Source organism: Streptomyces sporangiiformans (assembly GCF_005768555.2).
Classification (GTDB): Bacteria; Actinomycetota; Actinomycetes; order Streptomycetales; family Streptomycetaceae; genus Streptomyces; species Streptomyces sporangiiformans.
This window is the reverse complement of record NZ_VCHX02000158.1, coordinates 1-56,681: the sequence shown is the minus strand read 5'-3', so window position 1 is coordinate 56,681 and position 56,681 is coordinate 1. Positions and strand designations below refer to the sequence as shown.

Here is a 56,681-nt window from a genome sequence, read left to right as displayed (position 1 = left end):
GCCCGACCTCCATCAACCCTCCCGTTAACGCCGCCATGAGCGGGACAAGCCCGGCCATCACGCAGTGGCCGGCGAGTTGTTGCCCGGCTCGGTCCTTGCCGTCCGCCATCACACCGATGGTCACGGAGCCGATGGCTGCCGGGCTCCAGAACTATCAAGGGATATTGATGGAGAATCTCAGAGAAGAAAAACGGGCGCCCAAGCGCAAGGTGCTCGACCTGACTCTTGTGCAGGTAGTAGCGAGCGCACTCGCGACTGTGGTGGGCGCGGTGCTGGCGTCCCTGCTGGGGGTAACCGGGACGATCATCGGCGCCGCCGTGATCAGTACCAGCGCCACGACAGGCGCAGCCGTCTTCTCGCATGCTTTCCGACGGACGGGCGAGGGGATCCGCGGCCGAGTGCCGGCCGTAGGAGTGCCGAGGACGCCGGGCCAGGAGCGGGCGGAGCACCGCGCTGACGCCCGGGCGGCATTCGGTTTACCGGCGGACGCTACGGCTGTTGACGCGATGCCGCCCTTCGGTCCCGGTGGCCCGGATGATGAGCACCGCGGGACAACGGCGGCCTCCGCGGCCTCCGAAGCTGAGTCGGTCACCACCTATCGGGGTGGCTCCCTCCGGAGGTCCATCGGCTGGAAGAAGTACGCCCTGGCCACGGGCCTGGTGTTCGCCCTGGCGATGGTCACGGTGACCGCGGTGGAGCTGATCATGGGCAAGCCGGTAGCGGCCGTGGTCAAGAACGAGCCGGGCAGGGGAACCTCGGTGGGCGGTGGCACGGCCGGTACCCCCGGCCCCGCGGACCGCCGCACACCCACCCCAGGTGCGTCCAGTGGCGCGGCGTCGCAGACAGGCGGCTCTGCCTCGCCGGACGCGAGCGCGGCGCCGGATACCAGTTCTCGTCCCAGCTCCAGTTCCAGTTCCAACGCTTCGGTGTCGTCCGCGCCGTCCAGCGGCGGCGCCGTGCGCAGTTCCAACGCCACCGCTGATTGAACAGTGACAAGCCGGTCCGGGCCTCGGTGGGCGACCTCGTCGGCGAGCAGAGCGAACCGACTCGCTCCGACGATGCCTGCTTACGACACCCCTGTGCCTGCGCCGCCCGCGACGCGGTGCCGTCCTTGGGGAGAATCTGAGGAGTATGGAGCGTGCTGGGGAGCGCGCGGGGAGAATCGACTGCGCAACGCGACACGACCTTGAAAGACGCTGAAAGACTCATCCGCGCAGGTCAGAGACGACCTTGAGTTGGGCTGGAGCTTCGGATGCCCCTTCGCGATCGGCTTGATGGGGGTGGTTTGCGTCAGTTTGCACGATGCGGCTGATCTCCTCGCCCTGCCTCCGACGCACCCCTGAACAGGTCTTTTGGGTGTCGGCGAACGCTGGGGAGAATCCGGGGGAAACGAATGACAGCCACACCTTGCGCCTCCCGCGACGAGGCCGCCCGGCTTCCTGTTCGGCGCTTCCCGTTGCGACATCACCGACCCCGCAACACATCACAGACAGTCGACGAGCCAGATTCGGGCCAACGACAAGCAGGTTGGGCCAGACCGATCGGGTCCCACCTCGGTACCGCCCGGTGGTGAGCTGACCCAGCACGCGCACTTCGATTTCCCCGCCCCCGAGCACTGCCCCCAGCAGATTGGGGAGCTTGAAGAGGGTCAATCCCCTCGCAGCGCGGAGACGATCTACGCGGCCAGTCCCTCGGCGAGGGCGGCTCGGTAGTCACGTGACTGGACGGTGCCGAGCTTTCGGAAGGCCCGCCTGAACCGCCGCGAGCAGTACTCGCTTCCCCTGTCCGTGTGCATGACGGGCGGCCATCGCTTGGCCGGGCAGGCGGTGGGAGAACAGGTCGATGACCGTCGCCACATACAGCCTGCCCTCGCCGGTTTCGATCTCGGTGAGATCGCCCGCCCGGACGGGATCGGGCTGCTCGGCGGTGAAGTCCCGGCGCACGAAGTCCGTGGCAGCCGACCGCTCGCCCTGCCTCGTCAGCGACCGGCGGCGACGCATCTTCCGTCCGGCCAGACCGAGTTCGGCCAGGACCTTCGCGACCGTGTTCACCGACACTCGCCAGCCTCTGCGTACCAGCTCGATGAACACCTTCGGCGAGCCGTAGGCGCCACCCGAGCCGTGGAAGATACTCCTCGATCTCATCGGCATAGAAAATCCGGCCAGTTGCCGCTCGATCCACGCGACGGTCTCCGGCAGGGTCTCGGCGTACCGTGTCAACTCCTCTTACCTCAGCCAGCGATTCGTGGCCTTGTGGGTGAAGTAGGTGAGGCGGACCCGGCCGTCGCGGTCGGGGTGATCAGCAGCTGCGAGGCCGACGAGACGCCACGCCCGCCGAAGCGCTGGTCGAGGTGGCCGACACCGGCCCGGGCATCCCAGCCGGCCGGCCGCCGTACGCCTTCGACCGTCTCTGGCGAGGGCCCCGCGCCCGCGCCAGAAGCGGCATCGGCATCGGCCTCGCCGTCGTCAAAGAGCTGATCACCGCCCACGGCGGAACGGTCTCCGCCGACTCCGGACCGGGCGGCGGGACTCGGATGAACCCCCGGCTGCCCAGGGCCGAGTCACAGGGATCACGGCTCATTCCCGCCCCTGGCACGGAGCCGCGTGTTGCCTGACGGGCAAATACCCCCCGGGGTATTTGACGACCCGCTCTCAGCCGCCGTACTCTCGGCGAGCAGAAACCCCCCGGGGTATTTGAGGAGGCAATCAAGTGGCTCGTGAAACAACGCAGCAGGCGTTCGCCGCGGCCTGGGCCGAAGGCGGGCTCGTGATCGACGTACGGGAGGCGGACGAGCAGACGGCCGGGCACGTACCGGGCGCACGGCTGATGCCACTGCGTTCCGTGCCGGCCCGGTGCGACGAACGGCCCGCCGACCGGCCGGTGTTCGTGATCTGCGCCAGCGGCAACCGCAGCAGGACCGCCGCCTACTGGATGACCTCCCGCGGCATCGATGCCTACTCCGTGACTGGCGGCACCAGGGCATGGGCCCACGCCGGACACCCGATCGCAGCCGGACACCACGAGCACGCAGCCTGAACGACTCCGCCTTCGGTCTTCGCTGCGGCCACCGACCACCCGCCGCCACCCACTGAAGACCACCCACAATCCGCACATCGGCCAGTTGGGAAGGAGTACCGCCTTGGCCACCACCCCCTCACCCTCCGACGCACCGATCGTCGGCCGACACCGCGTCGCCGTCGTCGGCGGCGGCAGCGCCGGCATCAGCGTCGCCGCCCGTCTGCGCCGCGCCGGCGTCACCGACATCACCCTGATCGAACCGTCCGACACCCACTGGTACCAGCCGCTGTGGACCCTCGTCGGAGGCGGCCAGGCCCCCCTGCGCACGACCCGCCGCCCCGAGGGGTCCGTAATACCCGACGGGGTACGGTGGATCCGCCGCCGCGCCCTGGCCGTCGACCCCGAGGCCCGCACGGTGACCCTGTCCGGCGGCGACGAACTCACCTACGAGTACCTGGTCATGGCGCCCGGTCTCCAACTCGACTGGGACGGCGTGCCCGGCCTCGCCGAGACCGTCGGCCACGACCGAGTGAGCAGCAACTACGCACCCGAGTACGCCCCGCGCACCTGGGAGCTGATCAAGGGGATGCGCTCCGGCACGGCCGTCTTCACCCACCCGGCCACCCCGCTGAAATGCGGCGGCGCCCCGCAGAAGATCGCCTACCTGGCCGCCGACCACTGGCGCAAGCAGAAGGTCCTGGACGACATCCGCATCATCCTGGTGATGCCCGACCCGGCGATGTTCAAGGTGCCCGCCTGGTCACAAGTCCTGGAGAAGGTGGCCGCCCGCTACGGCATCGAGGTGCGGCTTCGCTCGGAGATGACCGCCGTCGACGGCGACGGCCGCACAGTGACTGTCACCGACCGCGCGAACGGCACCAAGGAGACCATCGGCTACGACCTCCTGCACGCCGTGCCGCCGCAGAGCGCGCCCGACTGGGTCAAAGCGAGCCCGCTCGCCGACCCCGCGAATCCCCAGGGATTCATCGCCGCGGACAAGCACACGCTCCAACACCCGCACTACGACAACGTCTTCGCGCTCGGCGACGTCGCGAACCTGCCCACCTCGAAGACCGGCGCGGCCGTACGCAAGCAGGCACCGGTCGTCGTCGGCAACCTGCTCGACGTCATGAACAGCCGCTCTCCGTCGCACCGGTACGACGGCTACACCTCCTGCCCGCTGGTGACCGCCCGCGACCGGATGCTGCTTGCCGAGTTCGACTACGACCTGCACCCCACACCCACGTTCCCGCTGCTCGGCCCCTTCAAGGAGCGGCGCACGATGTGGCTGTTCAAGCGGTACGGGCTGCCGCCGGTGTACTGGCACGGCATGCTCACCGGCCGCCTCTGACCGGTCGGCCCGGGCATCCCCCGCCCCCCGAGCCGACCAACCCGCCCCACCCCACGCCTCGAACCGGGCGGACCAGACGCCCCTATATACCCCCATGGGTATTAACAGAATCCACTCTTCCGACCTGGAGGACACCCAACCATGTTCTTCGCCCAGTACTACCTCGACTGCCTCTCCCAGGCGTCCTACATGATCGCCGACGAGACTACCGGCAGGGCCGTCGTCGTCGATCCGCGCCGCGACGTCTCCGAGTACCTCACCGACGCCGCCACCCACGGTTTCACCATCGAGGCCGTCCTCAACACCCACTTCCACGCCGACTTCCTCGCCGGCCACCTGGAGCTGGCCGACCGCACCGGCGCCTGGATCGGCTACGGGCAGCGCGCCGAGACCGAGTACCCCATCCGCAAACTGTCCGACGGAGAGCGGATCAGCCTCGGCGACGTCCAGCTGCAGATCCTCGAAACCCCCGGCCACACCCCGGAGTCGATCAGCATCCTGGTCCACGAGCACGCAGACGACACGCTCCCCTACGGCGTCCTCACCGGCGACGCCCTGTTCATCGGCGACGTCGGCCGCCCCGATCTGCTCGCCTCGCTCGGCGCGACCGCCGACGAACTCGGCCGCATGCTCTACGACACCATCCAGAACAAGCTGATGGCCCTGCCCGACGCCGTCCGCGTCTTCCCCGCCCACGGCGCAGGATCCGCCTGCGGCAAGAACCTCTCCACCCGCCGCCAGTCCACCATCGGCGAACAGCGCGCCACCAACTACGCCTGCCGCCCCATGAGCGAGGAGAACTTCGTCGAGCTGGTCACCGCCGGGCAGCCCTCCGCGCCCGCCTACTTCGTCTACGACGCCATCCTCAACCGCAAGGAACACAGCCTGTTCGACACGGCCAACCCACCCCGGCCGCTGTCCACCGAGGAATTCCTGGAGCACGGCGCGGCCGGTGCGGTCGTCGTCGACGCGCGCTCCCCACAGGACTTCGCCACCGGGCACCTGAACGGCTCGGTCAACGTGCCCGCCGACGGCCGCTTCGCCGAGCAGGCCGGCATGGTCGTCGCCCCCGAGCAGGAGGTCGTCGTGGTCGCGCCCCAGGACCGCGAGGAGGAGATCGTCACCCGGCTGGCGCGTATCGGCTTCGACAAGGTCGGCGGGTACCTGCGGGAACCCGAGGGCGCCTTCCCCACCCTGGCCGACGAGCTACGCCAGGCCGGCCGCCTGACCGCCGACGAGCTGCGCCGGGCGCTCGACGGCGACGAACCCCCGCTCGTCCTCGACGTGCGCGACACCGCCGAACGCGAAGAAGGGTTCATCGAAGGCTCGCTGCACATCCCACTGCCCGAACTCGCCCGCCGTGTGGACGAGATCCCGGCCGACCGGCCCCTCGTCGTCCACTGCGCGGGCGGCCACCGCTCCTCCATCGCCGCCAGCCTGCTGCGACACAAGGGCCGCACCGACGTCTCCGACCTGCTCGGCGGCTACGGCGCCTGGCTCGCCCAGCCCGCACCGGCCGACGCCTGATCCACCCCACCCCCGGGCGGGCGGCCCCGAGTCATCGGCCGCCGCCCGCCCCCGTCAAGACAACGCTTCAAAGGCGACAAGGAGCCCCGATGACCACCCACGCCGACGCACCACGACTCGATCCCGCCGCTCTGCGCAACCTGACCCGGGACGGGGAGGGCCCGCGCCTGCTGGACGTGCGCACGCCCGGCGAGTTCCGCACCGCCCACATCCCCGGCTCCTACAACGTGCCCCTCGATACCCTCCGCGAGCACCGGGCGGAGCTGCTCCACCACCTCGACGAGGACGTCATACTCATCTGCCGCTCCGGTGCCCGCGCCGCCCAGGCCGAACAGGCCCTGGCTGAAGCCGGACTGCCCAATCTGCGCGTCCTCGACGGCGGCGTCATGGCGTGGGAGACCGCTGGAGGCCCGCTCACCCGCGGCCCGGAACGCTGGGACCTGGAGCGCCAAGTGCGCCTGGTCGCCGGCACCCTCGTCCTGGTGAGCGGCATCACGGACCTGTTCCTGCCCGGACTGCACCTGATCGGTACAGCCGTCGGGGCCGGCCTGGCCGTCGCCGCGCTCACCAACACCTGCGCCATGGGCATGCTGCTGTCGAAGCTGCCCTACAACCGCGGCCCGCGCACCGACGTCGACACCGTCGTCGCCGCCCTGCGGGATTCGTCGTGATCGCCGTCATCATCGCCGCGTCACTGCTCATCGGGGCCGGCCTCGGCGTCCTGGGCGGCGGCGGGTCCATCCTGACCGTGCCCATCCTGATCTACCTGGGCGGAATGGAGACCAAGGAGGCCATTGCCACCTCGCTGTTCGTCGTCGGCGTCACCAGTGCCGCCGGGGTCGTCTCGCACGCCCGTGCCGGACGCGTCCGCTGGCGTACGGGTCTGTTGTTCGGTCTGGCCGGCATGACCGGCGCCTACGCGGGCGGTCGGCTGGCCGAGTTCGTCCCCGGCAGCGTCCTGCTGCTCGCGTTCGCCCTCATGATGATCGCCACCGCCGTCGCCATGATCCGGGGACGCAAGCAGCAGCCGAAGAAGGTCCACCACGAACTGCCCGTGTTCCACGTACTGTTGGAAGGCATCGTCGTGGGCCTGATCACCGGACTGGTCGGCGCGGGCGGAGGCTTCCTGGTCGTACCCGCGCTGGCCCTGCTGGGCGGACTGCCGATGACCGTGGCCGTCGGCACCTCGCTGCTGGTCATCTCCATGAAGTCCTTCGCGGGCCTGGCCGGTTACCTGGCCAGCGTGCACATCGACTGGGGGTTCGCGGCCCTCGTCACGGCAACCGCCGTCGTCGGCAGCCTGATCGGCGGCCGCCTCGCCGGACGCATCCCGCAGGACGCCCTGCGCAAGTCCTTCGGCTGGTTCGTCGCCGTCATGGGCGTGTCAGTCCTCGGCCGGCAGATCAGCTCCGACCTGCGTCACACCCTGCTGACGAGCCCCTGGACGTGGGCCTCCGTGGCCGCGGCGGCGGGGGTCGTGTTCAGCTGCTACATGTTGTGTGGCTCCGACGGACGAACGCCGGAACGGGCAGGCAACGCCTCGGCGCCGTCGGACGACGCAAGCGGGCGGACTGTCTCGCACCCCATCCCTGCTGAGACCGTGCGGAGCAATGGCACCACCGCGTCACTGCGCGACACGTAGCGACGTAATCACGGAAGAGCTCCCACTTCTTCTGAACTTCGACACCGGTCCGGGTCAAGCCAGGACAACGGGACGCCGACGAGAGCACCGTCCGGCAGGCCAGGTACGGTGCCGGTCATCTCAGGTGTAGACGATCTGGCCGCCGGCCGCGTGCTCGTAGAACTCGCCAACCGTGATGATGCCCTGGACCTGGTCGACGAGGTCGTCCTTGTCCAGCTCGAACGGGTCGACCGAGGCCTTGCAGGCGTAGATTCCGGCGCCGGTGTCGGAGATCATCTCGATGAACTCGGGGATCGGCGGGATGTCGAGCTTCTCCATTTTGCGTTTCATGTACCGGGTGACCAGGTCCGGAACGCCGGGCATGCCGCCCAGCAGAGTCGGCAGGTGCAGACCGGGGTTGCCGACCGTGGCCAGCTTGATGACCATGCCCGGCGGCTGTCCATCATCTCTTTCCGCATCCGTCACGGCGATCACTCCTACCTGCACCACAACTATGTCGTCGCCCTGCTCAACGACCCGTTCGGCGTCCAGGCCCGTGGCGGCTGCTCGTGCGCCGGACCGTACGGCCATCGCCTGCTTGCCATCGACGCGGCCACCTCACACGCCCTGACCCGCACACCGGGCAGTGGCACCACCACGCCGGTGTCTCCGATCCGCCGCTGCGGCTGACCGGCGTGTGCTTCGCCGTCGACGGGACGTGTCACCTCTACGGCCGTCCGCCACTGCCGGCCGACTTCGAGCGGATGCGCTGGTTCCCGCTGCCACCCGTCTGCCTGGAACAAAACCGGAACGGCACCGGTTGAGCAAATATACCCCACTGGGTATGAGAGGGGAGGCCGTGCACTGGCAACCGGGCTCGCTGCCGCCGCAGGCCCTGGAGCAGCTCATCGGCGGGGGGATGTTCAAAGCGCCGGGCAGGTGACTGGAGGCGTACTCGGCGGGCGTGCGACCCCGGATGACGTGAGCTCATGCAACCGGTGCAGGCCCGGCCGGCGCCAAGGGTGACGGAAGTCGGGTGTTGGTCATGACAGATGTGATCCTTAATGGTCGACGCCGCCCCGAACAGGGACGCATAGTACCCCTAGGGGTATTTTTCGAGGAGTGATCGTGGAACTGGAACTTGAGGGCGCAGACCTGAAGGCCGTGCTGAACCGGCTACGCCGCGCGCAGGGTCAGATCTCCGGCGTGATCCGGATGATCGAAGAGGGACGGGACTGCGAGGACGTCGTCACGCAGCTCGCCGCGGCCTCCCGCGCGCTCGACCGGGCCGGTTTCGCGATCATCGCGACCGGCTTGCAGCAGTGCCTGGCGGACATGGACTCTGGGCGGAAGAACGGTGAGGACACGGACGCGATGCGCGCCCGGCTGGAGAAACTGTTCCTGTCGCTGGCGTGAGAGCCTGCCGCGGCGGCTGTCACAGCACGGCGTCGATCAGCATGAAGGCCGCCACCGCCGGCAGCACCAGAGCGAAGATCCGTTACTCTCGCACCTCCTGAAAATGGAGCCGCAACAGCCTCTGGGAGCCCCTGGGGAGAAATGATGCGGCTGTCACAGACTCCGCTGGACGGTCGCCGCACTGCCGGTCTCACGCGTGACGAGGATGCCGTCGGCGTCGCTGTAGAGGTGGCAGCCGGGCGTGAAGGTCACCTCGCCGAACGAGACTTCCACATCCTTCTCCCCGGCACCGTCCTTGCGGCTCTTGCGGGGGTTCGAGCTGAGGGCCTTGATGCCAATGTTGATCTTGGACAGCGCCTCGACGTCACGGACAGCGCCGTGGATGATGACGCCCTCCCAGCCGTTGGACGCGGCCATGCCCGCAATGAGATCGCCCATCAGGGCGGTGGTCGGCGAGCCACCACCGTCGACGACGAGGACCCGCCCTGCCCCAGGATCGCCGAGGGTGGCCTTGAGGATCACGTTGTCGTCGTGGCATCGCACGGTCGTGACGGCACCCTCGAACGACGTCCGGGCGCCGAAGAGGCGGAATTGGGTGGTGCACGACTGGAGATCGTCTCCGTGCTCATCGTACAGGTCGGCTCCACTCCTGGCGGACCCGACCCCGACACCATCGGCGTCTTCACCATCGAGCGTCACGGCGGCCTCAAGCCCGTCGGCTGGGTTTCCACCCAGGGCATCCGACCGCGCTTCTTCGGGCTGGAGCCGTCAGGACCGCGGCTGTTCGCCGCCAACGAGGTCACCGACACCATCGACGGCTACGACATCGAGGCCGACGGCCGTCAGCTACGCCCCCTCGGCATCCTCGCCGAGCCCGGTTCCCCCACCTCCATCGTCTGGCGCGCCGCCCATTGCCCCACAGCGGGAGCCAGGCGCACCAACAGCCAGTTGGTGGACGACAACCCCGCCATCCGCCGGCAGTACCGGGTGTGGTGCCAGACCGGCTACCGCAGCCCGAGCAATGCGGGCACCGGGCAGCCCGTCGACCAACTGGTCGACCCGGCCACCGACTTCGTGACCCCGAAGGGCTTCCTGTACAGGGACTACGTCCGGCCCATGCCGGAGGGGGAGCGCAGTTCCCCGACCGGGCCGCTGCCGCGGGCCTCGATCGCCGCGTTCTTCGTCGGCGGCACGGCCGGCTCCCGGCTCGATTCCGTCGTCGTCCACCACGCCGGAGGCCTGAACTGCCTCACCGTCCTCGGCGCCGCCCTCCCCCTGACCGCTCTCGTCTACTGAACCTTCGAACGTCGACAGCCGGGACACGTAAGATAATGGTGATAGTTGTGAAGTTCTGAGGGAGACGAAGTGCCGCTGGAGCCGTTGACGTTCGCGGTCCTCGGGCCGATCCGGGCACAGCGGGCAGGGGCGGATCTGGCTCTCGGGAGCCCACAGGAACGGGCCCTGCTGGCACTGCTGTTGGTGCGGGCGGGGCAGCCGGTCTCCGTGAGCGAGATCGTCAACGTGCTCTGGGGACCGCGCCCTCCCCACAGCGCCGTCAACGTCATTCGCCGTCATGTCGGGTCACTGCGCCGCCTTGTCGAGCCCGGGCTGCCCGCCCGGGCCGCCGGCCGCTGGTTGATCCGGGATGCGGGCGGTTACCGATGGGCGGCCGACAGCGATTCCCTGGACCTCCTTCGTTTCCGCCGGCTCCGTCACGAGGCCAGGCGGGCCGCGGACGAGTCACCTGCGCGGGCTGTGGAACTCCTCACCCAGGCGCTGTCCTTGTGGAAGGGAACGGTTGCCTCCGGGCTTCCCCCGGAGATTCGCGAGCGCGCGGGCTTCGCCTCGGTCGACCGCGAACATCTCGCGGCCGTGCAGGAGGCCGCCGACGCAGCGCTCCGCGCCGGCGTCCCGGGCGCCGTACTGCCCGAACTCAGGGAAGCCACCGCCCGCAACCCGCTGGACGAACCGCTGCTGGCCAGGCTGATCCGCGTCCTGGCGGCCACCGGGCGCCGGCCCGAGGCCCTGAGCACGTATCAAGCGGCGTGCTCCCGGCTCGCCGAGGAGCTGGGCATGGACCCGGGCGCGGAACTGCGCGAAGCGCATGATGCGGTGCTGGAGGATGCGCCCGCGACCGGGGCAGGCTCTGCCGGAACCGCCTCCGACACCCCCACCCCGCCGACAGCGTCCGCAACGCCGCCGCCTGCCCAACTGCCGCACGACCTACCGACGTTCACCGGTCGCCGGACCGAGCTGGACGCTGCACTGGCGTTGCTCACGGGCCATGACGGGCGGCCCGCCGAGACGGTGGTCATCAGCGCCATCGCCGGCATGGCGGGCATCGGCAAAACCACTCTCGCCGTGCACTGGGCCCATCGGGTCGCCGAACGCTTCCCCGACGGACAGCTCTACGTCAATCTCCGGGGCTACGACCCGTCCGGAGCGGTCATGAGCGCGGGCGAAGCCGTGCGCCTGTTCCTGGACGCCCTGGGAGTGCCGCCCGAACGCGTCCCGCACGGCGTGGACGCCCAAGCGGCGCTCTACCGCAGCCTGTTGGCCCGCAGACGATTCCTGGTCCTGCTGGACAACGCGCGCGACACCGATCAGGTACGACCGCTGCTGCCCGGCACGCCCGGCTGCCTGACCATCGTCACCAGCCGCAATCAGCTGTCGGGGCTGGTGTGCGCGCATGGAGCGCATGCGCTGACCCTGCGCCCGCTCGACGCCGAGCAGGCCCGGGTGTTCCTCGCCCGCCGGCTGGGCGCCCAGCGGCTGGAGGGCGAGTCCGGGGCGGTGGCCGAGATCACCGCCCTGTGCGCCGGGCTGCCACTCGCCCTGGCCTGTGTCGCGGCCCGTGCCGCCGCCCATCCCCACTTCCCGCTGTCCGCCATCGCGGCCGAACTGCGAGCGACGCACGGAAGCCTCGACGCCTTCAGCCGGACCGACGCGTCCGCGAACGTCAGCGCGGTCTTCTCCTGGTCCTCCGGCGCCCTCTCGACCGGGGTGGCCCGCCTCTTCCGGCTGCTCGCCCTGCACCCGGGCCCGGACTTCTCCGTACCGGCTGCGGCCGCGCTCGCGGGGCTCCCGGTGCGGGAGGCCCGGCAGCTCCTGAGCGAACTCGCCGAGGTCCACCTGATCGGCGAGCACTCCCCCGGTCGGTACGCCTTCCACGACCTGTTGCGCGCTCACGCCGCCGAACTCGTACACGCCCAGCACCCCGAGGCCGAGCGCGAGGCGGCAACGGACCGGCTGTACGCGTACTACCTGCACACCGCCCACGCCGCCGACCTGCTCCTCACGCCGCACGCGGATTCCCTGCCACCGGAGCAGCTCCCGGCGGGAGTAGCCGCCGAACCGCTCGCCGACGACCAGCAGGCGCTGACCTGGCTGACCGCCGAGTACCCGGCGCTGCTCACCCTGATCGACGCGGCCGCACACTCCGGTCGCGACCGGCTCGCGTGCCTGCTCACCTGGTCCCTTGAGCCGTTCTTCGACCGGCGGGGCCACTGGCACGACTATGCGGCCGCCCACCGCACCGCGCTCGAGTCGGCACTGCGGCTGGCCGATCCCGCCTGGGAGGCCCGCGGCCTGCGCGGGCTGGGCCGCGCAGAGGGCCGGCTGGGCCTGTACGACCAGTCCCGCCCCCGCCTGGGCCGTGCCCTGGAACTCTTCACCGAGTTGGGCGACGACATCGGACGGGCCAACACCCACCGCAGCCTCGGTTGGGAATGCGACCAACAAGGCGACCTCCCCGGCGCCCTCCGGCACAACCAACAGGCCCTGGAGCTGTTCCGGGACGGCGATCACCGGGCCGCGCAGGCCAGTGTCCTCAACGCCGTCGGCTGGTACCACGCACTGCTCGGGCAGTACCGGCAGTCCCTGAGCCACTGCTCCGAGGCCCTGGCCATGCTGCGGGATCTGGGCGACCGCTACGGCCAGGCGGCCACCTGGCACAGCATCGCCTACGCCCAGCAGCACCTGGGCCGCCACCCGCAAGCCCTGCTCGGCTACCGCAACGGGCTCGCTCTCTGCCAGGAGTTGGGCGTGCCGTACATGGAAGCGTCCACCCTCGTCGATCTGGGGGACACCCATCTCACCTTGGGCGACCACGACAACGCGCACGCTGCCTGGCGGCAGGCGCTCACTCTCCTCACCTCGCTCGGCCACCCGGACGTGGACCGGGTCCGAGCCCGGCTGCGGGGGCGGAGCAACGGGCGCGGTCTCGCATGAGGATGCGGTTCGAGGTACTGGGCACGCTTCGGGTGTGCCGGGGGGACAGCGAGCTCGATCTCGGGTTCCCCCAGCAGCGTGCCCTGCTGGGACTGCTCCTGGTGCGGGCCGGCCGGCCCGTGCCGATGAGCGAGATCGTCGACGTGCTGTGGTCCGAACGACCGCCGGCCAGCGCGCTGAACGTGGTGCGCCGTTACGCCGGTTCACTGCGTCGGCTGCTCGAGCCCAGCCTGCCGCCTCGGGCGCCCGGACGCCGGCTGCTGCGCCGTGCCGGTGGTTATCTGCTGGAGGCGGGCGAGGACGAGCTCGACCTGCTGAGGTTCCGGGATCTCACCAAGCGCGGCAAGCGGGCAGCCGCCACCGGAAGACCCGAGGTGGCGCTGCGGCACTTCGTCGAGGCACTGAGCGGGTGGCGGGGTCCGGTGGCGATGGGAATCCCGGTATCCGTGCGAGAACACGCCGCGTTCGCCGCCGTGGAACGCGAGCTCGTGCACACGACCGTGATGGCGGCCGACGCGGCGCTGTTGTGCGGCAGAACGGAGCAGGTCCTGCCACGGCTGCGCCGCGCCGTCGAACTCGACCCCCTGAACGAGCCGCTGCACTCCAGGCTCGTCATGTCGCTCGCCGCCGCCGGGCTGCAGGCCGACGCACTGGCGGCGTACAAGGCCGTACGACGGCTGCTCGCCGAGGAGTTAGGCGTCTCGCCCGGCGTCGAACTGTCCGAGGCACACATGCGGGTGCTCCGTCAGGAGCTCCGGCCGACCGGCTCCGCCACCGCCCATGAACAGCGGACGGCACGGGCTGAAGCACCGGAGCCCGTGGTCCGCCCTGCCCAATTGCCGCCCGACGGGGCGGACTTCAGCGGCAGGCGGGCCGAGCTCGGCAGGCTGCTGGAGATCATCGAGGCGGCGTCGGACTACGCCGGGGCGCCCGCCGGCGTTCTCATCAGCGGTATGGCGGGCATCGGAAAGAGCACGCTCGCCATCCATGGCGCCCATGCGGTCGCCGATCGGTTTCCGGATGGTCAACTCCACGTCGAGCTACGGGGCTTCGACCCTTCCAGGGCGCCCCTGGAACCCGCGGAGGCACTGCGCGGGATGCTCACCGGGCTGGGCGTGTCCCGTCATCTGCCGAACGGTCTGGACGCCCTCGCCGGTCTGTACCGCAGTGTGCTGTCGGGCCGACGGGTTCTCATCCTGCTGGACGACGCCTCCGGAACCGAGCAGGTGCGGCCGTTGCTGCCCGCCTCGCCCGGCTGCCTGACGCTGGTCACCAGTCGCAACGGCCTGCCCAGCCTGATCGCCTCGGGTGCCCACCCGCTGCGCCTTGGCCTGCCGTCCGCCGCGGACGCCCGGGCCGTGCTCGCCGTGCGCATCGGCCACGAGCGTGTGACCGCCGAGCCCGCGGCGGCCGATGAGATCGTCGAGCGCTGCGGTCGGCTGCCGTTGGCTCTGGCCATCGTGGCCGCCCGGGCCATCAGCCGCCCCGAGGTCCCCCTCGCGGCCATCGCGGCTGAACTGCGCCTCTCCGAGGGGAGCCTCGACGCCTTCGCCGGCACAGACAGAACAGACGGCACAGACGGCACAGACAGCACAGCAGACGCCCGCACCGCCTTCGCATGCTCGTACCGGAGTCTGCCGCCCGACAGCGCCCGGCTGTTCCGCCTGCTGTCAGTGCACCCCGGCCCGGACATCGCGACGGACGCCGCCGCAGCCCTGGCCGACCACCCTGCCCGCAGAGTGCGTCTGATCCTCGATGAACTCGCCGACGCCCATCTCCTCACCGAACACACCCCGGGGCGCTACACCCAGCACGACCTGCTGCGTGTGTTCGCCGCCGAACTCAGCGCAGAGCACGACTCGCTGACGGAACGCCAGGCCGCGCGGCAGCGCCTGTCGGCTCACATCCCGCACACCGGCCGCGTATAGGCGGCGGATCGCCGCCCTCACTTCTCTGTCACTCTTTTTGCACATCATCATTCCTAGGCTCCGTGGGCAGTGAATGACTTGATTCGGCCCGCACGGAGGCGAAGACATATGACGTCTGGCATGAGCACCATCCAGGCCGAGGGCGGCGAAACGGTGTTCCCGATGTCCATGGGCCTCGCCATCGTCGTCACGGACGGGACGCCCACGCAGCTGCCCGGAGAGCCGTGGCCCCGACCAGGGGCCCACAAACTGATCGCCCGAAGCAACGGCGAGTACCTCCTGGTCGGCATACGAGGCTGCGGCCCGGCCGGGGATCGCGCACAGGACGTCGGCCTCGGTCCCGGAGACATCTGCTTCTACGACGCGGACCGTCCTCCGCTGCTGGACTTTCCCGGGCACGCCCGTCTGAAGGTCTTCCTCCTGGCGCGCGAGACGCTGGGGCTGGACGAGCACGACGTACGGCACGTGATGGCGGCTCCGGTCAGCCGGTCCTCCCGACTGGGAGCCCTGCTGTCGCCGTTCCTGTCCGAACTCGCGGACACGGTCCCCTCGTCACAGCCCCCGGTCGGGGAGATGCTCGCCTGGAACGCCGTCAACCTCCTGGCCACCCTGGCCACGGAACAGCTGGGCAGGGACGCGACGGGCACGCCCGACGCCAAGTCGCCGATGCTGTCGCGGATCCTGCGGTTCATCGATCTGCATCTGGCCGACGCGGACCTGTCGCCGGAAGTGATCGCCGGGGCCCATCACATCTCGGTGCGCTACCTGCACAAGCTGTTCCAGGACGAGGGCACGACCGTCGGCCGGTGGATCCAGCGCCGTCGCCTGGAGGAGTGCCGTCGCGACCTGATGCACCGGGTCCGTGGGCGGCAGACCATCGCCGCGGTCGCGGGTCGCTGGGGCTTCCTGAGCGCCACGCACTTCAGCCGGGTGTTCCGGGCCGCGTACGGCATGTCGCCCAGCGAGTGGCGGGACACGGCAGGCCCGGGTGCCCGCTCCCGCCGGCGGTAGAACACGTCAGGGTTGCGGCTTGATCCATGCGGCGTCGGAGGCCGAGAGCAGATGGGCCGCCGTGGATGTCACCGCGAGCAGCAGCAGCGCCAGGCCCAGGGTGAGGGTGAGGGCGAGTTCGGTGTGCAGCAGGAGCGCGGCGCCGACGAGAGCTCCGAGGAACATGGCCAGGACGGACAGGACGCGCCGGCCGGGCCGGGGCGCCGCCCCGCCCGCCGGGGTGGAGTCCGCGGCCAGTCCCGTCAAGGTGAGGGTCAGTACGGTCGTGGTCAGGTCCGGGACGCCCAGGCGCCGGACGACCGCGTTCTGCAGCCCCATCGCGAGACCGAGGAGCACGATGAGGGTGTACTGCACCGTGGTCGTCATCTCGCCGTGCGTCGCCACGGCCGTGATCACGGTCGTGGCGACGAGCAGGGACTGCAGCGCCGTCGCCATGGTCAGCAGCCGCCCGCGGTGGGCCGCGAACCGGGTGCCGAACCGGCCTCCCGCCAGCGCGCCGAGAAGGAACGCCGCCATCGACACGACGGACGCGGAGGCGGACAGTCCCTCCGCGCCCGCCAGGGCGAACCCCAGGAACACCACGTTGCCGGTCATGTTGGCGACGAAGACGTGCCCGAGCGCCAGATAGCTCACGGCGTCGACCAGACCGGTCACCACGGTCAGAGCCAGCATCAGCGGCGGCAGCGGGCCGTGCCGGTCGTCCCTGGGCGGAGCCAGCGTACGAGCCGCGTCAATCAGCAGCTTGCGCATACCGGGCTGTTCCTTCCGAAACGGCGGGACGGTGCAGAAACAGACGGGTGAGCAGCCCGCTGACCGGGCCGGACACGATGACCGCGACGGAGATCCACCACGGCCAGGGTGCCAGCCCGAGGGCATGGTCGGCCGACCACCGGCCGGGACCGGTGAGTGCCAGCGCCGCGGAGACGACGACCAGGACCACCGGGTACTCGTACCCGTCGTTCTGTACCCAGAGCCCGTTGTGCCACTTGACGGTGCTCGCGACCGTCATCACCCCCATGGCGGCCATCGCCGCCGCGGGAGTGAGTAATCCGGCCGCCAGGAACAGGCCGGCGCCGACCTGGGTGCCGCCCGCGGCGAGCGCGGTGAGCCTGCCGCCGCGGAAGCCGTCGTGCCGGAACTCCTCGGTTCCGCCCGCGAGGCCGTTGCCGCCGAGACGGAAGCTGACCTTCTGCACTCCATGTCCGGCGACGAGGAGACCCACCACCAGCCGGAGAACCAACAGTCCGGTGTCCATCGCGTTCCTGCCTGTTCCTGTCTGTGCCTACGTGTTCCTGTCCGGCCCTGCGTCAGCCGGCCGCGTGGGCGCCGATGACCGCCTGCGCGTACACGACCCCGAGGCCGTAGGCACCGGCGTGCTCCTTGACCAGCTCCGTGACGGGCACGTACGTCTCCGCGCGCGCCCAGTCACGCTGGAGCTCGAGAAGTACCTGCACCCAGGTGACCGGTACCGCGCCGCCCTGGACCATGCGCTCGACGGCGTGCTCGTGTCCCTGCGGGCTGACGCCGCCGGACGCGTCCGTGACGACGTAGACCTCATAGCCCTGGGCGAGGGCGGACATCGTGGGCAGAACGACGCACACCTCGGTCCACAGCCCGGCGATGACGAGCTTCTTGCGGCCGGTCGCCTTGACGGCCTCGACGAAGGCGACGTCCTCCCAGGCGTTCATCGTGGTGCGGTCGATGATCTTCTGGTCGGGGAAGACGTCGGCCAGCTGGGGCATGAGCGGTCCCGAGAAGGACTCAGCGGCCACCGTGCTCAGGACCACCGGAACGTCGAACACCTTGGCCGCCTTCGCCAGGCCCACGGTGGAGTTGATGATCGCTGTGCGGTCGCCGCTGCCGGTACCGAAGAACATCTGCGGCTGGTGGTCCACGAACAGCACCGCGCAGTTGTCGGGGGTGAGCAGGTCGGGGCTGGGGACCGCGGTGACCTCATCGATGGTGACCATGTACGTGCCTTTCTGTGGGTGAGGGGTGGATCTCTCAGAGAGAGAAACAGGGGTCGAAGACCGGTCTCCCGGTCTCCGGGGCGAGCCCTCGACGGACACGCCACTGACGGTGCTGCTCGGACTCGGCGACGGCCTGGCCGAGCAACTCGGCCTGGCGGCTGCCCGACAGGCCGGAGAACGGTGTGGCCTGATAGCCACCGAAGCGCGCCACCGGGCTCCAGGCCGGGCTGACGGGCGGCAGTTCCTCGTCGAGGCCCTCGTACTCGGCGGTGGCGTAGACGATTCGGCCGCCGACGACCGTCAGCAGGGACTCGATGTGGGCGATGTCCGGCTCGGGCACGGCGAAGTAGTCTTCGGACAGGAGGGCGAGATCTCCGAGGTATCCCGGCCGCAGGACACCCTTGACGCCCTCCTCACCGGTCAGCGTGGCTCCCGCCTCGGTGAACATCGCCAGCGCGGTCCGCCGATCGACGCGGTTGTGCGGAGGGCGGACGACCAGGTCGCCGACGGTGCGGCCGGTGACCAGCCAGTGCAGGGCGATCCACGGGTTGTACGTGGAGACACGGGTGGCGTCGGTGCCCGCGCCGACGGTCAGGCCGCGGTCCAGCATGGCGCGGATCGGAGGGGCGTCCGCTGCGGCGCCGGGGCCGTAGCGGCGTACGAAGGCCTCGCCCTGGAAGGACAGCCGGTTCTGCACGGAGATGGCTCCGCCGAGGGCGGCGATGCGGTCGAGGCTGTCGGCGGACACGGTCTCGGCGTGGTCGAAAAGCCACCGGTTTCCAGCCGGGAAAAGTCCTTCCGCGCCGAGCTTCTCGAATACCGCGAGGTCGCGGCGGATGGTCTCGTCATAGGTGGCGTGCAGCCGGAATCCCCAGCCGTTTTCCATGAGGAGGCGTACGGCCTTCTCGAATGCCGCCTCGTAGTCCGGAGTGAGTTCCGGGCGCGGCTGGGCGAAGTTCTCGAAATCCGCTGCCGCCCAGGTGAGATTCTCTCCCGCGCCGTTGAGTCGCAGCCATGCGTCCCCGTCCTCGGGGCGGGCCATTTCGATCCAGCGCGCCAGGTCGTCGTTTTCCTGGCCGGGGGTCTGTGGGAAGAGGTGATAGGCGATGCGCAGGGAAAGCTGTCCGGCCTTGGCCAGTTCGGCGACCGTGTCGTAGTTGTCGGGGAAGTTCTGGAATCCGCCGGCCGCGTCGATCGCCGACGTGAGTCCGAACCTGTTGAGTTCCCGCAGGAAGTGACGGGTGGAGGTCTTCTTGTCCTCGCCCTCCAGGACCGGGGCCTTGGCCAGGGTCGAGTAGAGGATCAGGGCGCTCGGAGCGGCCAGCAGCATGCCCGTGGGCTCGCCGTCCCGGCCCCGTACGATCTGCCCGCCCTTGGGGTCGGGGGTGTCCCTGGTGTATCCGGCGGCCTTGAGCGCCGCGCGGTTGAGTACCGCCGACTGGTACAGGTGCAGGACGAACACCGGGGTGTCCGGCGCGGCGGCGTTCAGCTCGGCGACGGTCGGCAGCCGCCGTTCGGTGAACTGCTCGGCCGACCAGCCCCCCACCACCCGTACCCACTGGCCCTTGGGCGTACGGGCCGCCTGCTCGCGCAGCATCGCCAGGCCCTGGCGGAGGGTGGGAACGCCGTCCCAGCGCAGCTCCAGTACGTAGTTCAGCCCGCCGCGGATGACGTGCAGGTGGGAGTCGTTGAGGCCGGGGATCATCCGTCGGCCGAGTGCGTCGACCACCTTTGTGCCCGGGCCGATCTGTAGCGCGATGTCCTTGTCGTCGCCGACGGCGGTGATGACACCGTCGCGGATGGCGACCGCCCCGGCCTGCGGGCGGACCGGGTCTCCCGTGTGGATCTTCGCGTTGCGGACGACCAGGTCCGCGGCGTCGTCTGTGGCGCGGGGAACCAGCCCACCGACCGGCATCGTGGACAACGTGGCCAACCTCCTGAAGTCGAACGGCTTTTGATTCGAGCCGTCACGCTATTGCTGACGGACAGGCCCATGTGTCCCGGCAGCGCACTGAATTCGTACCGACAGCGCACTGCCTCTTTCCGCGACCCTTTCGTGCGCTGCTCCGTGCGCTGCTCCGTGCGCTGTGAGGTCAGCTCCGGTGCACTCGTGGGCAATTCCCGGCCGCTTTCCGGTTTTAGCGTGCTGACCGACGCACCTACAGATCAGATCAGGCGTGCGAAACCTCAGGAGAATTACATGTCCGACACCGTCGAGCCGGTTCAGCCGGTCCTGGAGCCGGCGGCAGCCACCTTCGCGGAAGCCACCGCCAACCCGCCCTACCTCTTCGACCTGCCGCCCGCCGAGGGCCGGAAGGCGGTCGACGAAGTGCAGTCCGGCGAGATCGAGAAGCCGGCCATCGACGAGGAGTGGATCACCGTCCCGGGGGGCCCGACGGGCAGTGTCCGGGCCCGCATCGTCAAGCCCGCCGGTGCCGAGGGGACGCTGCCGGTGATCCTCTACATCCACGGCGCGGGCTGGGTGTTCGGCAACGCCCACACCCACGACCGCCTGGTGCGCGAACTCGCCGTCGGCGCGAACGCCGCCGTGGTCTTCCCCGAGTACGACCTCTCCCCCGAGGCCCGCTACCCGGTCGCCATCGAGCAGAACTTCGTGGTCGCCCGGTGGGTCGTCGAGGAGGGCGCGTCCAAGGACCTGGACGGCTCCCGGCTCGCGGTGGCCGGGGACTCCGTCGGCGGCAACATGACCGCCGCGCTGACGCTCATGGCCAAGGAGCGCGGCGGCGTCCCCCTCGTCCAGCAGGTGCTGTTCTACCCGGTCACCGACGCGAACTTCGACACCGGTTCCTACCACCAGTTCGCCACCGGCTACTTCCTGCGCCGCGACGGCATGCGGTGGTTCTGGGACCAGTACACGACCGACGAGGCGGAGCGCGCCCAGATCACCGCGTCCCCGCTGCGCGCCACCACCGAGCAGCTCGCCGGGCTGCCGCCCGCCCTGGTCATCACCGGCGAGGCGGACGTGCTGCGCGACGAGGGCGAGGCGTACGCCAACAAGCTGCGCGAAGCCGGCGTCCCGGTGACCGCCGTGCGCTTCCAGGGCATCATCCACGACTTCGTGATGCTCAACGCCCTGCGCGAGACGCACGCCGCCGAGGCCGCGATCACGATGGCCGTCGGCACCCTGCGCACCGCGCTCCACGATCACTGAAATCCGACAAGGAGAACCCGCCATGTCCACCACCCCCACCGCCCTTCTCGTGCACGGTGCCTTCGCGGACGCATCCAGCTGGTCCGGCGTCATCGCGGAGCTGCAGCAGCACGGCATCCCCGTGGTGGCGGCGCCGAACCCACTGCGCGGCCTGGCGTCCGACGCCGCGTACATCGCCTCCCTGGCTTCGCAGATCGACGGCCCGGTCGTCCTGGTCGGCCACTCCTACGGGGGTGCGATCATCACCGTGGCCGGCACCACGGAGAACGTCGTCGGGCTGGTCTACGTCGCGGCCTACGTCCCCGAACAGGGCGAGAACCTGGGCGAGTTGCAGGGCCGCTTCCCGCTCGCGCCGCTGGTCAGCAACCTGAAGGAGTGGACGTACCCCGTCGAGGGAGCGGAGGAGCCCGCGGTCGAGGTCACCATCAAGCCCGAGGCGTTCCCGGCCATCTTCGCCGCCGACGTCCCGGCCGCCGCCACCGAGGTCCTCGCGGTCGCGCAACGTCCGCTGGCCGCCTCGGTGTTCACGGAGCCGGCCTCGGCCGCCGCGTGGCGGACCAAGCCGTCCTGGGCGCTCGTGGCCGGCGCGGACGAGGCGATCAACCCCGAGGTCCAGCGCTTCGGCGCCAAGCGGGCCGGGGCGACGGTCGTCGAACTCGAGGGCGCCTCGCACGCCGTCGCCGTGTCCCAGCCCAAGGAGGTCGCCGACCTGATCCGCGAAGCGGTGGGTGCGACCAGCTGACGGGGCACCGCACAACAGCCGCGCGGAGGGCCCCGTACGGGGTCGTCCGCGCGGCTCGTCCGTCTCGGAGGGTGGTTGCACCCGTGCGATTGGCCCGGGTCACGGGCCGCCATGGTGCGCCACCGCCGTGGGCCGTGGCATCACCGTCGGGCCCGCGTCCGTGAACGGAGTGCGGCTCAGCTGAGGGCTCCCAGAGCCGCCTCGATCGTCCGGTGGAAGGTCGGGTAGGTGTAGATCATGTGCCGCAGCCGGTCGACGGGGACCTCGGCGTGCACGGCCACGTTCAGCCCGTAGAGCACCTCGCCGCCCGCCGGCCCCGCCGATGTCGCGCCGATCAGTACACCCCGGTCGGCGTCCTCGACGAGCTTGATGAACCCCTCGTTGCCCGCCCCGTGGACCCAGCCGCGCGTGGAGGAGGTGACGGACAGCACGCTGGTGCGCACCCGCAGTCCCTGCTCCATCGCCTGACGCTCCGTCAACCCGACGGCCCCGATCTCCGGATCGGTGAAGGTGACGCGAGGCAGCGCCCGGTAGTCGGCGTCGGGACCGGGCTGCCCGAGGATGTCCCGGACGGCGATCTGCGCCTGGTACATCGAGACATGGGTGAAGGCGCCCCGGCCGGTGATGTCACCGACCGCCCACAGCCCGTCCCCGGCGCGCATCTGCCCGTCCGTGGGCACGCCTCCCGCCGACGGATCGAGCCCCACCGTGCCGACCCCCAGCGCGGCCAGGTCGGCATGGCGCCCGGTGGCGACGAGAAGCCGCTCTGCCCGCAGCAACTCCCCGGCTCCCTCCAGCCGCACGGTGAAGGCGGCATCGTCGTGGCCGACCTGCCGCGCCCGAGTACTCGTGAGAACGGTGACCCCGTCCGCGCGCAGCGCCTCGGCGGCCAGCTCCCCCGCCTCGGGCTCCTCCTGTGCCAGCAGCCGGTCCTGTCCCTCGATGACCGTCACCGCGCACTTGAAGCGTGCGAAGACCTGGGCGAGTTCGACGCCGATGGCGCCCCCGCCGAGCACGATCAACGACGCCGGCAGTTCCTTGGCCGCCATGGCGTCCCGGTTGGTCCAGTACGGCGTTTCGTCCAGACCGGGCACCGGGGGAATCCGGGGCCGGGTGCCGGTGGCCAGCACGACACCGCGCCGGGCATCGAACGTCCGCTCCCCGACGGTGACTTGGCGCGGCCCGGAAAGACGTCCCCTCCCCCGGACGAGCCGGCCGCCCTTGGCCGTGAACCGGTCGGCGGCCACCTGGTCGTTCCAGTCGTCGGTCGCCTCGTCACGGATACGGCCGGCGACCTTCTCCCAGTCCGGGGTCACGACCGCCTCACCGGCGAGAGCGGGGATCCGGCCCGCCTCGGCGAGCAGGTTCCCGGCCCGGATCATCATCTTGCTGGGCACACACCCCCAGTACGGACACTCACCGCCCACGAGTTCCGCCTCGACGCCCACCACGTCCAGTCCGGCGCCGGCCAGCGTGCCCGCGACATACTCACCGCCCGGCCCCATCCCGACGACCACCACATCCGCCTGCTCGCTCGTACTCATGGCTCTCCTCGTTCCTCCGGCCGTCGGCCTCCGGGCGCGGTCTTTCGCGCCGAGGCTAGGCCGGGTGGAACGACGAACCGTGCCCGTCGGCGCACGGATGCTTGTCCCAGAGCGAACGCCGGGCAGGAGGCCACTCCTGCCGGCGCCGCTGCCTGCCCACGATCACTCTGCGTTCATGCGTCCCGCGGTCGGCTCGCCAGCAGTGGTTCTTGACGGACTCCGACGGCATTCAGGTCCCACGCCTCGACAGTGAAGCCGCTGCCTCCGATGCCCGTGGTGTGGGCCTGCAGCCGCCATGGTCCGTCGCCGACGGGATAGAACCTGACGGTGAGGACTTGACCGGTGGACAGATAGATCTCGGCGATCGAGCGGTCCACGACGACGCGCAGTTCGACAGGAGTGCGGGGACCCCGCGCGGCCGGGCAAGGGACGGTGTATATGCCCTCTCGTGCTCGTGCGTCCAGTGATGCGTGGCTGCGGTCGACGGTGAGATGGCAGGCGATGGGGTCGAGACCGATGTCCAGGTACTCGGTGCCGTCCGCGGAGGTGATCAGACGCAGGCCGCTCGTGCCGGCGGGGTCGAGGGTCAGGACCGCGGTGAGGTCGAAGGTGTGGCTGACCTCCCCCAGTTCAACCGGCCCGGATCGGGTGACGTGTTCACTGCGGTGCAGGACGCGTTCCCCGCGCAGGGCGAGCAGTTCGCGGGCCGGGCGCTGGGCGACCGTGCCGTCGTAAGCCAGGGTCAGTTCGCGCGGGAGAGTGAGGACGCCTGCCCAACCGGCTTCGTGCGCCCAGTCGTTGTCGCGGGCCTCCCACGACCAGCCCCACAGCAGCCACCTGTCTTCCTCGGGGGCCTTGAGCAGAGCGGGGGCGTAGAAGTCCGGGCCGTGGTCCAGTCGTACGGGGGGTGCGGTCGCCGTGAAACGACCGTGTTCCTCATGTCCGGTGTGGACCGTCACATGGCTTGGGCCGTCCTGCGGGTCCCAGTCGCTGACGATCAGAACGCCGCGGTCGCCAAAGGTCGCGTACTGGGGGCATTCCCAGCCGACCGGGTTGGCCGTGTCGGCGGGGCTGCTGGTGTGGAACGGGCCGAGGTAAGTCCAGTGCTCCAGGTCGTCGGACTCGTACAGCAGTGCCGCACCGCGGCCGTCGGCGAGTGCCGAGCCGACCAGCATCCGCCACCGGCCGTCCTGCTGCCAGACGTAGGGGTCCCGGTACATGGTGGTGTCGGTGGGCGGCTGTGGGATGAGCAACTCCGGCCGCTTGGCCCAGGTGTGTCCGCCGTCGTAGGACTCGGCGGTGGTGACCGGCTGCCACCAGCGGTCGGTGCGGTGGGCGGAGTAGAAGGCCATCAGCCGGCCGTCGACGGAGATCGCGTTGCCGGAGTAGCAGCCGTCGGCGTCGTCGCCGCCGGGGGTGGGGGCGAGGGCGACCGGGAGCTGTTCCCAGGTGATCAGGTCTCTGCTGCGGGCGTGGCCCCAGTGCACGTTCGCATGCTGCGGCGCGTACGGGTTGTACTGGAAGAACACGTGGTAGTGGCCGTCGTGGAAGACCATCCCGTTGGGGTCGTTGATCCAGTTGCGCGGCGGGCGCAGGTGCGCGGCGGGCAGGTGGGGGTCGGCGGGCGGCGTGGACACACGGGGCCTTTCAAAGGGTGCGCGAGGCACAGGGGGGTGGCAGACGAAGTGGGGCGGGCGCCATCGGCCCGGCGGAGGTCAGCCCTTGACGCCGCTGGAGGCGATGCTGCTGACGAAGGCCCGCTGGAAGGCCACGAACAGCGCGAGCACCGGCACGGTGATCATCGACGAGTAGGCCATGATCTCGCCCCAGGAGGGGTTGAGCTGGAAGAAGTACTGGATGCCGACCATGACCGGGCGCAGGTCCTCGCTCTGGACGACCATCAGCGGCCACAGATAGGAGTTCCAGGCGGGCAGGAAGGTCAGGATGGCGACCGTGGCGATCGCTGGGCCGGACAGCGGCATGACGATGCGCCGGTAGATACCGAACCAGTTCGCCCCGTCGATGACGGCGGCTTCGTCGAGTTCCTTGGGGATGCTCTGGAAGTACTGGTGGAACAGGAAGATGGAGAAGGCGTTGGCGACGAAGGGCAGGACCTGTACCTGGTAGGTGTCCAGCCAGCCTTCGGTCAGGGTGAGGTGAAAGCCGTTGACCTCGAGCCAGGGCAGTTGGTTGACCCACCAGACCAGCGGCAGGGCGAAGGTCTCGAACGGCACGATCAGCGTGGCGATCACGGCGCTGAGCACGATCTTCTTGCCGCGCCAGCGCATCCGGGACAGGGCGAACGCCGCGAGGCTGTTGACGAAGATGCCCAGAACCACGGTGACGGCGGAGATCCCGATGGAGTTGAACAGGAACCGGGCGGCGGGCACCCGGTCGAAGACTCCGGTGTAGTTGTCCAAGGACACATGGCCGACCGGCAGGAACGCCTTGATGCTGTCCAGATCGCCGAAGATCTGCTGGTCGGGCTTCAGCGATGACACCAGCATGAACACGATGGGGAAGGCGAAGAACAGCGCGAGCGCGATGCGTGCCGCCTGCAGGGCAAGCATGCGCAGCAGCGGCGTCCGGGGGCCCGGGCGTGCGGGGGCGGGGGATGCGGAGGTCATGTCAGTCCTTCTCCCGGGTGAGGAAGCGTTGTACGAGGGAGACCGCCAGCACCAGTACGAAGAAGACGAGGGAGATCGCGGACGCGTATCCGGTCTGCTGCTGCGCGTATCCGGTCTGCACGGCCTGGTAGACGACCGTGGTGGTCGAGTCCAGCGGCCCGCCTTGCGTCATCACGCTGACCTGTGCGAACAGGCTGAACGCGGCGATCGTGATGGTGATGAGCACGAAGGTTCGGGTCGTGCGCAGGCCTGGCCAGGTCACGTATCGGAAGCGCACCCAGCGCGTGGCCCCGTCGATGTCGGCAGCCTCGTACAAATCCTGCGGGATGGTCTGGAGGCCGGCCAGCCAGATGACCATGTGGAAGCCGACGCCCTGCCAGACGGACATGAAGATGATGGCGGGCATGGCCGTGGACGGGTTGTTCAGCCAGTCCGGTCCGTGCACGACGCCGAAGGTGAGCTGTGAGATGAGCTCGTTGACCAGCCCGGTCTTCTGGTACATGAGCGTCCACAGGATGGACACCACCACCATCGAGGTGACGACCGGGATGAAGTAGACGGTGCGGAAGAAGTTGACGCCCTTGACCTTGGCGTTGACGAGCAGCGCGAGCACCAGAGCCAGGCCGCCCTGGAGCGGGACGACGACGGCGGCGAAGTAGAAGGTGTTGCGCAGCGACTTGTAGAACAGCGGGTCGTCCAGCAGGGTGCGGAAGTTCTGCAGGCCCGTGAACTCGGCCGGGGTCGGCGACACCAGGCGGGCGTTGGTGAACGCCAGCGCGAAGGCCAGCACCACAGGGATGACGAAGAACAGCAGCAGGAGGAAAACGGCGGGGCTCACCATGCCGAGGGCGGTGAGGCTTTCCCTGCGCCGTGATCGCCTACGCGTCGGCCGTCGGGCCTGTGGGGCACCGGCGGCGGTGCCGGGCCGGGAGGGCAGTGAGGTCATTGTTGTACTCATGGGACATCCAGGCAGGTACGTGTCCCGGCGGAGGTGGAGGCGGAGAGGAGGAACCGCATCCGTCATCCGCCGGGACGGGCGGACGCGGTCAGCTGCCGGTGGAGTAGTTGTTGGTCGACAGGTTGTTGTCGATCTGGCTGACGGCCTGGTCGAGGGCGCTGCTGACATTGGCGCCGGCCAGGATGTCCCGAGCCGTCTTGGAGAACACCGTGGAGATGTAGGGGTAGGCCGGGGTGACGGGCCGGACCACCGCGAACTCCTGCGCCGCCTTCAGGAAGATGTTGAACTGCCCGCCCGTTTCGTAGCCCTTCACCTGCTGCGCTGCCGCGTCGGTGGCGGCGATGGTGCCGGTGGCCTTGGCGAAGTCCACGAAGTACTTCGTCTGCCGGGAGAAGTTCAGGTACGCCTGGGCGCCTTCCTTGTTGGAGCAGGTCGAGCTCATGCCCCACTGCCAGGACGCTCCGCCGATCTTCGGTCCGTCGCCGAAGTCGACTGGCGGGAGGATCGCCAGGTCGCTGCCGAACTTGTCCGTGTTCGCCTGGGCGGACCAGCTGCCGTCCCACTGAATGGCGGTCTTGCCGTTGCGGAAGTCGTCGGCGGGGCTCTTGCTGGACTTCTGCGGCGCGTAACCCTTCGTGACCAGCGAGCGGAACCACTTGCCCCACTCGACGGCCTTCTCACCGTTCAGCGCGCCCTTGGCGGTCTTGTAGGCCGAGCGGTCGATCAGGTCGCCGCCGAAGCTCTGCAGCATCGGCGAGTAGGCGTACGGCCACCACTCACCGGGGTCGCCCGTGCCGAGGTCCAGCGTGTTCTTGAACTTGCCGCTCGCCTTGATCTTGGCGAGCGCGTCCATGAACTCGCCCTTGGTCCAGGGCTGGTCGAGGGTGGGGACGCGGATGTCGTACTTCTTCAGCACCGACTTGCGGGAGTACATGGTCAGCGCGACGTCGTAGAAGCCGAACGCGTACGTCTTGTCCTGGTACGTGGCGACCGTACTGGTCAGCTGGTCCTTCACGGCGACCTTGCCCTTGGACAGGTCCAGCGGCGCGAGATACCCACCCCAGGCCCAGTTGGGGACGTTGGGCCCGTCGACGTCGAGGATGCACGGCAGCTTCTTGGCGGAGGCCGCGGCCACCACCGAGTCGTTGTAGGAACCCTGCGGGAACGCCTGGATCTTGACCTTGTACTTGCTCTGGCCGGCGTTGAAGTCCTTGACGATCTGCTTCACGACGCCGTACTCGGCTGCGTTGCCGGCGTTGTGCGTCCACAGGGTCAGCGTGTCGCCGTCGGCGCCCGACGAGCCGGTGCTCCCACTGCCGCCGCAGCCGGCCACGAGCGCCGCCGCGGCAAGGGCGGCTATGCTCGACACCGTGAGGCGCCTGGTTCTCGATTCCACCTGGGTTCCTCCAATTTCACTGGGCACGGTCCTGGCAGACCGCGCCGGCGGCCGGTGTTGACGGCCGCCTGTATCGGTGGTGCTTCGCCGTTCCGGGGTCAGAGTCGGGGCGGCGAAGCGACCGATGCCCGTACCACCAGCGGGCAGGGCAGCATTTCCTGAGCCTGAGCACCCGGACCAGACTCCTGATCCGGGGTGCCCGTGAGCGCGAGCAGCTGCACGACCGCCCGCGCCCCCATCTCGTAGTGCGGCAGGGCGACGGTGGTCAGCCCGGGGAACAAGCCATCAGAGATCAGTTCCTGGTCGTCGAACCCGATCACCGACAGGTCGGCGGGGATCGACAGCCCCAGTTCGGCGGCGGCGCGGTAGACGCCCATCGCCATCCGGTCGTTGAAGCAGAACAGCGCGGTGGGCCGTTCCTCCGCCTGGAGCAGTCGGAGCGCCGCCCGGTACCCGCCGACGGCTTCGCTGACATCTGCCACCACCAGCCGGGGGTCCTCGGCAACGCCCGCCTCGGCGAGAGCACGCCGGTAGCCCTCAAGGCGTCCGTGGGTGGCCGGGATGTCGTCGACGTTGGTGATGAAGCCGATCCGGCGGTGGCCGTGGCGGACCAGCTCGCGCACCGCCGTCTCCCCACCCAGGACCTCGTCCGGTACGACCGAGGGCACGCCGGGGTCGTCCGAGCGCGCGTCCAGCAGCACGGTGGGGACCGACCGCAGCCGCTCCGGCACCTCCACGACCCGGTGGTACATGGACGCGTACAGCACGCCGTCGACCTGGCGCTGCAGCAGCAGATCGATCTCCTTGCGCTCCAGCTCCGGGTCGCCGCCGGTGTTCAGCATGAGCAGCAGCAGGCCGTGCTTGGCCGCCTCCTCCTGCGCTCCCAGGATGATCCGGCCGGCGTGCGGAGTGGTGGCGATCTGGTCGCTGACGAAGCCGATCGTGTTCGACCGCCGCAGCCGCAGCCCACGCGCCAATCCGTTGGGGGCGTACCCGAGTTGCCGGGCCGTTTCGAGAACGCGCTGCCGGGTCTCGGGGTTGACGCGCTTGCCCTCGACCTCGTTGAGGATGTGGGAGACGGTCGTGGCCGAGACGCCGGCGGCTGCCGCCACGTCTTTGATCCCGATCCGCCTGCCCATGTCGTGCCCAATCGTTTTGGCAAGTGAGTGCGGGATGAGAGTGCGCCCCACGAGGCGCCCCTGTCAACGGCTCGTTACGAACTCGTGGCCAAGCGATGCCGGCGCGAGGCGGTGGCAAGGAACGGGAACGCCCCGCACCCAGCGGGCAGCCCTCAGGGCGGCGATGGGTTCGTCCATGACGACGACACGGCGAGGACACTGCGAGCTCTTGGCGGGGGAACGGGCGACCGCGACCCGCAGGGCTGCCGCGGCGCCTCGGAGTCCGCGGACTCCTCGCGCCAGGGCTGTTGACGCATCGGCGGGATTGCCCCCATCATCGGGGCCACTCGATGTCATCGATGACACAAGTCAACGATGACACTCCTGGCCGACGCCATGGACGACCTCGCCGGCCAGACATCACTTTTCGGTCGGTCCGCGCCGAGCAGCAGGCTCCGCTGCGCGGACCGCCGCGGCACAGGAGACGCCATGAGCTCTGGACGTGTACCCCGGCATGCCCGCACACGGATGATCGCGGCGGTGGCGACCGTCTGCGCCCTGTCCGCAGCCCCGCTGGCCCCCCAGGCCGTCGCTGCCGACACCTCGCCGTACTCCGAGACCTACAGACCCCAGTTCCACTTCACCCCGGAGAAGAACTGGATGAACGACCCCAACGGCCTCGTGTACTACAAGGGCGAGTACCACCTCTTCTACCAGTACAACCCGAACGGCAACTCCTGGGGCGACATGTCCTGGGGCCACGCGGTGAGCAAGGACCTCGTGCACTGGAAGGAACTGCCGCTCGCCCTGTCGTACGACGACAAGGAGATGGTGTTCTCCGGCAGCGCGGTCGTCGACTGGAACAACACCACCGGGTTCGGCACGAAGGAGAACCCGCCCATGGTGGCGATCTACACCAGCCTCGCCAAGGACACGGGCAGACAGGCACAGTCGCTCGCCTACAGCACCGACCGGGGCCGCACCTGGACCAAGTACCAAGGCAATCCCGTCATCGACATCGGCTCCAGAGAGTTCCGTGACCCCAAGGTCCAGTGGCACGAGCCGACCAAGAGCTGGCTGATGACGGTGTCGCTGTCCACCGAGCACAAGGTGCAGTTCTACTCGTCGAAGAACCTCAAGGACTGGGACCTGCTCAGCGAGTTCGGGCCGGCCGGCGCGACGGGCGGCGTGTGGGAGTGCCCCGACCTGTTCCCCCTCGCGGTCGACGGGGACGAGAACAACATCAAGTGGGTGCTGGTCGTCAACATCAACCCCGGTGGTATCGCGGGCGGTTCGGCCGCGCAGTACTTCATCGGCGACTTCGACGGCAAGAAGTTCACCGCCGAGGACAAGGGCACCTACACACCGCCGACCGGCACGGTCGTGCAGGACTTCGAGAGCACCGACTTCGGTGCGTGGACGACCACCGGCACGGCGTTCGGCGAAGGACCGGCGGCCGGGGCACTGGCCGGGCAGGGGACCGTCGAAGGCTTCGACGGCAAGGGTCTCGCCAACAGCTTCCACTCGGGTGACGGCACCACCGGCACCCTCACCTCACCCGAATTCACCGTCGACAGCCCCTACATGAACTTCAAGGTCGGCGGTGGACGGCACCCGCACGAGCCCGGAACCGTCATGGAGCAGGGACCTCCGCCCGAGGGCACGGTCCTCGCCGACTTCGAAGGCGGCAGCTACGGCGACTGGACGAAGACCGGAGACGCCTTCGGCACGGCACCGGCCACCGGCACCCTCCCCAACCAGCAAGAGGTCTCCGGGTTTCTGGGCGACGGCCTGGTCAACACCTACCTGAACGGCGACTCGACCACCGGCACCCTCACCTCACCTGAATTCACCCTCGACAAGGACCACATCAACTTCCTCATCGGCGGCGGCAACCACCCCGCCGGCTCCGACAACCCCACCGCCGTCGAACTGCTCGTCGGCGGCCAAGTGGTGCGCAGCGCGACCGGAAAGGACGGCGAGGCGCTCAACTGGGCCTCGTGGGACGTCAGCGACCTCGGCGGCAAGAAGGCGCAGATCAGGATCGTCGACGACAACGCCGGTGGCTGGGGCCACATCAACGTCGACCACATCATGCTGTCCGACACCAAGGCGCAGCCCGTCTCCCAGGAGACGTCCGTCAACCTGATCGTCGACGGCCAGGTCGTCCACAGCGCCACCGGTTCCAACAGCGAGACCCTGGACTGGGCCTCCTTCGACCTGCGTCCCTACGCCGGCAAGAAGGCACGCATCCAGATCGTCGACATGAACAGCGCGGGCTGGGGCCACCTCCTGGCCGACCAGTTCACCGCCGCCGACAGGCCCGCCAAGTCCGTCGTACAGCGCGCCGACTGGGCCGACTACGGCAAGGACTACTACGCGGCGGTGTCCTGGGAGAACGCACCGGGCGGCAAGCGGTACATGATCGGCTGGATGAACAACTGGGACTACGGCGGCGCCATCCCCACGTCCCCCTGGCGCGGCGCGCAAAGCGCCCCCCGGCAGATGGCCCTGCGCACCGTCGACGGCCGGGTCCGGCTGACGAGTGAGCCGGTGGGCAGCCTGGCGTCCCTCCGGGAGAATTACCCGGCGACGGCGGCAGGCGTCACCGTCACGAGTTCCTCAAAGCCCCTGATCGGCAACGCGGCCAGGGGCAAGGCACTCGACATCGAGGCGACCTTCTCCCTCAAGGACGCCGAACGCTTCGGCCTGAAGGTGCGCACCGGCGCAGGCGGCGAGGAGACCGTCATCGGCTACGACACCACGACCCAGGAGCTGTACGTCGACCGCACCCGCTCCGGCACCGTGGACTTCAACAGCACCTTCCCCGGCGTACAGAGAGCTCCGCTGGAGGCCAAGAACGGCAAGGTGAAACTGCGGATCCTCGTCGACTGGTCGTCCGTCGAGGTCTTCGGCGGCAGCGGCGAAGCGGTGATCACCGACCAGATCTTCCCCGACCCCGCCAGCCAGGGGGTGCAGGTCTTCGCCGAGAACGGCTCGGTGAAGCTGGACCGGGCCAGTGTCTGGCAGCTCGGCTCCTACCGCGACCAATGAGACGTCGGGATCTTGCGGTGGGAGCCTGGCATGCGCCTCCCACCGCAAGGCCCGAAGGACACGTCGCGGGACGACAGCGTCGAAGCCGTCCGATCCGGCGTGGGCCGCACGGTATCGGCGCCGGCATCGCCCCCCGGCCGGCCGCGTCGGGCTGGGACATGGCTGGGTTCTCCCTCAGTTGCTGATGGCGGGCATGGCCCGGCGGTAGCGGGGGGGTCGGTCAGCTGGGAGACGAGGAAGGCGGCGATGTCCGCGCGGGTCATCGCCGAGCCGACCTTGTCGTGGCCGAGGAAGCCGGACTTGATACGGCCGGTGGCGGGCTTGTCGACCGGGTTGGTGATCCGGGCGATGGTGTAGTCGAGCGTGGAGGAGGTCACCGCCTCGGTCATGCCCTTCAGCTCGGCCAGGGCATGGGGGAAGGCGAGCTTGGCCATGACGGGCAGGACCTTGGGCTTCCAGTGCGGTTTGTCGTGCGGGTCGGCCAGGGAGGGCGTGGCCAGGCCGATGAACCGGGTGACGCCCTCGGCCTGCATGGCCTCGACAATGGTGCGGGTGCCGTCGGTGATGGCGGTACCTTTCACCGACCGCTTCAGCGACGGGCCGAGTGCGCTGATCACCGCGTCCACGCCTGCCACGGCCTTGCGGACCGCTGTGGTGTCGGAGAGCTGGCCGGTAGCCACGGTCAGGTTCTCATCGACGAGGGTGAGTTTGGCGGGGGTTCGGACGTAGGCGGTGACGTGGTGTCCGGCGTCCAGCAGCTGATGGACGACCAGGTGGCCGATGGCGCCGCTGGCGCCGAAGACGGTGACACGCATCAAGGTGCTCCAAGGGTGGGGGCGGAAAGCGTGAGAACTGAAGCGGCCTTTACTGGCGGCGGCCGTCAATCAGCAGTACGGCGTTGAAGGTGGTGACCCGTGAGCCGACCGTTCAGGGCCGTAGCCGGAAGAGGACGAAGCGTCCCCGTCCGCCGGCCGCGTGCAGCTCTGCGGGTGTGGGTTTGCGGTCGCCGGGCAGGCCGAGCATCTTCGCCTCGCGCGGCGTCTTGCGGTCGGCGAACTCGGCGAGCAGTTCGGTGATCGCGGTGCGGTCCTCGATCACGGTGGGCACCGCCTCGTACTCCCGTCCGCGGATGCGCAGGTGGACGGTCGGGCCGCTGCGCAGGTTGGGGACCCAGGTGTTCTGCGAGGACGTGGCCAGGACGGTGCCGGGTTCCCAGTCGAAGTAACCGACGGGGATGGTGATGCGGCGTCCGGACTTGCGGCCGGTGTAGGTCAGCAGCATCAGGAATCTGCTGAGGATGCCGTGCAGGCGCGAGGCGAGCAGCGGCCGGACCAGGCGGTTGGCCGCACGGAACAACGCTACCGGGGGCCGCTTGCGTCGGGTGGTGTCGGCTGGGCTCACGAGGGGCTCCTGAGGGGCCTGGGAAGTGTGGAAACGGCTCGGCCAAGGGGCTGGTGGGGCCGTGATGGGCCCACCGTGACGGCGACTGCCGGGGTCGCTCAGGCGGCAAGCAGCCGGCTGATCGTCTCGGCCCGTGCGCGGGCCTGCTCGTGAGCGTTGGCCAGGGACGCCTCGTGGAGTGGGAGGAGGTGGGCGAGCGTCGGGGCGACGGGAGCCATGGTCAGATCTGCGGTGAGCGTGGTGACGTCGAGACCGAGGACGGCGGGGTCTCCCAGGACGGACTCCAGTGACGGAACGAGGAAGTCCTTGCCTTCGTTGGGCGTGCCGGGGCCGTAACCGCCGCCGCGGGCGGAGATCAGCACGGCGGGCCGGCCGACAGCGGCGCCTTCGCCGCCGTAGCTGATGGTGCGGCCGTCGACGATGATCTGGTCCAGCCACGCCTTGAACACCGAGGGCATCGAGCGGTTGTACAGCGGCACCGTGAACAGGTACGCGCTCGCCCCGAGGAACTCCTCGATGAGTTCGTCCTGGACGGCCGTCGCCGCGGCCTGCTCCGGGGTGTGCTGGGCGGGCTCGGTGAAGCGGGCCGAGACGCCCGCCGCGCTCAGGTGCGGCACGGGCGACGCGGCCAGGTCCCGGTGGACGACCTCACCCGTCCAGGCGTCCCGGAAGGACTGGGCGACCTGGCGGGAGACCGAAGCGGTGCCTATGGAGGAGGAGTCGATGTGCAGCAGGTAGGACATGGTTGACCTCTATGTATGTCGAAAAGGGAGGTGGGAGGAGGGCCTGCCTCGGCGGCCGTGCGGCGGCCGGCGGAAGGACGGAGCGGATCGGGGGTCAGGCGCCCGCGGGATGAGTGGCGGGCACCGCGCAGCCGTCCGGCCCGCACGCCCCCTCGGCGTCCGCGAGCGGGAGCTGGACAAGCGGCGGGTGGGTGGCGTCCCACGCCTGCCGCAGCCTGCGCAGGAGAGTGTCGGTGTCCTGGGCGCCGGGGACGGCGTAGTGGCCGTCGATGAGGATGAACGGAGCGCCGGTGGCGCCGAGGCGCTGTGCCTGGCGTGCCTCGTCCTGCACCTGCTGCCGAAACCGGCCGTCGCCCAGCACACGTCGGGTCTCGTCCCGGTCCAGGCCGAGTTCGTCGGCCAGGTCGAGCAGCGCCTCGACGGTGAAGACCGACCGGGCCTCACCGAAGTAGGCGCGGAAGATCTGGTCCCATGCCGCACGGTTCTTGCCCTGAGCTGAGGCGTAGGCGAGGAACTCATGGGCCGGCCGGGTATTGCCGACCTCGTTCTCCAGCACGATGTAGGGCACCAGACCCTCCTTCTCGGCCAGCGCCTCGACCCGGCGCGGGAGCACCTCCACACGGTCGCCGGACACGCCGTGGATCTCCTTGAGGCCCTGGCGCACGCTCAGCCCTCCACCGACCGGCAGACGGTCGGAGAGGGGGAACGAGCGGTGGATCAGCTCGACCTCGTCGCGGTGCTCGAACCGCTCGACGGCGTTGTCCAGACGGTGACTGCCCAGACCGCACCACGGGCACGTGATCTCGGACCAGATCTCTACCTTCATGGCTCTGACCTCCAATACTTACGATTGGTATGTAGCGCCATGATGAGCCAGTATGGAAGGCCGTACAAAAGGAACACTCGTGTCCGCAACCGAAGGGGGACGTCCGCAATGGATGCCGTCGCAGCCCAGAAGGACACCGTCGGGCTCCCGGAACCCTGCGCCCGGGTCCCGGTCGAGCACGCGGACTTCATCCGCCAGGTCCTGGACCGGATCGGGGACAAGTGGACGCTGATGGTGGTCGCAAGCCTGCACGGCGGCCTGATGCGCTACAAGGACCTGCAGAGCAGCATCCCCGGCATCTCCCAGCGCATGCTCTCGCGCACCCTCTCCCAGCTCCACCAAGACGGCCTGGTCACCAGGACCGCCTACGCCGAGGTGCCACCGCGCGTGGAGTACGCCCTCACTCCCCTGGGCGCCAGCTTGAACGACATCGTGGCCTCCCTGATCGACTGGGCTGCCGACCACCACGAAGAGATCCGCCGGCACCGGGCCGGCACCGGGGCAGCCGACGCCTCGTGACCGGCGCATCGGCCCTCGCCGGGCCCTGGGACGTCGGGAGCTCCGGCACACAGGCGTCGCTGTATGCCGGAGCTCCGTGCGTTTCCACGGTTGTCAGGACGTGGTGGCGCATGGGCTGTCGTCCACGGCACGAACGCGTTCCCGTCACCGCTGTAGCTGTTTGAGCAGCTTGCGTGTGCTGGGCGAGGGTGACGTGTCGATCCGGGCCAGTGCCGTCTCGCAGCTCTGGCAACGCGGTGAGGAGGTTCCGGGAACATCCCGGCGAGAGGCGGCGGCTGGAGAAACCGGTGAGGCCCCCTGTGCAGGGGGCGCCCGGTTCGGGGGTCTGCGGGCCCTGGACGTAGGCGGTGATGAACTGCTCGACGCGCGGGTCGGAGGCCGTGTCGACACTGAGTTGGTGGCCCCATGCGGACAGCATGATCGTCTCGGACTGCCGGGTGATGGGGCTCATCAGGGTGTAGGGCGTCCGGACCACCTTGCCGGCGAGCTTCTTGATGTCGGTGGCCGCAGTCAGCAAGGTGTTCACCCGCATCCGGAGACTCAGTCTGCTGAAGAGGGCTCCGGCCAGCAGCATGCCGACCGCGTTCACGGCGAAGATGAGCGAGTACAGGGCGGGCGAGGTTCCGTGGATGCGCTCGAAGACGAAGCTGGAGTCGCTGATGTAGGAGAACAGTGCGGCCGAGGCCAGGCCGAGTACCAGGGCGCAGCCCATGAACGGCCGGTTGTGTGTCAGGCGGCCCATCGCGTGGAACGTGCCGACGAGGCCGCCCCTTTGGCGGCGTTCCGGTGGAAGGGACTCGGGCACCTTCACCAGCACCGCGACGAGCAGGCGTACCCCGGCGAAGCAGAGTGCACCGAAGACGGCGCGCCAGGTGGACAGGGACAGGATCGCCCCGCCGATGACGGGGGCGGCGACGGGGGCCACACTCATGATCTGGGAGAGCAGGGCGAAGTGGCGGGGCACCTCCGGGCCGTGGAAACGATCGGTGATCACTGCGCGAGCCAGCACCATGCCGGCCGCGCCGACGAAGCCCAGCAGGAAACGGGCGGCGATGAGCGTGCCGATGCCGGCGGCGAACGCGCAGGCCAGGGCAACGAGGGCGAATCCGGCGCAGCCGCCGATCAGCAGTCCCCGCCGACCGAGGCTGTCGCTGACGGGTCCGATGACGACCTGGCCGACGACGACGCCCGCAAGGAAGGCCGTCAGCGGCAGCTGAACGGCAGAACTGCTGGTGTGCAACGTGCGGCTCATCGCCGGGAAGCCGGGGATGTACATGTCGATGGCGAGCGGACCCCAGCGGTCAGACAGGCGAGAACCGCCAGGAGACCCCGCGCCCGCCCGGCCTGCTGAGGCGGGGAAAGAGCATGGCTTCCAGCTGAGGCGGCCGCCGACGGGGAGTTCGTGGCGCGGTCATCGAGGATCTTCCTGCTGGTCATGCGTGGCCGCATCGCTTCCGCTCACCGCCCCGGGACCGACCCGCCGGGACGAGGCGGTATTCACGGGCGTAGCCCTCCAGCAGCGAGCGCAACTGCCTGCGCCCCCGGTGCAGTCGTGACAGCACCGTGCCGCTGGGGGTCCGCATGATGTCGGCGATCTCCCGAACGGTGAAGCCCTCGACGTCGAAGAGGTACACGACGATACGGAAGCCCTCGGGGATGGCCTGCAGCGCCGCTTCGACGTCCGCGTCGAGCAGGTGGTCCAGCGCCTCCGATTCGGCCGAACGCAGGCCCGTGGACGTGTGCGACTCGGCACGGGCCAGCTGCCAGTCCTCCATCTCCGCCGTACCGTCGTACTGCGGGCGGCGCTGCCGGCTGCGGCGGGAGTTGAGGAAGGTCGTCGTGAGGATGCGGTACAGCCATGCCTTGAGGTTCGTGCTCTCGCGGAACTGATGGAACGAGGTGTAGGCCCTGGCGTACGTCTCCTGGACGAGGTCCTCGGCGTCGGCCGGATGGCACGTCATGCGCAGGGCGGCCGAGTAGATCCGGTCGAGAAACATCAGGGCCGGTTCGAAGCGGGCCTGGAGCTCCGCATCGGACCACGTCGTGGCCTGCCGCCCGCACAGGGGGTCCTGGGCGGCTCCGGAGAGGGGTCGTGTGGTGGTCATCGTGCCTCCTGGGAGGTGTGGTCGAGCGGCAGCCGGGTCACGTGTCCGGATGACTTCAGACACGCAGGTACGTCGTGCAGGGCGATGACGACGGTGGTGTCGGGCAGGTTCGTGAGGATGCCGAGTACGTGTCGTGCGGTCCGGTCGTCCAGGCCCGTGGTCGGTTCGTCGACGATCAGGACGTGCGGGTGGCGGGCCAGGGCGCGGCCCAGGTAGACCCGTCGGAGCTCTCCGCCCGAGAGCTGCCTCCCGCCGGGGCCGACGGAGGTTTTGGCGGTCAGTCCGCTGTCGCTCAGCCGCAGTTCGGCGAGGCGTTCGTCGATCTCGTCGTCGTTCAGCGCGGCGTCGGCCAGACGCCAGTTGGAGCCGAGTGTGCCGGTGAAGAGGTAGTCGTCGGCGGCGACGGCCACGACGGCGGGTCGGCCGTCGCGTCCTTCGGCCGCTTGCCGCAGCGACGAGGCGAGAGCCCGCAGCAGGGTGCTCTTGCCGCTGCCGGAGCGGCCGGTGACGACGAGCATCGTGCCTCGGGCGACGGTGGCGCCGAGGACGCGCCCCGGCCTCAGGGCCATCGGCGGAAGGAGGTAGTCGGCGAAGCCGATGCCCTGCTCGGTGGACCATGACCGTATCCCCGGCACGGTGGTGGCGCTCGCGGTGTGCGGCCCGTTCGTCGTGAGTCTGCGGTGTGCGGCCGTCGCGGTGGCCCTGGCCTCGGCCGCGTTTGCCAGCTGCTCGGCCTGGGTCAACACGCCGAGGGACATCAGGGCGACGAACACGAGCATGGCGGCATCCGGTGCGCCGCCGGCCCCGGTGGCAGTCGTGGCGGTCAGAGTGGCCGCGCCGGTCAGGCCGGTGATCAGCGTGGTCCGGTACCTGCGCCGATCGGCTGCTTCCCGCGCCCTGTCGAGCCGGGTGAACCTCGCCGTCGTGCGTGCCGCGAGCTGCTCGGCGGCGCCGAGCGAGGCCATCTCCGTCCACGCGTCAACGGCGGTCACGAGTTCGGCACGCAGCGCCTTGCGGGTGTTCTGCTCGGCTTCGCGGGCGGCTCCGGGCCTACGGTGGGCGATCACCGCCATGACGACGGCGCCGGCAGCGAGGACGGCGGCCGGCGCGATGGCCGTGGACGCCGCGACGGCGAGGGCGCCGCCGACGGTCAGTGCGGCGGTGACGGCCACGGGTGCGGTGGACTCGATCAGTGCCATCCCGGCGCTGTCGGCGTCGGCCATGCTGCGGTCGAGCAGATCACCCGACCACAGGCCCTCCGACTGTGTCCGGTCGGTGGCCGCGGCGCGGTCGAAGAGATCGGACCGAGCGGTGGCGACCCGGCGCAGGGCGGCCGCGTGCAGCACCAGACGCTTGCTGTAGTTGCCGGCGATGCGTGCCATGGCGAAGGCACGCACCTCACCGCTGGGGGCGATGTAGGAGAAGGAGCTGAAGGTGCTCGCGCCGGCGACGGCGCAGGCGCTGACGAACCAGCCCGACAGACCGAGCAGTCCGACGGAGGACAGTTCGGCGACGACGGCGAGTACCAGCCCTGTGGTCGCGAGGGAACGTGCCCGCCGACTACGGACGTTCGGGCAACGGCTGCCGCTCACCGCGCGTTCACCAGCCCCGCGTCATGCAGGAGGCCGCCGTCGATCGCGAGCACGAGGTCAGCCGCGGCGGCCAGGGTGAAGGAGTGGGTGGCGACGATGACGGTGCAGCCGTCGGTGACTCGCCGCAGGGCCTCGATGACCTCGCGTTCACTGTCCGCGTCGAGGTGGGCGGTCGGCTCGTCGAGCAGCCAGAGCCGGGCTCCGCGCAGAAAGGCGCGGGCGATGGCGATCCGACGGGCTTCACCGGTCGACACACCCCAACCGCCTTCACCGAGCCGGGTGTTCAGGCCCTCGGGGAGGCGCCCGATCACGGCGTTCAGCCCGGCGGCGTCGACCGCCTTCCGTATCTGTTGCTCGGTGGCGTCCGGGCGGCCGAGGCGGATGTTGTCGCGGACGGTGGCGTCGAGCAGCACCGTCTGTTGTCCGACCCAGGCGCAGCCGCCGAGGGTCGGCGCCAGTCGTACGAGCGAGGTCTGCCACCGGACCGCGCCGGCCGATGGCAGACGCAGACCGGCGATCAACGACAGCAGCGTGCTCTTTCCGGAACCGGAGGCACCGGTGATCGCCGTCCAGGTTCCCGGTGCGAAGTCGGCGTCGGCATGGATGGTGTCGTGATCGGCGCCGCCATAGCGGAACCGGACCTGTGTCAGCGACACACCGACCGCCTCGGTCGGCTGCGGACGGGCCGCCCGCGCCACCGCGGCGGGGGTGTCCTCGACGATGTCACGGATGGTGCCGGCCGCGTTCAGAGCGCGCTCCCGCTGATGGAAGGCGGAAGCTCTGGCGCGCATCGGGGCGAAGTACATCGGACAGACGAGCAGCACCAGCAGTCCGGTGAACAGGGTGAGCCTCGGGGCGTGCGGTACGTGCACGTAGTTGAGCAGCGACAGGCCGATGTAGGTGGCGTTCACCGCGATGGAGAACGTGATGACGACGTCCATGATCATCCCGGACAGGAAGGCGCGCCGCAGCACGCTCGTCGTCGCCTTGTTCAGCCGCTCGGCGGCCGTGGTCAGGGTGCGACCGCGTCGGCCGACCGCGCCGAGCTCGCGCAGCGTCCGCATGCCGCGGAAGCTGTCGAGGACGACGGCGTTCAGGTGCCGGGTCGCGGCCAGTTGACGGTCGGCTCCGTGCTGGGCGAACAGCCCCGCCAGGCGCATGTTGAGCGGTAGCAGCGCGGTGGTCAGGACGAGCACGATCGCGGCCGGCCAGTGCACCGCGGCCGTGACCGCCAGCACGGCGAGCATGGACAGCGGTGCCGACCGGCGCAGGGGCGCGACCTGCGCGTGGAAGTCGGCGACGTCATCGGCGAGATCGACCACCGCCCACGCGGCCTCGGCCGGACCGGCCTCGGTGATCCGCCCTGCGGTCGGCAGCAGAGCCCCCGTCAACTGCCGCCGCAGGCCGGTGCTGACGGCACGCCCGCCCCGCTCGGCGAGCGTGCCCGCCGCCCAGCCGGCGCCCACCGCCGACGCGCTCGTGACGGCGAAGGCCGCGAGGCCCCACGTCTCGTGCGCCGTGGCCCGGTCCAGCGCTCCCTGGGCCGTCCATGCCAGGGCGCCCCAGCGGGTGATCGTGAAGAGGGTCTCCAGCGTCCGGAGGGTGCCCGACAGGCCGAACCAGTGCCGTCCCGGCGCCGCGCACGCGGTGAGCCATGCGTCGTGGTCCGGCCGCTCTCCGACGGCGCCCGGCCCACTCGTCTCGTCCGTCTCATGCGTCGTCATGAGGGCGCCGCTCGTCGACGATCCATGCGATGCCCCCGGTCAGAGCGATGGCGATCATGCCCAGGGTGGTCAGCAGCTGCGAGTGGATCTGCCGGTAGCCACCGAACATCCCCTGGCAGACGAAGTAGGCGAGCAGGCCCAGCACGGTCCAGACGACCGCGGCGAGCAGGCGCAGCACGACACGCAAGGGGGCGGGCAGCGACGCCGCGTGGCCGGGGTCTCGGGTGGTCATGAGCGTTGCTCCTGTGACAAGGGGACCGTGCGCTGCCGGGGGTTCGTCGCCCGGGAGTTCGGTGTGGAACTTTCCTGCGAAGGCCCGGTGGGCGAACACGTTGTAGGCCAGCACCAGCGGCATGTTCAGTCCTATGCCGACGAGGATGAACACCATGGTGGCGTGGGGCCCGGCCGCGCTGTCGACGCTCAGGCCCGGCGGCACGAGCACCGGGTAGCGGGCCACGGCCAGGGCGAGGAACACGGACACCGTCGCGATGACGAGTCCGCCGAGAGGCAGGCTGTCCGCCGCCCGGAACTGCCGCCGCGCCGGGAACGTGACGAGCGAGGTGGCCCCTCCCCCGGCGGCGAACAGCAGCAGCCCCGCGAACGCGAAGGCCCGCCCCGGACTGTCGAGGTCCAGCGGTGCGGCGGTGGCGTCGACGGTGAAGAGGAGCACGACCAGCAGCACTCCCCCGACCGCCGTGGCGGCCGCACCCCGGCGGGCCGCCGACTCCCGCAGCCGTCCGGACGACTTGTGCTTGGTGTAGGCGTAGCCGAGAGCGGTGTACGCGGCCGTGACAGTGAGCCCCGACAGCACACAGAACCAGCTGAAGGCGCCGAAGGCCGACCCGGTGTAGACGTTTCCGCGCACATGTACCGCTGAAGTCAGCGTCCCCAGGGCGAAGCCCTGCCCGAACGCGGCCAGCAGCGACGCCACACTGAAGGCGGTCGTCCAGCGGGGAGCAGGCGGCGCCTGGGACGCCATCTCGACGCTCACACCGCGCACGATGAGGGAGAACAGCACCACGATCATTGGCAGATAGGCGTGCGGCAGTATCGTGCCGAAGGCCAGGGGGAAGCCCGCCCAGAGCGCGACGCCGAGCAGGATGAGCCAGGTCTCGTTGCCGTCCCAGCCCACCGCTACGGACTCCAGCATGTGCCGCCGGTGCACGGGGTCGCGTTCGAAGAGGGTGGCCACGCCGATACCCAGGTCGTAGCCGTCCAGCACGACGTACATCAGAAGGCAGACGAGTACGGTCGCCGCCCAGAGGGTGGTGGTCATCGCGCCGCCACCTCCCGGGAGCCGAGCGGTACGGGAAGCTCCCGCGGCGCGGTGTCCTCGGCGGGACGGCTCCGTCCGGTGTCCGGCAGGTCCTCCGGTGGGGGTTGCTGCCCGGGGTCGTCGCGTTCCGGGCCGATGCGCATGGTGCGAACGATGTAGACGACGTAGGCCACCAGCATGATCAGGTAGAGCACGGAGAAGCCGATCACCGAGAACAGGACTTCGCCGGGCGCCAGGCGGGACACCGCGTCCGAGGTACGGAGTTGCCCGAACACGATCCACGGCTGCCGTCCCGCTTCGGCGGTCACCCAGCCCCCGAGGATGGCCAGGATCCCCGCCGGGGTCGTCCAGAGGACGAACCTGTGGAAGCGGCACGCGGTCCACAGGCGGTTGCGGATGCGCAGGACCGTGGCGGCGAACGCCGTGCCGAACATCAGCACGGCCGCCAGGAACATGACGCGGAAGCCCCAGAAGGTCGCGGCCATGTCCGGCCGGTCGGCTGCCGGTGTGAGCTTCAGTCCGGGCATGGCCGTCTTGCAGGTGAGGTCCTTGGCGATGTAACTGCCGAGGCAGGGAATGTCGAGCTCGGCGATGTTGCGCGCGGCTTGCTGGTCCGGGACGGAGAACAGGACGAAGCCGGTGTTGCCGTTGTCCCAGTTGCCCTCGATCGCCTCCAACTTCGACAGCTGGTACGGCAGTTCATGCCCAGCCACGCTGTCACCGAGGTAGAGCTGAACGGGCATCAGCAGCGCGGCGATCCCGAGCGCGAGCGACATCGAGCAGCGGGCGAAGCCCTTCGCGCGCCCCTTGACCAGATACCAGGCCGAGATCCCGGCCACGAAGAAGCTCGCCGAGATCAGCACCCCGGCCAGCATGTGCGGCCAGCGCCAGATGAAGGACGGGTTGAAGATGACGCGCATCCAGTCCGTGGGCTCGAACTGACCATGGACGACCTTGAATCCGGCGGGCGTCTGCATCCACGAGTTCGCCGCGATGATCCACGTGGACGACAGGATGGTGCCCACCGACACCATCACGGTGGACACGAACATCGTGCCCTTGCGGACGCGGCCGTCCCCGTAGAGCAGGACGCCGATGAAGCCGGCCTCGACGAAGAAGGCGGTCACGACCTCCATGCCGATGATCGGCCCGATGATCGGGCCCGTCTTCGCCCCGTACACACCCCAGTTGAGACCCATCTGGAACGTGATGACGGCGCCGGCGACCACGCCGATCGCGAAGCCGACGGCGAAGATGCGCCGCCAGAACCGGAACATCTGCAGGTAGACCGCCTTGCCGGTACGCCAGTACATGCCGTAGACGACCGACAGGAAGATCGACAGGCCGACGGTGATGGCCGGAAAGGTCATGTGGAACATGACGGTGATGGCGAACTGCCATCGCGACAAGTCGAGAAGACTCATCACTGCTCCCTTGGGAGAGGGCCGGCGTCAGGCGTCGACAACCGGGGTGGAAGCCGACGCGGAGTCGGTGAGGCGCGGCAGGGCGGCGGCACCGACCGCGAGCAGGGCGACGATGCCCATCTGCACGTACTCGACGCCGGCGAAGGCGTGCGCGACGCCGTGTGGCGCCAGGGACAGGTAGAGGGTGCCCAAGGTGGCCACACCGAGGGCGAGTCCACTCTGCTGCAGGGTTATCAGCACACCGCTGCCGATGCCGCCGAGGTGGGTGGGGACGTCGGCCAGCACACTGCGGAACAAGCCGGCGAAGAGCATCGACTGCCCGGCACCGACCAGGGCGAGCGGCACGGCCATGGCCCAGAGGCTGACGTGCGGCCATTGCACCAGCAGGACCGTCACCAGTGAGACCAGCCCCGCGAGTTGGACGACCGCACCGGCGGACAGCGCGGCCCGGCCGAATCGTGTGATCACGCGGGGCGCGACCAGCGAACCGGCGAAGAAGAGCAGGGCCATGGGCAGGATCGCCAGGCCGCCGTGCAGGGCGTCGGCGTGCAGTCCGTTCTGGACGGTGAGGGCGAAGACGAACATGAAGGCGCCGAAGCCGATGCTGAAGGCGAACACCATGGCCAGGCCGCGGGACATGGACGGCAGTCGAAGCAGGGACGGCGGCAGCAGCGGTACCTCGCCGCGCCGCTCGGCACGCTTCTCCACAGCGAAGGTGGCGGCGCCGAGGACGACCGCGACGGCGAGCAGCAGCCAGGACCACCAGGGCCAGCCCAGGGAGTGACCCTCGGTCAGCGGCACGAGCAGGGCGGTCAGGGTGGCGGCGAACAGCACGGTGCCGGGCAGGTCGATGCCGACCGGGTGGTGCGAGCGGGTGTCGGGCACGACCCGTGCCGCCACGATCAGTACGACCACGCCGATGGGCACGTTGACCAGGAAGATCGGCCGCCAGGAGGTGCCGGCGATGTCCGCGCCGACCAGCAGGCCACCCACCAGCTGCCCTACGACCGCGGCGATTCCGGAGGTCGCCCCGTACAGGGCCACGGCGCGGGCCTTGCGTTCCCCTTCCAGGACGTGGTGGAAGGTCGCCAGCACCTGCGGAATGAGCAGGGCGGCGGTGGCGCCCTGGACGATACGGGCAGCGATCAGCGCCCCCACGGTCGGGGCGATGCCGCAGGCCAGCGAGGCCAGGACGAAGCACACCAACGCGCCGAGGAAGATGCGGCGGCGGCCGTAGCGGTCGCCGAGCCGGCCGCCGAGGACCAGCAGGGTCGCGTACGCCACTCCGTACCCGGCGATGACCAGCTCCAGCGACGACGCCGAGGCGTGCAGCGATGCGTCGATGCTGGGCAGGGCCACGTTGGTGATGAAGAAGTCCATGATCGGCAGGAACGCGCCGGACAGCAGGATGAACACTCCCACGGGGTGCAGCCCGCCCGCGCGGGCCGTGGCATGGGGCGAGAGCGCGGTCGACCCGGCCTGTGAGGGGGAGGTGGTTGTCGTCATGACAGCTCCAGAGAGCAGATCAGCAGAAGTTATGTGCTCATAACTATAAGCACATAACGAGTATGCCCTCATAACCAACTGGCGGCAAGCCCGTACCCTGGAGCCGTGACGGAGGACCATGCGCACCAGACAGGCCCGACAGCAGGGCCGGACCACGAGCAACGGTGGGCCGAACTGGCCGACCTCGTACTGATCATCAGCCGGGAGATCCAGTTCCGCCGCTACACGGACGAGCGGGCTGTCCACCTGTCGCAGTCCGAGGGCATGGTGATGCGCTACCTGAAGAGCGACCCCGACGCCGCGCCCAGCCGCATCGCCGCCGCGACCGGGCTCCAGCGCACCAACCTCTCCACCGTCCTACGTGGGCTCGAACAGAAGGGCTTCATCGAGCGGCGCACCCACTCGGGCGACGGTCGCGGGGTGACGGTCCACTCCACCGAGCGCGGACGCAACAACACCATCCTCGTCCGGCGGGAATGGGCCACGACCCTCGCCGAGGCCGCCAACCACGACACCGAACACCTCGACGCCGCTCTCGCCCTGCTCTCCGCCGTGGAGACGGGACTGACCAGGACCCGGCCGCGGAACCGAGCCACACGTCCGGAGACGGGAACCTGAGCATCTGACTCCGAACTCCGGGACGCCGTGATCAACGGGCGGCACAATGGCGGCGAAGGTCCATGCCGCCGCGGCGGCCGCATACGCCCCGAACACATCATGGGCGTGCAGGGAGGGGAAGACGTGAGTGAGACCCAGCGCCCGTCAGGCAGATCGGGGCTGCTCAATACCGAGGTGGCCCACAATGCCCGGGTCTGGAACTACTGGATCGGCGGGAAAGACAACTACGAGGTCGACCAGCGGGTCGGCGAGCGGGTCGCCTCGATGTTCCCGGTGATCCGGGATGTGGCTCGCGCGGACCGCGCCTTCCTGAGCCGCACCGTCCAATTCCTGGCCGCCGACCGCGGGGTGCGGCAGTTCCTGGACATCGGCACCGGACTGCCGACCCTGGACAACACCCATGAGATCGCCCAGCGCATCGCGGCCGACTCGCGGATCGTGTACGTCGACAACGACCCCACCGTGCTCGCCCACGCCCGCGCCCTGCTGACCAGCGCCCCCGAGGGCGCCACCGCCTACATCGAAGCTGACGCCCACCATCCGGACGCCATCCTCCAGGGCGCCGCGGCGACCCTCGACCTCGGCCGGCCCGTCGCGGTCATGATGCTCGGCATCCTCAACTTCGTCCTCGACACCGGCCAGGCGCAGGACATCGTGCGCCAGATCCTGGCCTCGGTCCCCTCCGGCAGCTATCTGGTCCTGACCCACCCCACCACCGACGCCGACCTCGGCGGCGAGGGCAACATCGCAGCCATGAAGTTCTGGAACGAGAACGCCACCCCGCCGATCACCGCCCGCAGCCGCGCCGAGATCACCGCCTTCTTCGACGGCCTGGACCTCCTCGCCCCGGGCATTGTCTCGTGCGCACACTGGCGCGCCGAGTCCGACTCCCCTGCCACAGTCCCGCAGTTCGGCGCAGTGGCCATCAAACCGTGACGCTGGATCGTCCCTGCTGATCGCCGACCGCCCTCATCCACGGGCCGCGCGCGCCTCCCGGGGGCTCATGCCGTAAGCCGCCTTGAAGGCGTGGCTGAAGTGGGCCGGGTCCGGGAAACCCCAGCGCCCGCCGATGGCGCCGACCGGAAGGTGGTCCAGGGCCGGATCGGCGAGGTCGCGCCGGCACCGGGCGAGACGCTGTTCCCGTATCCACCCCGAGACGGTGTACCCCTGTTCGGCCAGCAACTTGTACAGGTAGCGGCGGGAGATGCGGTGGGCGGCCGCGATCCCCTCGGGGCTCAGCCGCGGGTCGGCGATCCGCTGCTCCATGTGAACGAGGATGCGCTGGGTGAGCAGGCCCGGACCGTCGTCCACGGCTGCGTGGTCCGCGCCCGCGTGCTCCGCGAGCAGCGTGCCGACCAGATCGACCACGTTGTCGGCGAGCCGGGGCGTGCCGCGGGACTCCAGGTGCTCCATCTGCCGCGCCAGCCCGTACAGGAAGGGCCGTACCACCTGGCCGAGCCCGTCATGGCACGGCACCACGGTCGCCGTCACCCGCGCCAGCTCACGTTCCGTCATCTGCAGCATGGCGCGCGGGAACATCAGTACCAGGCCGGTGTGGGACTGATCCAAGTCGTAGGTGAAGGGACGGCGGGTGTCGTAGATCACCAGTTCGCCCGGTCCCACCCGGGCCTGGCGGTCCCTCTGGGTGAGCATCCCGTGCCCGGTGAGCTGCAAGGTGAGCTGGAAGAGGTCGGGCGCGTCGGAGCCGATGTGCTGACGGGTGCGCGCGATGCTGTGCGGTTCAGCCGTGATGACCGACATCTGTACCTGGCCGACCTGGGCGGCGTGCAGTGACGCGCGGAAGTCGGGGCCCTCGCGCGGCAGAACCTCCAGCGGCACGAGGTTCTGGCTGACGGCGTCCCGCCAGCATTCCAGTCTTTCGTCGGCCGTGCCATCGCTCGGCGTCGTTATCCGGGGCATGCGGCTCTCCTCCTGGCGCATCCGGTCCCCGAGAAGACGGGCTGGGACGGCCCTCCTCCTGGCGAGGGAGTTTAAGTCACCCCGGGCGATCCGCAACCGGCCCCGCGAGGGATCACTTGGCCGTCGTCCCACCAGGGTCAGCCCGGGCGCGAGGAGGCCGCCACCGACCGGCGCGCCGGTCGTCCGCCGCTGCCGGCCAGAAGCAGTTCTCAGCCAAGCAAATTACCTGTGCTCCGGTACACAAGCGGGACATGTGCCGCGCCCCACATCATTCGGGCCAGTGACCAGGAAGCAGCATCGGCCGGGATCCGTGCAGGACGAGCACGACACGGCCCCCGCGACCGAGGCCGCCGTCCTACACCGCCCAGCTCCCCGGAGCGTCCGCCGTCCTCCTGCGGGAGCGGCCGCGCCCAGCACTCCGGACCGCAAGCACTCTCAAGGATCGATCATGACGACATTGCTCGAGGCCACCCAGTCCCAGAACCGGGGAACCGACGACAGCGTGCTCGGCCGCGTCCGCGCACATCTGCCCGAGATCGCGGCACGCTCCGCCGAGGCCGAGGCCGCCCGGGCGGTCCCCGCAGAAATCATCACCGCCCTGCGCCGGGCCGGTGTGTTCCGGATGAGCCTGCCCAGGGCATGGGGCGGCGAACAGCTCGACCTGGTGGAGAGCGCTCAAGTGGTCCGGGAACTCTCGCGGGCCGACGGCTCGACCGGCTGGACCGTGCAGGCAGCCTCGATGGCCTGGTTCTTCGTGCGCTCGCTGCCCCAGGAGACGTTCGAGAAAGAAGTCTTCGGCAACGGCGGCGACCTGATGCTCCGTGGGGCGATAGCCCCGAAGGGCAGGGCGACGCCGGTGGAGGGCGGCTACCGGATCAGTGGCCGCTGGCCGCTGGCCAGCGGCTCGTTCACCCCGGACTGGATCGTCGCGGGCTTCACCGTCGAGGGCGCGCCCCCGCTGCCGGACGGCCGCCCGGACATGCGCGTCGCGCTGGTCCGCCCCGAGCAGGTGGCTTTCCTCGACACCTGGGACGCGGTGGGCCTGCGTGCCACCCAGAGCACCGACTTCACGATGGACGACGTGTTCGTGCCCGAGCACTTCACGGGCCCGCTGGTGGGCGACAACAGCATCCCCGCTCCCTTCTACGACCTGCCGTACTCCGCCACCGGTGCCTCGCACGACGCCGTCATCGTCGGCTGTCTGGAGGGTGCGCTCGGCGATCTCGCCGAACTGGCCGCCACCAAGCGGCCGGCGTTCAACCCCAGGGTGGTCATCGGTGATGATCCCGTGTTCCAGGAGAAGTTCGCGGAGCTGCACCTGCGCACGGCGGCGCTGACGGCCCTGCTGGAGCAGACGGGCCGCACCGTCATGGACCGGGCACTCGCGGGAGAGGAACCCACGCCGACCGAGTGGTTCAGCTACACCGGCGGCCACCAGCACATCCATCACGAAGGCATCCGGATCCTCAACGAGATCATGACGCTGTCGGGCAGCGCGGGACTGTACAGCAGCAACCCGATGCAGCGTCGCTGGCGCGACGTCCGCTGCGTCTCCCAGCACGTGGCCGGCAACAACGGCTCGCTGCGGCGCCTGGGCGCGGTCCTGTCGGGTCAGGAGAATGCCGGATGAGCCCGCTCGTCGCGACACCGACAGATCCCGCCGCGCTGCGCCAGGCGTTCGGCTGCTTCCCGTCCGGGGTGACAGCCCTGTGCTCACTTGATTCCGGTACGCCGGTGGGCATGGCCGCCAGCACGTTCACTCCGGTCTCCCTTGAACCCCCTCTGGTGTCGGTCTGCGTCCAGGACACCTCGTCGACCTGGCCGAAGCTGCGGAAGCAGAGCCGCCTGGGCCTGAGCGTGCTGGCCGAGGGACAGGACCTGGTATGCCGTTCGCTGGCCGGCAAGGACGGGGACCGGTTCGCGGACGTCGACTGGGAAGCCGACGAAGGCGGCAGCGTGTACATCCACGGTGCCAACCTCTGGCTGGACTGCTCGCCCTACGCCGAGTTCCCCGGAGGCGACCACACGATCGTCCTGCTGGAAATCCACGGTCTGAAAGCCGAACCCGACCGGGAGCCACTGGTGTTCCACGGCAGCCGGTTCAGGCGCCTGGCCGTCTCATGAACAGATGGCTGCCACGGGCCACCGGTCCCCCGAGGGGCCGGTAACGGGACGCGAGGAAGGCCCGCGTGGGTTCGCACGCGGGCCCTCTCCCAGTCAACGTGGAACGGCGCCGGTCATGATCGGCCCGGACTACCTTGCCGGGACCTGTTCCCAGTCGGCCTCCTCGGCGAGCGCCTTGATGCCGCACAGGGTGGCTTCCATGTTCGTACGGAGCTCAGCGAGCCGGAAGGCCACGATGCCCTCCTCCCGCTCCGGGGCGCGGTCGATCGCCAGGCTGACCCCGGAGCGGCCCGGTCCGATCCGGGCGAACTGCCGCAGCCTGGTACCGGTTCCCTCGGGCTCGCTCGAAGCGCCATGTGGCCAGCGGCTTCGCGGGGTCCGGGACCGGGTCACCGTAGCGGCCGTCCGGGTCCACGACCGCCCAGCCGAAAACCCGCTGCTCCTCGATCTCGACGACGTGCGAGACGGTCCGCCACTCTCCGACCATCCGATGGCGGTTGAACCCCGCGAAACACGCCCCCACCGCGGGCCCCTCCGCGCCGTCGAGCCGAACCGTCCGGACCTCAAGGCCGGCGTCAGTCTCGGAGTCGCCCTCTCAGACTGCGAAACACCTCAACTGCCTGTGCGGCGGGCGGCCACTTCCTGCGTGAGCTGGGGAGCCACCTCGAACAGGTCGCCCACCACGCTGTAGTCGGCTAGGTCGAGGATCGGTGCCTCCGGGTCCTTGTTGACCGCGACGATCGTCTTGGAGGTCTGCATCCCGGCGAGGTGCTGGATGGCCCCGGAGATTCCCAGGGCGATGTACAGCTGGGCAGAGACGGACTTGCCGGTCTGCCCGACCTGGAACTGGTGCGGGTAGTAGCCCGCGTCCACCGCGGCGCGCGAGGCGCCCACCGCGCCTCCCAGGGCGTCGGCCAGCTCCTCCACCACCTTGAAGCCGTCCGTCCCGCCGACACCGCGGCCTCCGGAGACGACGACGGTCGCCTCGGTGAGCCCGGGCCGGTCGCCCGCGGGCGCGGCGCGCCGGGCGGTGATGCGGGCGGACGTCCCGGGGTCGACCCCCGGCAGGGTGAGTGTCCGCTCCACGGCCTCCCCGGGATGCTCCTCGGGCTCGAAGGCTCCCGGGCGCACAGTGATCACGGGTATGCCATGGGTGGCCTGGGAGCGCACGGTGTACGACCCCCCGAAGACGATCTGAGTGACCACCCCGGACGAGTCCAGGTCGACCGCGTCGATCAGCAGCCCGGCGTCCAGCCGCGCGGCGAGACGCGCGGCCGCCTCCCGGCCGTCCGTCGTGGCGGAGACCAGCACGGCGGCTGGAGACGTTTCACGGACCGCGAGTTCCAGGGCGTCGACGGCGGGCGTGACGAGAAACTCTGCCGCCTCGGTGGATTCCGCGGCGTGGACGCTTGTGGCGCCGTGACGTGCGAGCGATCGCCCGAGGCGCGCCGCTGTGCCGGGGGTTCCCACGACGACGGCGGCCGGGTCTCCCAGTCGCCGTGCGGCGGCCAGGAGTTCATATGTGGATTTGTTGACACGATCCCCGTCGTGGTCGACGAGTACGAGGACATGGGGCATGGGCCTGTTTTCTTGGTCGGGCGGTTCAGCGGTTCAGACGAGTTTCTGGGCGATCAGGTATGCGGCGAGCTGCCGGCCGGCCGAGCCGTCGTCCGCGATGCGGGTTCCGGCGGCTCGCGGGGGACGCGGTACGGCCTCCACGACGCGAGTGCGGGTCACCGGGAATGCGGCCGCGTCGGGGAACAGGTCGTCGAGGTCGACCGTGTCCACCGGCTTCTTCTTGGCGGCCATGATCCCCTTGAACGAGGGGTAGCGCGGCTCGTTGATCTTCTCGGTGACGCTGACCAGCGCGGGCAGCGGCGCGTCCAGCGTCGCCTCGCCGTTCTCGGTCTCGCGTTCGGCGCGCACCCGACCCTCGGCCACGTCGAGCTTGCGCACCTGGGTCAGTTGCGGCAGGGCGAGCAGGTCCGCGACGACGGCGGGGACCGCGCTCGCCTGTCCGTCGGTGGTCGCGTTGCCCGCCAGCACCAGGTCGACGTCCGTCACGGTCCGTACGGCGGCCGCCAGGACCTTCGCGGTGGTCAGTACGTCGGCGCCGTGCAGCCTGTCGTCGCAGACGTGGATTCCCCGGTCGCCGCCCATCGCCAGGACCTTGCGGATGGCGTCGAGTGCGGAGTCGGGTCCCATGGAGACGACGGTGATGTGGGCGTCCGCCGTCTCCTTCAGCCTCAGGGCCTCTTCGGCGGCGCGCTCGTTGATCTCGTCCAGGACGAGGTCGGCGTCCTCGCGGTCGAGGGTGTGGTCGGCCTGGGACAGGGTGCGTTCCGCTCCGGTGTCCGGGACCTGCTTGACGAGTACGACGATGTTCACGGGCGTCTTCCTTCAGCAGTCAGTGATCAGCGGAACGCCGGCTGGCCGGTGAGCGCCTGCCCGACGACCAGGGTGTGCATCTCGCTGGTGCCTTCGTAGGTCAGGACGGACTCCAGGTTGTTGGCGTGGCGCAGCGGTGAGTACTCGAGGGAGATGCCGTTGGCCCCCAGGACGGTGCGGCACTCCCGGGCGATGGCGATCGCTTCCCGGACGTTGTTGAGCTTGCCGACGCTGATCTGCTCGGGCCTGATGCGGTGCTGGTCCTTGAGCCGGCCCAGGTGCACGGCGATCAGTGCGGCGCTGCTCAGGGACACGCTCATGTCGGCGAGCTTCTTCTGGGTGAGTTGGAAGGCGCTGATCGGCTTGTCGAACTGGACGCGGGAGTCGGCGTACTCGATGGCTGTCTGGATGCAGTCGCGGGCCGCGCCGACCGCGCCGAACAGGATGCCGAAGCGGGCCTCGTTCAGGCAGGACAGCGGTCCGCGCAGGCCCTCCGCGAGCGGCAGCCGCGCGGAGTCGGGCAGCCGTACGTTGTCGAAGTACAGCTCCGAGGTGATGGACGCGCGCAGCGACATCTTCTGCTTGATGTCCTGCGTGGTGAAGCCGGGCGTCCCGCGCGGCACGAGGAAGCCGCGGACGCCGTCCTCGGTCTGCGCCCACACGGTGGCCACGTCGGCGATGCCGCCGTTGGTGATCCACATCTTGGAGCCGTTCAGGATCCAGTCGTCGCCGTCACGGACGGCCCTGGTGCGCATCCCGGAGGGGTTGCTGCCGAAGTCGGGCTCGGTCAGGCCGAAGCAGCCGATCGCCTCACCGGCGGCGAGCCGGGGCAGCCACTCCTGCTTCTGCTCCTCCGAGCCCCACTTCCAGATGGAGAACATCGACAGCGAGCCCTGCACGGAGACGAAGCTGCGGAATCCGGAGTCCGCCGCCTCCAGCTCCAGACAGGCCAGTCCGTAGCTGACGGCGTTGGTGCCGGCGCAGCCGTACCCTTCGAGGTGCATGCCGAGCACGCCCAACTTGCCGAGCTCTGGGGCGAGTTCGCGGGCAAAGTGCGCGTTCTCGAACCACTCGGCGATGTGCGGGCGCACCCGGTCGGCGAGGAACCTGGCGACGGTGGCCTGGATCTCGCGTTCCTCCTCGGTGAGGGTGGAGGAGAGGTCGAGCAGGTCGAGAGGGTCCTTCATCGGCTTGCGACTCATCGTGGGTTCCTTGTGGTTACGGTTGTTGAGGTGATTGCGGTGGTCGGGCGGGTCGTGGTGCCTGCGCCAAGAGCGGTCATGTGACCGCTCCGTACAGGGCGGAGGTGTGGTCGGAAGCGCGGTCCCGTTACCACCAGCGGTCCAAGGGCGGTGCCGGGCGGGTGAGCTCGACGACGGGAAGGCCCTGACCGAGGGGGGCGGCGGCCCGTACGACACTCACCCTTGCCCCGACCGCGACCACGACCGGCGAAGTCCCGGTGATCTGGCAGAGCAGGTTGAAGCCCTCGTCCATCGCGACGAACCACGTGTTGTGCTGGGCATGGCCGATGCGGCGGACGGCGACCCCGACGCCCGCGCTGCGTTCCTTTTTGAAGGCCATGGACCCGCAGGCATGGCAGAACGAACGGCGGTAGGCCGGAGTGCCGCACCAGAGGCAGCGCTGGAAGAACAGTTCGCCGCAGACCACCGGCGCGGTGGGCGTGGCGGGCGCAGCCGTGGCCTCGGTGGCCACGTCGTGGTCTTCCCGGAACTCGGTGTGTTCACGGGTGTCTGTCTGAAGCATCACGGCCTCCTGCGCTCAGTTCGGCGACCGAGAACGGGGGGATCGCCAATCCGGTAGGGCTCCACCAGCCTGGCCCTGTCGCGGATCGCCGGTCAACGACGAGCTGACGCATCTTTGTGCGCGGAAAGCGTTCCATTCACTGAGGTCAGAGCGGCTTTCCCGCCGCTACTCTCACCATGGGGCCCTGGTTGCGAGCGGGTCCGGTCAGCCTCAGGCCGGCCGTCGGTCCCTCGGCCATCAGTGTTCCTTCACGCACGCGCTTGGTTCCGCACCCTGGCCGCGTCGCGCTTGGCGGACGTGTCTCAGGACGAAGGGTCCGGGCTTTGGCCGCGGCGCAGTGCGCGGGAGCACCAGCCGATGACCACAGCGTTGACCAGCGCCCCGAGAACGACGGCGACGACGAGCATCGCTTCGTGGTCCGGCAGCAGGAGCAGCACGAAGCTGAACGGCGCGGTGGCGAGCAGCGGGATGACACCCGCCATGGACTCGTCCGAGCTGTCGCCGACGGTCACCACGAGCGCCCACACGAGCAGGGCGGCGCAGGCCGCGAGGTAGACGCGGGCGACGACGTCGCTGAGTGCGTGGCGCAGACGACGGGGAAGGGATCGGCCGGAACCGGTCACGACGGTGGACTCCTCGGTGGTGGTGGTCATGGTGTGTGGGTGCCGGGCGGGTTCGGGCGGGCGAGGCCGAGGTCGTACGCGAGGATCGTGGCCTGCACGCGATCGCGCAGCCCGAGCTTGCGCAGCAGCGCGTTCACATGGGACTTCACGGTGCCGACGGTGATGCCGAGTTCCTCGGCGATCTCCGCGTTGTTCAGCCCGGACGCGACCAGGGAGAGGACGAACCGTTCGCGTTGGGTGAGGCTCTCCAGCGCGCGGGGACCGCTCTCGGCCCGGAACCCGGTACCCGCTCCGGACGCGTAGTGGCCGATGAGCCGACGGGTCGCGGACGGGGCGAGCACGCTCTCTCCGGCGGCCACCACCCGGATGCCGTGCAGCAGTTCGGAGGCATGCACGTCCTTGAGCAGGAAACCGGAGGCGCCGGCCCGCAGCGCGTCGAAGACGTACGCGTCGAGGTCGAAGGTGGTCAGCACCAGGACACGGGGCGCGTTCTCCCGGCCGGTGATGATCCGGGTGGCGGCGATCCCGTCCAGTTCGGGCATCCGGACGTCCATGACGATCACATCGGGCGCCAGCTCTTCGGCGAGACGTACCGCGGCGGCGCCGTCGCCGGCCTCGCCGACGACCGTCATGTCCTCCTCGGCGTCGATCACGGCTGCGAATCCCGCCCGTACGATGCCCTGGTCGTCGACGACCAGCACGCTGAGGCTCATCGCTTCCTCTCCTCCTCGTCGCCCTGCTCGACGACCGGCGCGACAGCGGTCGGGGGTCCGTCCCCGCGGGTGGGTCCGCCGTCGGCCCCCTCCGCGTCGGCCCCGGCCGCCCCACCCGGAGCGAGGGGCAGCAGGAGGCGGACCGTGCCCGCCGGACCGGTGGACAGGGTGCCGCCGAGCGCCGCGACCCGCGCCGCCAGCCGCTCCCGTACGGCGGGGCGGGCGGCGTGGGGCACCCCGGTGGCCGTGAGCGTCAACCTATCGTCGTCCGCATCGAGTTCGAGCACCGCGGGCTCCTCGCCGCCGGCCGCGAGCACCGTCTCGGCGGCATGGTAGGCGGCCAGGTCCACCACGGTGGGCAGCCGCTCCGGCACGCGGTCGGTCAGCCGTATCTCTACGTCGCGGCCGGTGGCCCGGCACTGATGAGCGAGCAGGTCGAGAGCCTGGAGGGTGGGCTGCGGCCGCAGTTCGCGCTCCGTCTCGCCCTCCCGGACCGTGTCGAGCAGGGCGCGCATCGCGGCCAGGGCCTCGCGGGCGCGTTCGGCGGTCGCGTCGAGCCGGCCCGCCTCCGCCTCCGCGACCATGTCGGCGGTGCGCGCCAGCACGGTGGTCTCCAGCCCGGCGGCGATCCGGCGGCGCTCGGCCCACGCGTCCCGGACGGCCTCCTCGGTCCAGGCGGCGAGGCGTTCCTCGCGCGTGCCCCTGGCGGCCCGGTCGCGCCGCCCGCGCAGG

53 protein-coding genes and 1 pseudogene are annotated in these 56,681 nt (G+C 69.9%); 21 read left to right on the top strand and 33 right to left on the bottom strand.

Annotated elements, in window-relative coordinates; genetic code table 11:
• Window positions 1-116: 116 nt before the first annotated feature.
• On the top strand, window positions 117-986 hold the full coding sequence (locus tag FGD71_RS25460; protein WP_140935944.1) for a hypothetical protein: 870 nt from the start codon (window positions 117-119) through the stop codon (window positions 984-986).
• A 726-nt stretch (window positions 987-1,712) separates the two neighbouring features.
• On the opposite strand, the gene FGD71_RS25455 is transcribed toward FGD71_RS25460, so the two are convergent.
• On the bottom strand, window positions 1,713-2,219 hold the full coding sequence (locus FGD71_RS25455; protein WP_119102841.1) for an IS3 family transposase: 507 nt from the start codon (window positions 2,217-2,219) through the stop codon (window positions 1,713-1,715).
• Between the two features lie 86 nt (window positions 2,220-2,305).
• Here FGD71_RS25455 and FGD71_RS25450 point away from each other — a divergent pair, with 86 nt between their 5' ends.
• The 6 genes from FGD71_RS25450 to FGD71_RS25425 all read left to right on the top strand — a co-directional run bounded on the left by FGD71_RS25450 (window position 2,306) and on the right by FGD71_RS25425 (window position 7,538).
• Window positions 2,306-2,614, top strand: a complete 309-nt coding sequence (locus FGD71_RS25450) for a sensor histidine kinase (RefSeq protein WP_119102840.1) — start codon at window positions 2,306-2,308, stop codon at window positions 2,612-2,614.
• A gap of 95 nt (window positions 2,615-2,709) precedes the next feature.
• Window positions 2,710-3,036 carry a rhodanese-like domain-containing protein gene (locus tag FGD71_RS25445; protein WP_119102839.1) on the top strand — a complete coding sequence of 109 codons (327 nt, stop codon included), beginning with the start codon at window positions 2,710-2,712 and terminating at the stop codon, window positions 3,034-3,036.
• Between the two features lie 103 nt (window positions 3,037-3,139).
• Window positions 3,140-4,369 carry an NAD(P)/FAD-dependent oxidoreductase gene (locus FGD71_RS25440; protein WP_119102838.1) on the top strand — a complete coding sequence of 410 codons (1,230 nt, stop codon included), beginning with the start codon at window positions 3,140-3,142 and terminating at the stop codon, window positions 4,367-4,369.
• Window positions 4,370-4,510: 141 nt separating this feature from the next.
• Window positions 4,511-5,896 carry an MBL fold metallo-hydrolase gene (locus tag FGD71_RS25435; RefSeq protein WP_119102837.1) on the top strand — a complete coding sequence of 462 codons (1,386 nt, stop codon included), beginning with the start codon at window positions 4,511-4,513 and terminating at the stop codon, window positions 5,894-5,896.
• 89 nt (window positions 5,897-5,985) lie between these two features.
• The gene (locus tag FGD71_RS25430) at window positions 5,986-6,567 is read left to right on the top strand and encodes a rhodanese-like domain-containing protein (RefSeq protein ID WP_119102836.1); all 582 of its coding nucleotides are present in this window, start codon (window positions 5,986-5,988) and stop codon (window positions 6,565-6,567) included.
• Window positions 6,564-7,538 carry a sulfite exporter TauE/SafE family protein gene (locus FGD71_RS25425; RefSeq protein WP_119102835.1) on the top strand — a complete coding sequence of 325 codons (975 nt, stop codon included), beginning with the start codon at window positions 6,564-6,566 and terminating at the stop codon, window positions 7,536-7,538. Before FGD71_RS25430 ends, FGD71_RS25425 begins: the two co-directional genes overlap by 4 nt.
• Before the next feature lie 120 nt (window positions 7,539-7,658).
• Here the strand turns inward: FGD71_RS25425 and FGD71_RS25420 are convergent, their stop codons facing one another.
• Complete coding sequence (locus FGD71_RS25420; RefSeq protein ID WP_240436760.1) at window positions 7,659-7,901, bottom strand: DsrE/DsrF/DrsH-like family protein; 243 nt, start codon at window positions 7,899-7,901, stop codon at window positions 7,659-7,661.
• Between the two features lie 21 nt (window positions 7,902-7,922).
• Between FGD71_RS25420 and FGD71_RS49060 the strand changes: the two genes are divergently transcribed.
• Both FGD71_RS49060 and FGD71_RS25410 read left to right on the top strand, forming a co-directional pair.
• Window positions 7,923-8,207, top strand: a complete 285-nt coding sequence (locus FGD71_RS49060) for a hypothetical protein (protein WP_240436759.1) — start codon at window positions 7,923-7,925, stop codon at window positions 8,205-8,207.
• Between the two features lie 438 nt (window positions 8,208-8,645).
• Window positions 8,646-8,933, top strand: a complete 288-nt coding sequence (locus FGD71_RS25410) for a metal-sensitive transcriptional regulator (protein ID WP_119102834.1) — start codon at window positions 8,646-8,648, stop codon at window positions 8,931-8,933.
• A gap of 153 nt (window positions 8,934-9,086) precedes the next feature.
• Here the strand turns inward: FGD71_RS25410 and rraA are convergent, their stop codons facing one another.
• The gene (rraA, locus tag FGD71_RS25405; protein WP_240436768.1) at window positions 9,087-9,569 is read right to left on the bottom strand and encodes a ribonuclease E activity regulator RraA; all 483 of its coding nucleotides are present in this window, start codon (window positions 9,567-9,569) and stop codon (window positions 9,087-9,089) included.
• On the opposite strand from rraA, the gene FGD71_RS25400 reads away from it, so the two are divergent.
• The 4 genes from FGD71_RS25400 to FGD71_RS25385 all read left to right on the top strand — a co-directional run bounded on the left by FGD71_RS25400 (window position 9,465) and on the right by FGD71_RS25385 (window position 16,102).
• Window positions 9,465-10,229 (top strand): beta-propeller fold lactonase family protein, encoded by a 765-nt coding sequence (locus tag FGD71_RS25400; RefSeq protein WP_119102833.1) that lies wholly within the window; start codon window positions 9,465-9,467, stop codon window positions 10,227-10,229. The genes rraA and FGD71_RS25400 overlap by 105 nt on opposite strands.
• Window positions 10,230-10,298: 69 nt before the next feature.
• Window positions 10,299-13,163 carry an AfsR/SARP family transcriptional regulator gene (locus FGD71_RS25395; protein WP_119102832.1) on the top strand — a complete coding sequence of 955 codons (2,865 nt, stop codon included), beginning with the start codon at window positions 10,299-10,301 and terminating at the stop codon, window positions 13,161-13,163.
• A gap of 2 nt (window positions 13,164-13,165) precedes the next feature.
• Window positions 13,166-15,091: an AfsR/SARP family transcriptional regulator gene (locus FGD71_RS25390; protein WP_119102831.1), complete on the top strand. Its 1,926-nt coding sequence runs from the start codon at window positions 13,166-13,168 to the stop codon at window positions 15,089-15,091.
• A 120-nt stretch (window positions 15,092-15,211) separates the two neighbouring features.
• Window positions 15,212-16,102, top strand: coding sequence for a helix-turn-helix domain-containing protein (locus FGD71_RS25385; RefSeq protein ID WP_240436758.1), 891 nt, complete (start codon window positions 15,212-15,214; stop codon window positions 16,100-16,102).
• 6 nt (window positions 16,103-16,108) lie between these two features.
• On the opposite strand, the gene FGD71_RS25380 is transcribed toward FGD71_RS25385, so the two are convergent.
• From FGD71_RS25380 to FGD71_RS25365, 4 genes are read right to left on the bottom strand one after another with little or no spacing between them, the layout of a single operon-like run.
• Window positions 16,109-16,852, bottom strand: coding sequence for a YoaK family protein (locus FGD71_RS25380; RefSeq protein WP_119102907.1), 744 nt, complete (start codon window positions 16,850-16,852; stop codon window positions 16,109-16,111).
• Window positions 16,833-17,357: a DoxX family protein gene (locus FGD71_RS25375; protein WP_119102829.1), complete on the bottom strand. Its 525-nt coding sequence runs from the start codon at window positions 17,355-17,357 to the stop codon at window positions 16,833-16,835. The genes FGD71_RS25380 and FGD71_RS25375 overlap by 20 nt, the downstream gene beginning before the upstream one ends.
• 52 nt (window positions 17,358-17,409) lie before the next feature.
• Complete coding sequence (locus FGD71_RS25370; RefSeq protein ID WP_119102828.1) at window positions 17,410-18,072, bottom strand: hydrolase; 663 nt, start codon at window positions 18,070-18,072, stop codon at window positions 17,410-17,412.
• Window positions 18,073-18,106: 34 nt separating this feature from the next.
• Complete coding sequence (locus FGD71_RS25365) at window positions 18,107-19,987, bottom strand: amidohydrolase (RefSeq protein WP_240436767.1); 1,881 nt, start codon at window positions 19,985-19,987, stop codon at window positions 18,107-18,109.
• 285 nt (window positions 19,988-20,272) lie between these two features.
• On the opposite strand from FGD71_RS25365, the gene FGD71_RS25360 reads away from it, so the two are divergent.
• Entirely contained in the window at window positions 20,273-21,244 is a 972-nt protein-coding gene (locus tag FGD71_RS25360) for an alpha/beta hydrolase (RefSeq protein WP_119102826.1), read from the top strand.
• 22 nt (window positions 21,245-21,266) lie between these two features.
• Window positions 21,267-21,986, top strand: a complete 720-nt coding sequence (locus FGD71_RS25355; protein ID WP_119102825.1) for an alpha/beta fold hydrolase — start codon at window positions 21,267-21,269, stop codon at window positions 21,984-21,986.
• Window positions 21,987-22,162: 176 nt separating this feature from the next.
• On the opposite strand, the gene FGD71_RS25350 is transcribed toward FGD71_RS25355, so the two are convergent.
• The 6 genes from FGD71_RS25350 to FGD71_RS25325 all read right to left on the bottom strand — a co-directional run bounded on the left by FGD71_RS25350 (window position 22,163) and on the right by FGD71_RS25325 (window position 29,650).
• On the bottom strand, window positions 22,163-23,530 hold the full coding sequence (locus FGD71_RS25350; protein WP_119102824.1) for a dihydrolipoyl dehydrogenase family protein: 1,368 nt from the start codon (window positions 23,528-23,530) through the stop codon (window positions 22,163-22,165).
• Between the two features lie 173 nt (window positions 23,531-23,703).
• Window positions 23,704-25,167, bottom strand: coding sequence for a glycoside hydrolase family 32 protein (locus FGD71_RS25345; RefSeq protein WP_119102823.1), 1,464 nt, complete (start codon window positions 25,165-25,167; stop codon window positions 23,704-23,706).
• 78 nt (window positions 25,168-25,245) lie between these two features.
• Window positions 25,246-26,157 (bottom strand): carbohydrate ABC transporter permease, encoded by a 912-nt coding sequence (locus FGD71_RS25340; protein ID WP_240436757.1) that lies wholly within the window; start codon window positions 26,155-26,157, stop codon window positions 25,246-25,248.
• A gap of 1 nt (window position 26,158) precedes the next feature.
• Window positions 26,159-27,115 (bottom strand): carbohydrate ABC transporter permease, encoded by a 957-nt coding sequence (locus FGD71_RS25335; RefSeq protein ID WP_119102822.1) that lies wholly within the window; start codon window positions 27,113-27,115, stop codon window positions 26,159-26,161.
• Between the two features lie 88 nt (window positions 27,116-27,203).
• Window positions 27,204-28,511 carry an extracellular solute-binding protein gene (locus FGD71_RS25330; RefSeq protein ID WP_119102821.1) on the bottom strand — a complete coding sequence of 436 codons (1,308 nt, stop codon included), beginning with the start codon at window positions 28,509-28,511 and terminating at the stop codon, window positions 27,204-27,206.
• 98 nt (window positions 28,512-28,609) lie between these two features.
• Window positions 28,610-29,650: a LacI family DNA-binding transcriptional regulator gene (locus FGD71_RS25325; protein ID WP_119102820.1), complete on the bottom strand. Its 1,041-nt coding sequence runs from the start codon at window positions 29,648-29,650 to the stop codon at window positions 28,610-28,612.
• Between the two features lie 468 nt (window positions 29,651-30,118).
• On the opposite strand from FGD71_RS25325, the gene FGD71_RS25320 reads away from it, so the two are divergent.
• Entirely contained in the window at window positions 30,119-32,683 is a 2,565-nt protein-coding gene (locus FGD71_RS25320) for a glycoside hydrolase family 32 protein (RefSeq protein ID WP_119102905.1), read from the top strand.
• Here FGD71_RS25320 and FGD71_RS25315 read toward each other — a convergent pair.
• The 4 genes from FGD71_RS25315 to FGD71_RS25300 form a co-directional block, all read right to left on the bottom strand.
• Window positions 32,668-33,498: an NAD(P)-dependent oxidoreductase gene (locus FGD71_RS25315; RefSeq protein WP_240436756.1), complete on the bottom strand. Its 831-nt coding sequence runs from the start codon at window positions 33,496-33,498 to the stop codon at window positions 32,668-32,670. The genes FGD71_RS25320 and FGD71_RS25315 overlap by 16 nt on opposite strands.
• A 112-nt stretch (window positions 33,499-33,610) precedes the next feature.
• The gene (locus FGD71_RS25310; RefSeq protein ID WP_240436755.1) at window positions 33,611-34,084 is read right to left on the bottom strand and encodes a nitroreductase/quinone reductase family protein; all 474 of its coding nucleotides are present in this window, start codon (window positions 34,082-34,084) and stop codon (window positions 33,611-33,613) included.
• 98 nt (window positions 34,085-34,182) lie between these two features.
• Window positions 34,183-34,827, bottom strand: a complete 645-nt coding sequence (locus FGD71_RS25305) for an FMN-dependent NADH-azoreductase (RefSeq protein WP_119102819.1) — start codon at window positions 34,825-34,827, stop codon at window positions 34,183-34,185.
• Window positions 34,828-34,921: 94 nt separating this feature from the next.
• Window positions 34,922-35,653 carry a DsbA family oxidoreductase gene (locus FGD71_RS25300; RefSeq protein WP_119102818.1) on the bottom strand — a complete coding sequence of 244 codons (732 nt, stop codon included), beginning with the start codon at window positions 35,651-35,653 and terminating at the stop codon, window positions 34,922-34,924.
• 108 nt (window positions 35,654-35,761) lie between these two features.
• On the opposite strand from FGD71_RS25300, the gene FGD71_RS25295 reads away from it, so the two are divergent.
• Window positions 35,762-36,172: a winged helix-turn-helix transcriptional regulator gene (locus FGD71_RS25295; protein ID WP_119102817.1), complete on the top strand. Its 411-nt coding sequence runs from the start codon at window positions 35,762-35,764 to the stop codon at window positions 36,170-36,172.
• On the opposite strand, the gene FGD71_RS25290 is transcribed toward FGD71_RS25295, so the two are convergent.
• The 7 genes from FGD71_RS25290 to FGD71_RS25260 form a co-directional block, all read right to left on the bottom strand.
• Complete coding sequence (locus FGD71_RS25290) at window positions 36,054-37,424, bottom strand: MFS transporter (protein ID WP_240436754.1); 1,371 nt, start codon at window positions 37,422-37,424, stop codon at window positions 36,054-36,056. The genes FGD71_RS25295 and FGD71_RS25290 overlap by 119 nt on opposite strands.
• Before the next feature lie 181 nt (window positions 37,425-37,605).
• The gene (locus FGD71_RS25285) at window positions 37,606-38,277 is read right to left on the bottom strand and encodes a sigma-70 family RNA polymerase sigma factor (RefSeq protein WP_119102815.1); all 672 of its coding nucleotides are present in this window, start codon (window positions 38,275-38,277) and stop codon (window positions 37,606-37,608) included.
• Window positions 38,274-39,869, bottom strand: coding sequence for an ATP-binding cassette domain-containing protein (locus tag FGD71_RS48010; RefSeq protein ID WP_119102814.1), 1,596 nt, complete (start codon window positions 39,867-39,869; stop codon window positions 38,274-38,276). Before FGD71_RS48010 ends, FGD71_RS25285 begins: the two co-directional genes overlap by 4 nt.
• Complete coding sequence (locus tag FGD71_RS25275; protein WP_119102813.1) at window positions 39,866-41,593, bottom strand: ABC transporter ATP-binding protein/permease; 1,728 nt, start codon at window positions 41,591-41,593, stop codon at window positions 39,866-39,868. Before FGD71_RS25275 ends, FGD71_RS48010 begins: the two co-directional genes overlap by 4 nt.
• Window positions 41,580-42,869, bottom strand: a complete 1,290-nt coding sequence (locus tag FGD71_RS25270) for a cytochrome d ubiquinol oxidase subunit II (protein WP_119102812.1) — start codon at window positions 42,867-42,869, stop codon at window positions 41,580-41,582. The genes FGD71_RS25275 and FGD71_RS25270 overlap by 14 nt, the downstream gene beginning before the upstream one ends.
• On the bottom strand, window positions 42,866-44,293 hold the full coding sequence (locus FGD71_RS25265; RefSeq protein WP_119102811.1) for a cytochrome ubiquinol oxidase subunit I: 1,428 nt from the start codon (window positions 44,291-44,293) through the stop codon (window positions 42,866-42,868). Before FGD71_RS25265 ends, FGD71_RS25270 begins: the two co-directional genes overlap by 4 nt.
• A gap of 27 nt (window positions 44,294-44,320) precedes the next feature.
• On the bottom strand, window positions 44,321-45,799 hold the full coding sequence (locus FGD71_RS25260; RefSeq protein ID WP_119102810.1) for an MFS transporter: 1,479 nt from the start codon (window positions 45,797-45,799) through the stop codon (window positions 44,321-44,323).
• Between the two features lie 105 nt (window positions 45,800-45,904).
• Here FGD71_RS25260 and FGD71_RS25255 point away from each other — a divergent pair, with 105 nt between their 5' ends.
• Window positions 45,905-46,417 carry a MarR family winged helix-turn-helix transcriptional regulator gene (locus tag FGD71_RS25255; RefSeq protein ID WP_119102809.1) on the top strand — a complete coding sequence of 171 codons (513 nt, stop codon included), beginning with the start codon at window positions 45,905-45,907 and terminating at the stop codon, window positions 46,415-46,417.
• 99 nt (window positions 46,418-46,516) lie between these two features.
• Window positions 46,517-47,353, top strand: a complete 837-nt coding sequence (locus tag FGD71_RS25250; RefSeq protein WP_119102808.1) for an SAM-dependent methyltransferase — start codon at window positions 46,517-46,519, stop codon at window positions 47,351-47,353.
• A 33-nt stretch (window positions 47,354-47,386) separates the two neighbouring features.
• On the opposite strand, the gene FGD71_RS25245 is transcribed toward FGD71_RS25250, so the two are convergent.
• On the bottom strand, window positions 47,387-48,337 hold the full coding sequence (locus tag FGD71_RS25245; protein WP_162931219.1) for an AraC-like ligand-binding domain-containing protein: 951 nt from the start codon (window positions 48,335-48,337) through the stop codon (window positions 47,387-47,389).
• Between the two features lie 448 nt (window positions 48,338-48,785).
• Here FGD71_RS25245 and FGD71_RS25240 point away from each other — a divergent pair, with 448 nt between their 5' ends.
• Together FGD71_RS25240 and FGD71_RS25235 are read left to right on the top strand one after the other, a co-directional pair.
• Window positions 48,786-49,967: an acyl-CoA dehydrogenase family protein gene (locus FGD71_RS25240; RefSeq protein ID WP_119102806.1), complete on the top strand. Its 1,182-nt coding sequence runs from the start codon at window positions 48,786-48,788 to the stop codon at window positions 49,965-49,967.
• A complete protein-coding gene (locus tag FGD71_RS25235; protein WP_119102805.1) occupies window positions 49,964-50,461 on the top strand; it encodes a flavin reductase family protein in 498 nt (165 codons plus the stop codon). Before FGD71_RS25240 ends, FGD71_RS25235 begins: the two co-directional genes overlap by 4 nt.
• A gap of 129 nt (window positions 50,462-50,590) precedes the next feature.
• Here FGD71_RS25235 and FGD71_RS25230 read toward each other — a convergent pair whose 3' ends face one another.
• From FGD71_RS25230 to FGD71_RS25195, 8 genes and pseudogenes are all read right to left on the bottom strand, one after another.
• Window positions 50,591-50,854 carry a hypothetical protein gene (locus tag FGD71_RS25230; protein ID WP_119102804.1) on the bottom strand — a complete coding sequence of 88 codons (264 nt, stop codon included), beginning with the start codon at window positions 50,852-50,854 and terminating at the stop codon, window positions 50,591-50,593.
• A gap of 219 nt (window positions 50,855-51,073) precedes the next feature.
• Window positions 51,074-52,039 carry an electron transfer flavoprotein subunit alpha/FixB family protein gene (locus tag FGD71_RS25225; protein WP_119102803.1) on the bottom strand — a complete coding sequence of 322 codons (966 nt, stop codon included), beginning with the start codon at window positions 52,037-52,039 and terminating at the stop codon, window positions 51,074-51,076.
• A gap of 33 nt (window positions 52,040-52,072) precedes the next feature.
• Window positions 52,073-52,849, bottom strand: coding sequence for an electron transfer flavoprotein subunit beta/FixA family protein (locus FGD71_RS25220; protein WP_119102802.1), 777 nt, complete (start codon window positions 52,847-52,849; stop codon window positions 52,073-52,075).
• 26 nt (window positions 52,850-52,875) lie between these two features.
• The gene (locus tag FGD71_RS25215; RefSeq protein ID WP_219925799.1) at window positions 52,876-54,051 is read right to left on the bottom strand and encodes an acyl-CoA dehydrogenase family protein; all 1,176 of its coding nucleotides are present in this window, start codon (window positions 54,049-54,051) and stop codon (window positions 52,876-52,878) included.
• Between the two features lie 127 nt (window positions 54,052-54,178).
• Window positions 54,179-54,613 (bottom strand): Zn-ribbon domain-containing OB-fold protein, encoded by a 435-nt coding sequence (locus FGD71_RS25210; protein WP_119102800.1) that lies wholly within the window; start codon window positions 54,611-54,613, stop codon window positions 54,179-54,181.
• A gap of 302 nt (window positions 54,614-54,915) precedes the next feature.
• Window positions 54,916-55,266, bottom strand: a complete 351-nt coding sequence (locus FGD71_RS25205; protein ID WP_181359268.1) for an SCO4225 family membrane protein — start codon at window positions 55,264-55,266, stop codon at window positions 54,916-54,918.
• Window positions 55,263-55,949, bottom strand: a complete 687-nt coding sequence (locus FGD71_RS25200; protein ID WP_119102799.1) for a response regulator — start codon at window positions 55,947-55,949, stop codon at window positions 55,263-55,265. Before FGD71_RS25200 ends, FGD71_RS25205 begins: the two co-directional genes overlap by 4 nt.
• Window positions 55,946-56,681: pseudogene (locus FGD71_RS25195) on the bottom strand (sensor histidine kinase); the annotation flags it as partial. The pseudogene FGD71_RS25195 and the gene FGD71_RS25200, both read right to left, overlap by 4 nt.

Coding starts and splice junctions, on each gene's coding strand:
- FGD71_RS25460 (WP_140935944.1), top strand. CDS start 117: ATGGTCACGGAGCCGATGGCTGCCGGGCTCCAGAACTATCAAGGGATA.
- FGD71_RS25435 (WP_119102837.1), top strand. CDS start 4,511: ATGTTCTTCGCCCAGTACTACCTCGACTGCCTCTCCCAGGCGTCCTAC.
- FGD71_RS25430 (WP_119102836.1), top strand. CDS start 5,986: ATGACCACCCACGCCGACGCACCACGACTCGATCCCGCCGCTCTGCGC.
- FGD71_RS25420 (WP_240436760.1), bottom strand. CDS start 7,901: ATGCCCGGCGTTCCGGACCTGGTCACCCGGTACATGAAACGCAAAATG.
- FGD71_RS25390 (WP_119102831.1), top strand. CDS start 13,166: ATGCGGTTCGAGGTACTGGGCACGCTTCGGGTGTGCCGGGGGGACAGC.
- FGD71_RS25385 (WP_240436758.1), top strand. CDS start 15,212: ATGAGCACCATCCAGGCCGAGGGCGGCGAAACGGTGTTCCCGATGTCC.
- FGD71_RS25380 (WP_119102907.1), bottom strand. CDS start 16,852: ATGCGCAAGCTGCTGATTGACGCGGCTCGTACGCTGGCTCCGCCCAGG.
- FGD71_RS25375 (WP_119102829.1), bottom strand. CDS start 17,357: ATGGACACCGGACTGTTGGTTCTCCGGCTGGTGGTGGGTCTCCTCGTC.
- FGD71_RS25370 (WP_119102828.1), bottom strand. CDS start 18,072: ATGGTCACCATCGATGAGGTCACCGCGGTCCCCAGCCCCGACCTGCTC.
- FGD71_RS25365 (WP_240436767.1), bottom strand. CDS start 19,987: ATGCCGGTCGGTGGGCTGGTTCCCCGCGCCACAGACGACGCCGCGGAC.
- FGD71_RS25360 (WP_119102826.1), top strand. CDS start 20,273: ATGTCCGACACCGTCGAGCCGGTTCAGCCGGTCCTGGAGCCGGCGGCA.
- FGD71_RS25355 (WP_119102825.1), top strand. CDS start 21,267: ATGTCCACCACCCCCACCGCCCTTCTCGTGCACGGTGCCTTCGCGGAC.
- FGD71_RS25350 (WP_119102824.1), bottom strand. CDS start 23,530: ATGAGTACGAGCGAGCAGGCGGATGTGGTGGTCGTCGGGATGGGGCCG.
- FGD71_RS25340 (WP_240436757.1), bottom strand. CDS start 26,157: ATGACCTCCGCATCCCCCGCCCCCGCACGCCCGGGCCCCCGGACGCCG.
- FGD71_RS25335 (WP_119102822.1), bottom strand. CDS start 27,115: ATGAGTACAACAATGACCTCACTGCCCTCCCGGCCCGGCACCGCCGCC.
- FGD71_RS25325 (WP_119102820.1), bottom strand. CDS start 29,650: ATGGGCAGGCGGATCGGGATCAAAGACGTGGCGGCAGCCGCCGGCGTC.
- FGD71_RS25320 (WP_119102905.1), top strand. CDS start 30,119: ATGAGCTCTGGACGTGTACCCCGGCATGCCCGCACACGGATGATCGCG.
- FGD71_RS25315 (WP_240436756.1), bottom strand. CDS start 33,498: ATGCGTGTCACCGTCTTCGGCGCCAGCGGCGCCATCGGCCACCTGGTC.
- FGD71_RS25305 (WP_119102819.1), bottom strand. CDS start 34,827: ATGTCCTACCTGCTGCACATCGACTCCTCCTCCATAGGCACCGCTTCG.
- FGD71_RS25300 (WP_119102818.1), bottom strand. CDS start 35,653: ATGAAGGTAGAGATCTGGTCCGAGATCACGTGCCCGTGGTGCGGTCTG.
- FGD71_RS25295 (WP_119102817.1), top strand. CDS start 35,762: ATGGATGCCGTCGCAGCCCAGAAGGACACCGTCGGGCTCCCGGAACCC.
- FGD71_RS25290 (WP_240436754.1), bottom strand. CDS start 37,424: ATGAGCCGCACGTTGCACACCAGCAGTTCTGCCGTTCAGCTGCCGCTG.
- FGD71_RS25285 (WP_119102815.1), bottom strand. CDS start 38,277: ATGACCACCACACGACCCCTCTCCGGAGCCGCCCAGGACCCCCTGTGC.
- FGD71_RS25275 (WP_119102813.1), bottom strand. CDS start 41,593: ATGACGACGCATGAGACGGACGAGACGAGTGGGCCGGGCGCCGTCGGA.
- FGD71_RS25270 (WP_119102812.1), bottom strand. CDS start 42,869: ATGACCACCACCCTCTGGGCGGCGACCGTACTCGTCTGCCTTCTGATG.
- FGD71_RS25265 (WP_119102811.1), bottom strand. CDS start 44,293: ATGAGTCTTCTCGACTTGTCGCGATGGCAGTTCGCCATCACCGTCATG.
- FGD71_RS25260 (WP_119102810.1), bottom strand. CDS start 45,799: ATGACGACAACCACCTCCCCCTCACAGGCCGGGTCGACCGCGCTCTCG.
- FGD71_RS25250 (WP_119102808.1), top strand. CDS start 46,517: ATGGGCGTGCAGGGAGGGGAAGACGTGAGTGAGACCCAGCGCCCGTCA.
- FGD71_RS25245 (WP_162931219.1), bottom strand. CDS start 48,337: ATGCCCCGGATAACGACGCCGAGCGATGGCACGGCCGACGAAAGACTG.
- FGD71_RS25240 (WP_119102806.1), top strand. CDS start 48,786: ATGACGACATTGCTCGAGGCCACCCAGTCCCAGAACCGGGGAACCGAC.
- FGD71_RS25235 (WP_119102805.1), top strand. CDS start 49,964: ATGAGCCCGCTCGTCGCGACACCGACAGATCCCGCCGCGCTGCGCCAG.
- FGD71_RS25225 (WP_119102803.1), bottom strand. CDS start 52,039: ATGCCCCATGTCCTCGTACTCGTCGACCACGACGGGGATCGTGTCAAC.
- FGD71_RS25215 (WP_219925799.1), bottom strand. CDS start 54,051: ATGAGTCGCAAGCCGATGAAGGACCCTCTCGACCTGCTCGACCTCTCC.
- FGD71_RS25210 (WP_119102800.1), bottom strand. CDS start 54,613: ATGCTTCAGACAGACACCCGTGAACACACCGAGTTCCGGGAAGACCAC.
- FGD71_RS25205 (WP_181359268.1), bottom strand. CDS start 55,266: ATGACCACCACCACCGAGGAGTCCACCGTCGTGACCGGTTCCGGCCGA.
- FGD71_RS25200 (WP_119102799.1), bottom strand. CDS start 55,949: ATGAGCCTCAGCGTGCTGGTCGTCGACGACCAGGGCATCGTACGGGCG.